The organism is Stenotrophomonas maltophilia group sp. SKK55 (assembly GCF_057179845.1).
Map to the genome: position 1 here is coordinate 166,481 of NZ_JBXUHP010000005.1, position 40,875 is coordinate 207,355.

Here is a 40,875-nt window from a genome sequence, read left to right on the forward strand (position 1 = left end):
AGTCTAGCGCGAGCGTGCCCGACCTGCCACGGCTGGTCGCCTCTATCCTGCTCAGAGGAAGTCGAAGGTGAATGCGACGGTGGATGCGGCGGGTTCCTGCACGCGGAACGCAATGCGTGCACTCTGGCCCGGTTCCAGCACGGCCGCGCCGGGGTTCTCGCCGAGGTACTGCGCCGGTACGAACACGCCGCTGCCGATCACCCGGCCATCGGCGTCAGACAGCGACAGGCGCAGATCCGGCCAGGCCTGTGCCCAGCGTGCATCGTTGCGGATGCTGGCCTGCACCTGCAGTACGCCGGCCTGGCCCGGCAGGGGGCGGATCTCGCGGCTGGTCATGGTGAACGCGGTGGGTTCATGCCAGGCCGGCAGGCTGCAGCGCAATACGCCGCACAGTGCGCCCAGCCAGGCGCGGTTGCCGGCGTCGGCGGCCAGTCGCGCACGATCGGCCAGCACGCTCTGCAGGACCAGCAGCAGTGCCAGTCCGGCGACCAGCCCCCAGTGCCAGCGTGGCGTCGGCAGTGCGCGTGGCCGCGAGGTGCCCAGGAAACTGGGTGCATCCCCAGCCACGGCCTGCGGGGCCGGAACGGCAAGGACGGGTTCGATCACGGCCGCTTCGTCGGGGTTGACGATGTCATCGCTCGGTCGCGTTTCCGCCATCGGTGGCAGCGCCGCTTCGAGGGGGGCGCGGGCTTGGGCTGGCGGGATGTCCTGCATCGCCGGGTCGGGCGTGCGTGAATCGGTCGCAGGTGCAGCCTCGCCTTCCGACGCGGGGCGCAGGAAGGTGGCCAAGGGGCGGCGCGGCGGGTTCGGCTCGGACATGCTCAGAGGGTGCGGGCTCGGATCCAGCGGTCATTCAATCACGATCAGGCGCGGCGTACGCCGGTGATGCGCATCCAGTCGCCATCCTGGGTCGCCTGCAGGTCGTCGAACCACGCGGCGTAGCGCTGCAGCAGTTCGCCTTCCTGGCCATGCAGGATGCCGGACAGGGCGATGCGGCCGCCGGCAGCGACGCGCGCGGCCAGCAGCTCGGCCAACGCGTCCAGTGCCGAGGCAAGGATGTTGGCGACCACGATCGGGTAGGTGGCGACCGGTTCGTCCTGCGGCAGGTACACGTGCATGCGCGCCTGCTCGCCGTTGCGCTCGGCATTGTCGGCGGTGGCGACCAGCGCCTGTGGATCGTTGTCCACGCCGACCGCTTCGGCGGCACCCAGCTTCAGCGCGGCCAGGGCGAGGATGCCCGAGCCGCAGCCGAAGTCGAGCACGCGCTGGCCCTGCAACTGGCCGTCCACGGCCAGCTGGTCCAGCCAGCGCAGGCACAGGGCGGTGGTCGGGTGGGTGCCCGAGCCGAAGGCCAGGCCCGGGTCCAGCCGCACCACGGCGGCATCGGCGGCCTGCGCGGCGTCCGGCAGTTCATGGTTCCACGGCACGATCCAGGTACGGCTGCCGAAATCCATCGGCTGGAACTGGTCCAGCCAGGCGCGTTCCCAGTCTTCATCCTCGACGGCGCGGAAACTGCCGTTGCTCCAGTCCAGTTCCGGATCGAACGATTCCAGCGCGGCCAGCAGCAAAAGCGCATTGCTGTCGGCGGGGAACAGTGCGCTCAGCACCAGGGTGTCCCACAGCGGCGTTTCACCCACGCCGGGTTCGAGGATGGCCTGTTCGTTGCTGGTGTCGGCTTCGGCATCGAGCAGGGTCACGGCCAGTGCGCCGACGTCCTCCAGCGCATTTTCATAGCGGGGCTGGGTGGCTTCGGTGCAGCGCAGGGTCAGTTCCAGGAACGGCATGGCGGTGGGGGCAATCACGGGAAAGGGGGCCATGCTAGACCATCGGAGCGTCTCCGTATCGCGTGAGATGCCACCTTGAGATGAACGGGGGCAGTTCAGACAGGCCTGCCGGGCCTTGCTAAACTCGGCACTTTCCTGTGCGCCGTGAACGCTCACCGCCGCCGATGGCTTTCGCCCCGACCCTGAAAACCTGGTTGCTCGTGCTGCCGGCGGTGGCCGTGCTGGGCGTGGCCGGGTACCGGGCCAGCGGCCATGCGGCGGGCGTGGCATCACCGTCGCCGGACCTGCCGACCGTCGTGGCCAGCCGCGACAGCGGAGCGGCGTTGCCGGTGGTGCCGGAAGCCCTGGCGCGCCGGCTGGCCACCGTCGAGCGCGGCAACACGCTGCCGTCGGGCCTGCCGTTGGACCTCCGCGCCGACATCGAAGACGCCAGCGATCTGTACGCCTACGCCCAGCGACTGCGCGTGCAGGCCGATACAGGTAACCATGAAGCGCGCTGGATGCTCAGCCGCGTGTATGACTATTGCGCGCAGTACGCACTCGATCCGGGTGGCTACCGCTTGGACAACAACGTGTTGAGCGGGTTGGGCCTGACCGTGGCGCCGGCGATGATCGAGGCCCGCGAGCGCGTGGCGCAGCGGTGTGGCGGCTTCGTTCCGGGCGACAAGCTGGGCGCTGCGCTGGTGCTGGCCGAACGCCGCAAGGCGGCCGCGCAGGGCAACCTCGCCGCAGAAGCATCGTTGTTCGCCGAGGGTGAGCCGTTGCATGACAGTGCCGAGTACCGCCGCGACCTGGTCGAACGCGTGCGCACTTCGCGTGACCCGGAGGCCTATATGGCGATCGCGCCGGGCATGGGCGTGCGTGCCGCCGGTGACAGCGCACTCGACGGCCTGGTGGCGGGCGAACAGCTCAGTGAGCTTGCATGGCGGCTTGCGGCCTGCGAACTCGGTCTACCGTGTGGAGCGGACAGCGTGCTGGTCAACAGTTTTTGTGCGAACGGAGGGATCTGTTCGCAGGATGGAGCGCAGGATTTCCGGGATTTCGTGTATGACGCTGCGGTATCGCGGCAAGGTGCTGGGAAAATGAAGGAATGGATCAAGCGATTGATTGGAAAGAGGGACGGGCGATGAATTACCGTCGATTCCTGCATGGGGCCAAGTTCTGGTTCTGGGTGGTGCTGTTCGTGGCCTACTCTGCCGGTGCGGTCGGCCTGCTGATGATCGATACCTACGAGGATCGGTACCGGCATCTGTCGAAGGTGGAACTGACCACGGTGAAGGCGCAGGAAGACGTGCGCCGCGCCGGCGCCAGCCAGGTCGCTGCGGTCTATCGCGCGCAGACGGGCATGCCGTTCGCTTCACTGCCGGCTGGCAGCACCTTCCAGGTAGTGTGGCCGGATGGCTCGACCGAGACCATGGTGATCGTCGATCCGACCTCGCCCAATGGCGTGCGGCCGCTGGCCAATTCGCAGATTCCGGCCGACGTGGCCGACAAGCGCTGATGCGCCGGCTGTAGAGCCGAGCCCACGCTCGGCTGAGCTTTCCAGCAAGCCGAGCATGGGCTCGGCTCTACAGCAACAAAAAAAGGGCGGGGATATCCCCGCCCTTTCCATGTCCAGCATCGGGTGACGATCAGGTCAGCGCGATCGGCTTGTTCTTGCGCTCGGCAAGGCGCTTTTCCAGGTAGTGGATGTTCTGTCCACCGGCCTGGAAGCCCTTGTCGCGCATGATCCGCTGCTGCAGGGCGATGTTGGTCTTGATGCCATCGACCACCATCTCGCTCAGCGCCACCCGCATGCGGGCGATGGCGGTTTCGCGGTCCGGGCCGTGCACGATCAGCTTGCCGATCATCGAGTCGTAGTTGGACGGCACGCGATAGCCACTGTAGATGTGGGTATCCACGCGCACGCCGGGGCCGCCCGGCGGATGGAAGCCGGTGATGGTGCCCGGGCTCGGCACGAAGGTCTCAGCATCTTCGGCGTTGATGCGGCACTCGATGGCATGGCCGGTCAGTACCACGTCACTCTGCTTGATCGACAGCTTCTGGCCAGCGGCGATCTTCAGCTGCTCGGCCACCAGGTCGATGCCGGTGACCATTTCGGTGACCGGATGTTCCACCTGGATGCGGGTGTTCATTTCGATGAAGTAGAAGCGGCCGTCCTCGTACAGGAACTCGAACGTGCCCGCGCCACGGTAGCCGATGCGGATGCAGGCTTCGGTGCATACCTTGCCGATCTGCTCGCGCTGTTCGGCGGTGATGCCCGGTGCCGGTGCTTCTTCCACCACCTTCTGGTGGCGGCGCTGCATCGAGCAGTCGCGTTCGCCGAGGTGGATGGCGTTGCCCTGGCCGTCGGCCAGCACCTGGATCTCCACGTGGCGCGGGTTCTCCAGGAACTTCTCCATGTAGACCTCGCCATTGCCGAACGCGGCCTTGGCCTCGCTCTTGGTGGTTTCGATCGAGGTCTTGAGCGAGGCTTCGGCGTGCACGACGCGCATGCCACGGCCACCGCCACCGCCGGCCGCCTTGATGATGACCGGATAACCGATCTCACGGGCGATCTTGGTGTTGGCGACGATGTCCTCGCCCAGCGGGCCGCCCGAGCCGGGCACGCACGGCACGCCGGCGGCCTTCATCGCGCGGATGGCTTCGACCTTGTCACCCATCATGCGGATGGTGTCAGCCTTGGGGCCGATGAAGATGAAGCCCGACTCTTCCACGCGCTCGGCGAAGTCGGCGTTCTCCGACAGGAAGCCGTAGCCCGGGTGGATGGCCTGGGCGTCGGTGACTTCAGCGGCGGCGATCAGTGCCGGGATGTTGAGGTAGCTCTGCGGCGACGGCGCCGGACCGATGCAGACCGACTCGTCGGCCATGGCCACGTGCTTGAGGTTGCGGTCGACCGTGGAATGCACGGCCACCGTGCGGATGCCGAGGGTGTGGCACGCGCGCAGGATGCGCAGCGCGATCTCCCCTCGGTTGGCGATGACGACTTTGTCGAGCATGGCGCGCCCCTCAGCCGATCACGAACAGCGGCTGGTCGAACTCCACCGGCTGGCCGTTCTCGCCGAGGATGGCGACGATGGTGCCGGACGTGTCGGCTTCGATCGGATTGAACATCTTCATCGCTTCGATGATGGCCAGGGTTTCGCCTTCCTTGACCTGCTGGCCCACGGTGACGAAGGCCGGCTTGTCCGGGGCGGACGAGGCATAGAACGTGCCGACCATCGGCGAGCGCAGCACATGGCCTTCCGGCAGCGCCGGGCCCGGCTTGGCGGTGCCGCCGGTGGACGCTTCGGTCGGCGACTGCATCGGCATCGCCTGCGCCGCCGGCGCCGCCGGGGCGGCGTACACCGGAGCTGCGACCGGCGCGGCATAACCAGCGACCGGAGCGCGCGACAGGCGCACCGACTCTTCGCCTTCCTTGATTTCGATTTCAGCCAGGTTCGACTCTTCCAGCAGGTCGATCAGCTTCTTGATTTTGCGCAGATCCATGAGGGCCTCTTTGGTTTCTATCTAGGTGAGGAGAGCGCCGTGGGCGCCCGGGTCGACAATCAGGTGGCGGATACGCGCAGCAGCGCCGCGTCCATCGCGTAGCGGTAGCTGTCGGCACCGAAGCCGCACACCACGCCCACCGCCTTGTCACTGAAGTAGCTGTGCTGGCGGAACGGTTCGCGGGTATGCGGGTTGGACAGGTGGATCTCGATGAACGGCACCGCCACCGCTGCCAGCGCATCGCGCAGGGCCACCGAGGTGTGGGTGAAGGCGGCGGGGTTGATCAGGATGAAAGCGGTTCCGTCGTTGCGCGCAGCCTGCACGCGGTCGACCAGCACATGCTCGGCGTTGGACTGCAGGCTCTCCACGGCGTGCCCGGCAATGGATGCCTGCGCGGCCAGGGCCTGGTCGATGTCGGCCAGCGTGGTGTGGCCGTACACCTCCGGCTCGCGGGTGCCGAGCAGGTTGAGGTTGGGGCCGTGAAGGACCAGCAGCTTCGCCATGGGATGCGGAAGACGGGAAAGGGCGGCAGTCTGGCGGAACCGGCGGATGCTGTCCAGTTCGGCGAAGTTTGCAACGTTTCAATCGTCCGTTTGAAATTCGCCGCAGGGCTTGTCGCCGTACGGCGGGCGCTGGATCAAGGCGCGCTGAACGGCGTGCTTGCGGTGGATGCGAGCACGTAGGCCGACGATCACGTCCGGGCCGCTCATCGGCACAGCCACACCCTGTGTGGATGAGGAGGCGTAGGGCGCAGCCGCTGTGCCCTTACCAGGGAGTTGCCTGTCAGCCGATCGCTCAGGTCTCCAACGGTACCGTCGGCACCACGTTCGGGAATACCTCCTCCAACGGCTCCTGTTCCCCCGGTTGCGGCGCCGGCCAGTTGTAGGCGTTCACCGGCTGCGCGCGGTTCACCCACAACGCGTAGTACAGGTGATCGGCGCGACCGTCGCCGGTGTTGGGGTGGATCAGGATGGTCAGGCCCAGGCTGTTGAGCTGCAGCCACGGCACCAGCACCGGCAGCAGGTCGTTGGTGAAGCCGAAGTAGAAAGAGGGCGTGACGTGCGGGCCACGCGGCTCCAGGTTCCAGTTGCCCAGCTCCACCGGGAAGCGCTCGGCGGCCCAGCGCCGCAGCAGGGCTGCCTTCTCGAAGCTGTCCTCATCGAAATAGATATGGGCGTGGTAGCTCTTGATGTCGGTGTAGGCGCGCGGGGCGGTGGGCAACGTGGCCTCGCCGGGGCGCACGCTGACCGGGCGCGGGGTCGGTTCGCTGGCCGTGGCCTGGCCCCAGGGGCTGCGGCCCTTGGACGCTGGCGGAACGATGGCGCGGAAGCCAGGTCGCCCGGGTTCGGTGGTGTTCACGGCGCTGCCGACGCGCGCGGCGGCGGTGGCGGTGGACGCGCTGGCCAGGCCGCCGGCGGCCAGGCCGGCCGACGCGATCAGGCGCCGGCGGGCGGGCGAAAGCAGGTCGGCCCAGTGGGCGTCATCGTCGCCCGCGTCGATGAGGGGCTGCGGGTCCGGGTGCATGAGGGGCTCCGTGGCGGCATTGTGGGGGCAGGCGTTCACGCTCGGGCACGGCTGCCGGTGGCGTCCAATAAGCAGCCGGCATCACTTCATGCACGGCTGCCTTCGTCGCCTTGAGCGCGACCGAACGGCGGGCTAGGGTGCAGGTCTGCCGCCCCGGAGCCCGCCATGGCCTCGCCTGATGCCGACACCCTGCGCAAGCGCGCCAGCTTCCGCCAGTTGCATGCAGCGGGATGCTTCGTGCTGCCCAATCCGTGGGACGTCGGCAGTGCGCGCTATCTGCAACGGCAGGGCTTCCAGGCCTTGGCCACGACCAGTGCCGGCTGCGCCTGGAGTGAGGGGCGGCCGGACGGCGCGGTATCGCTGCAGGCCACGCTGGAGCACCTGCGACTGATGGCGGCGGCGACTCCGTTGCCATTGAATGCCGACTTCGGTGATGGTTTCGGCGCTACGCCACAGGCGGTGGAGGAGGCGGTGGCCGCGGCGCTCGATACCGGCATTGCGGCGTTGTCGATCGAGGACGCCAGCGGCCTGGCCGATGCACCACTGAGGCCCATCGAGCAGGCGGTCGAGCGACTGCGCGCGGCGCGTGCGGCCATCGACCGCGCGGGCGGCGACGTGCTGCTGGTCGGGCGAGCGGAGAACTTCTTCGTGGGCGTACCGGATCTGCAGGATACCCTGCGGCGCCTGCGTGCCTACGCCGAGGCCGGAGCCGATGTGCTGTACGCACCGGGCATCAGTACGCGCGAGCAGATCAGTGCGGTGGTCGCCGCCGCGGGCTCCAAGCCGGTGAACCTGCTGGTCGCTGGCCCCACAGTACTGAGCCTGCAGGACATCGCCGCACTTGGCGTTCGCCGGGTCAGCCTGGGCGGTGCGCTGGCGCGTGCCGCGTGGGGTGGACTGATGCAGGCGACCCAGCCGATCGTGCAGGACGGACGCTTCGATGGCCTGCAGCAGGCGGCGCCCGGGGCTGCCTTGAACGCGTTGTTCCAGTAGCCCCGCGCCCTGCATGGCGGGAAGGGCCGGCGACTACAACGCCTCGATCTCCCGCTTGGGCAGGATCACGCCGGGTTCCAGCGCTGGCAGCAGTTGGCGAAGCAGGCGCGGATTGTCCTGCAGCCCCGTGCCGTCCAGATACGTCCAGCCGGAACCGCCAATGCGGCGCACGGCCACCATGAACGTGGTGCTGCGCATCGGGGTTTCACGCACCCGTACCAGGGATTGGCGTGGCACGAAGCAGACTTCTTCCTCCCCGGCCGCATAGGTCCGGGTCGGCACACCGACGTCCTCGCTGATGACCACCACGCCGCCGCTGTGCTGCTTCTTCAACGCATCGCGGGTGATCGCCTGGAAGGCCTCATCGCCGCCGGCCAGCCGCTTGAGGCTGGGATGCGTGCGCTCGATGAGGAAGTCCGCATCCCCGCGGGCGTAGGCAGTCATCAGGGCGCGCACATCTTCGCGCAGGGCCTTCGCGTCACTGGGACTGAGTTCACCCGCGAAGGCGGATGGCAGCAACAGCGACAGCAGCAGCGTCAGTATCGTCAGGGGCAGGCGTCGATCCATGTCCGGATGTCCCACAGGGCATCGCTGCACTATACGTTGGACGCAAAAACAGCGTCCCACCGGTGGCGCTGGTTTCCCCGGAATCGTTACTTACCATTGGTAGGTATCGATTCCTGGAGATCCCCATGCACAGCCTCATTGTCATCGCCCACCCTGAGCCCGGTTCGCTGACCCACGCGATGGCGCGTCGCATCGGTGATGGCATTGCCGCGGCCGACACCGGCAACACCGTGGCCTATGCCGACCTGATGGCCGAAGGCTTCGATCCGCGCTTCAACCCGCAGGACCAGGCGTTGTTCCGCAGCACCGGCGCGGTACCCGCCGATGTCGCTGCCGAGCACGCGCGGCTGGATGCCACCGATACGCTGGTGCTGGTGTTCCCGTTGTACTGGTGGTCGTTCCCGGCGCTGCTGAAAGGCTGGATCGACCGTGTGTTCACCAACGACTGGGCCTACGCACAGGATGCGCAGGGCAGGCTGGTGAAGAAGCTGCAGCGCCTGAATGTGCATCTGGTCGGCTTGGGCGGCGCCGACGCAGCCATGGTCGAACGTCGTGGCTACGACGCGGCAATGAGGACGCAGATCGACATGGGCATCTTCGACTATTGCGGCGCACGCGTGCTGTCGTCCCACCTGCTGTTGGACGCCGATACCGGTGCCGCTCAAGCGCATCTGCAGACCGCGCTGGCGATCGGCCGTAAAATTGGTGTTCCGATGCGCTGATCGCCGTGTTCCGCCGATGCCTGCCAACGCCGCTCCCACGCGCCGCCGATTGACCCGCGAGCAACGCGCCCGGCAGTTGCTGGATGTGGCCTGGGCGCTGGTTGGCGAAGAAGGCACCGACGCGTTGACGCTGGGTCGGCTGGCCGAGGCGGCGGGCGTGACCAAGCCGGTCGCCTACGATCACTTCGTGACCCGCAACGGCCTGCTGGCCGCGCTCTACGATGACTATGACGGGCGCCAGACGGTGGTATTCCACGAGCGTATCGGCCGTGCCCGGGCGCAGCTGGCCGACCGGGCGGCGGCCATTGCCTCCGGCTACATCGACTGCATCCTCAGCCAGGGCAGTGAAGTGCAGGGCATCCTCGCCGCGCTGGTGGGCGCGCCGGAACTGCACGAAGTGCGGCGGCGTTACCAGCAGGACTTCATCGACAACTGCGATGCCTGGCTGGGTCCGTTCGCCACCGATGGCTCGGTGCCGCTGGCGGGACGCTGGGCGATCCTTGGTGCGGCTGAAACCCTGTCCGAGGGTGTGGCCGCCGGCGCGCTGGACAAGACCAACGCCGAGGCCGAGCTGCAGCGGCTGATCGTGGCGACGGTAAAGCGTCGCTGAGCCGCTTCGGGAGTCAGGCCCCGGCAGTACTGCTGGCCAGCGTGGCGAATCCTGCCGCCAGCTGATCGCGTACCAGTGCGTCGCGCGCGTCGCGGCTTTCAGAACCCAGCACCACGGTGATCAGGCGTACCGGCTGATCCCGCCCTGGCACTGCCCGGCATGCGGTGGCGGCCAGGCAGAAGCCTGCGGCCTGGGTGTAGCCGGTCTTCAAGCCATCCACGCCGTCATCGCCAAGCAGCGCATTCTGGTTGCTGCGGCTGAAGCTGCCATGCGCGAACGCGCGCTGCGCGGTGACTGCCAGGATCTGTGGATGATCGTTCAGCAGGCAGGCGGCGAGTACTGCCATGTCGCGCGCGCTGCACGCATGGTGCGGGGTGGTGATGCCGGATACGCTGGCGAACCAGGTACTGCGCAGGCCGAGCTGGCGCGCGTGCCGGTTCATGCGCTCCAGGAACGCAGGCTGCGATCCGTCCAGGTGGCGCGCGACCGCCAGCGCCGCATCATTGCCGGAGACGATCATCAACCCTTCCAGCAGGCGTGCGAGCGTGACCGTTTCGCCGGGCACCAGGCCCATGCGCGTTTCATCATCGGCCACCGCGTGCACATCCTCGGCGGCGATGGTGACCGCTGCGTCCCACGCGCCTCCGTTCTCTTCGACGCATTCGTACGCCGCATAGGCGGTCATCAGCTTGGTCAGCGAGGCCGGTTGCCGCGCGATGTCCGCGTTGTGCTGATGGACCACCGCGAAAGTTGCCGCTTCCAGGGTGATGGACGAAATCGGTAGGGGGGCGGGCGCAGCAGACGGCATGGCGGGCGGAGATGGCAGCGACAGTCAGCAAGAATAGTTCGTGCCGGCTGCACGAAGCCGCACTGCCGGAGCGCTGCAGCGTGCACGGTTGCGCCCGGGCTGAGGTGGAGGCAGCCTGCGCACATGCAATCGGATATCCGCATCGACGGTCGTGTCTTTACCTACGTCTTCCCGTGTGCGTGGGAGGACTACGCGAAGATCGGCTTTTCACGTGATCCGCTCGGACGCATCAGCGCATTGCATCGGCGCTGGTTCGAGTTCTTCGACCTCGATGCCGGTGCGCTGGTGGAAGCGGAGGGCGAGCGTGATGCACGTGATCTGGAGCTGCAGCTGCGTTCGCCGTTCAAGGCGCACTGCGCACCGGCACCGATGACGATCCAGCACAAGGCTGGGGGTCGTACTGAATGGGTACGTGGTGCCAACCAGGCCTTGTCGCTCGCAATTGCTGCGTTGGCTGAACAAGGCTATCGCTGTTACCCGCTGAAGGCATGGCTGCAGGCGGCGATGCGCCTGCGCATGGACCGGCTGCACGACTGGGCCGTGGTGCAGCTTCCGGAAGAAGAAGGCCTGCGGATTCCCGGTGGCCCCGGTGAGGGCGTGCTGCGTGACACGCTCGACGGTTGCCGGGCACTGGATATCGATCCAATGCCCTGGCTGCCTGAATACGTCCAACGCTGGTATACAGGTTGAGCCGCGTTCAACGGGTCCCCGGCTGCTGAACCGGCGTGGCCGGTTGCGCCGCGCACGCAGGGGCGGCGGTGGACGGGCTGGCCAGCTGGCGTGCCAGCTCGGTGTTGGCCACATGGCCGTGCAGGAACAACAGGCTGCCGAAGATGTTCATGAGCGTGCCTCCACTTGAGTGGATTGCACGATACGGGCAGCATGGGCGGGCAAAAAGCGACATTTCCGCAAGCATGCCTTGAGAGGAATTCAAGCCTGATGTCCCGTCCGCCCCTTCATGCCCTGCAGGGTTTCGTGGCCGCCGCGCGGCTGGGCAACCTGTCACGGGCAGCGGCGTCGATGAATCTGACCGTCAGTGCGCTCAGCCATCAGATGCGCCAGCTGGAAGAGCGGCTCGGGCAGCCACTGCTGGTCCGCCAACCGCGTGGCGTCGCCCTCACCCTGGAGGGGCAGCGCCTGCTCGACCAGGTCGGCCCGCATCTGGATGCGATCAACGAAGCCTTCCAGCCCTATGCGGCCCGCGCCGAGCACGTGCTGACGATCAGTGCGGTGCCGTCGATGGCGTCGGCGTGGCTGGTGCCGCGCCTGGGTCATTTCGTGGCTGAGCACCCACAGATCGAGATCAACCTGCAGTCGAGTGAGCGCCTGATTGATTTCGAGCGGCAGCGCCAGTTCGACGCCGCGCTGCGGCTGGGCAGCGGGCAGTGGCCGGGCCTGGTGGTTGAGCCGCTGTTCGACGAGTGGCTGCTGCCAATGGCGAGCCCGGCGCTGATCGAACGCATGGGAGGGATCGACCGGGTGCCACTGAACCAGTGGCCACTGCTGGGGGACCCCGATGGCGCGTGGGGGGCCTGGTTCGCGTTGAGCGGGCAGACCCCGCCGTCGCGCTTCGTAGCGGTGCTGGATGATTCGGAGGCACACCACCGTGCGGCGCTGGACGGGGTGGGCGTGGCGCTGGGGCGGGTGACGCGGGCGCGCTTGTTGCTGGATTCCGGCCAACTGGTTGCGCTGTCCAACCTGCGCCTGAAAACCGCCTGGCCGCATTGGCTGGTCTACCCGCAGCGTTCGGCCCGCCACCGCGGCTTTCTTGCCTTCCGCGACTGGCTGCACGCGCAGGCTGCCGAACACGTGCGGCACATGGCGGACGCTACACTCATCGCACCAGCGTGACCGCCTGCCCGGCGCGCGCGAACGCCTCCTCCAGCAGCGAGCCGGCCTTGATCGCCTCCACTTCCTCGAACAGCGCCTGCAGCGCGTCGGCGGGGCGGGATGCCGGCGCCGCCACCGCCTGCTGGATCGCGGTGAAACGGTCGGCCAGCACGCGGTGGCCGGGATGCGCCCGCGCCCATGCTTGCAGCGGCTGGCGCACGCCGGCGGCGGCATCCAGGCGCTGCAGATCGAACAGGGTGATCGCAGCCGCCGACGACTCGGCCCGTTCGATCGTGGCGTGGCGCAGTTCGCGGCTGAGAAACAGATCGTAGGCTGCACCGCGGCCCACCGTGATGCGCAGCCCCTCGCGGTCGAGGTCGGTCACCTGCTGCGCGGGACTGTCCTCGCGCACCAGATAGGTGCCTTCGATCTCCACGTACGGAGCACTGAAGGCGATGCGGTCGGCGCGTGCCGGATCGATGGCCAGGAAGGCCAGATCCCAGCCGTCTTCGCCTGCCGCAGCGACCACCGAGGCTGCGGCATCGTGACAGGTGAAGCGTGCCTGCACACCCAGGCGCTGCGCCAATGTCGCGGCCAGCTCCACCGACGGTCCGCGCGGCGAGTGCGCATCGCCCTGCGCCAGCACCGGGTTGCCCAGGTTGATCGCCACGCGCAGGAAGCCCTGCGGTGCCAGCGCACTTTGGTGATCGGCCAGGGACATGCAGGACTCCGCGAGGAAAGGGGCACCCAGCATGCCAGCACTGCCCTGCAAGGGGTGTCATGCTGCACGACTGCAGGATGGCCTACCTTCCGTTTGCCGACGAGGCCGCAGGTGTGGGCATGGACTTGGAGGTGAGCCTGGAACGTGGCCGGGATCTGCGACAGTGAAGGCAACCGGATTGCGTTGCAGGCGCGCGCGGTTCCGTAGAGCCGAGCCCATGCTCGGCTGCTGTTGACCCAGCCGCCCAAGCTCAGCCGGGCATGGGCTCGGCTCTACAAGGTCGCGGCGCGTGAGCGCTGCAGCCAGTCGTTGATCGCCGGATCGAGCCGCGGGTCTTCGGGCAACTGCATGCCAAAGCGTTGCTGCAGCACGTCGCGCACGTCGGCAACATCGTGCAGCGGACGCTTGTCCGGTGCCTGGCCGGGGCGGTACTCGGTGTAGTTGCCGCTGCCGATAGTGCGTCGCCAATGTGGCCCGGTCAGCGACGCGCGCAGCTGGCCGGGGAAGCTGGAGTCGGGATGGGTGCACACGTACCAGTTGCCCACCACGTTGTCGATCGGTGCCGGCACGTGCAGGTCGAAACGGTACATCGCCCGCCAGCCGTCACCGGATTCGGCGGACAGCACGAAGTCCCCCTCGCCAGGCAGCCGCTGCAGCAGATAGCGTTCGTGCGGCGTGGCCTGCGGCTGCGGATCATGCAGCCGCAGCGGCACGGTCGGGGTCAGGCTGCCGAAACCGGCATCCACCAGCCAGTCATCGCCATCCACCTGCACGCGCAGCAGCAGGTGGGTCCGTGCGGTCAGCTCGCCGTCCTGGGCAGCCAGCAGCACGCGCGCGCTCAATGGCTGCGCATCGAAGCCCAATGCCTGCAGCAGCGCCAGCAGGCCGCCATTGAGTTCGAAGCAGTACCCGCCACGGCGCTCGTCCAGCAGCTTGCGCTGCACGCTGTCCAGGTCGATCGGTACCGCATCGCGCAGCAGGCAGCTGAGGGTCTCGAACGGCAGCAGTGCGTTGTGGCGCTGCTGCAGCAGGGTCAGGCCGGCCAGCGTCAGCGGTGGCGGTGCATCCAGCTGCAGGCGCTGCAGGTAGCGGGGGACATCGAGCGTCGTCATGGCGGCACCGGGCGGGAGGGGAGGTCCACTGTGCTCCCCCAACCGGGGTTGAGGTCAAGGGTGCTGGTCGTGTCACGCCAGCGTCGCCTGCACCCGGTACAAAGGCCGCGTCCGCCCGTCACCGCTGGGCCAGGACGACGAAAGTTCTAAAGTTGCCTTGAATCCGGCCGATACAGGTGCGTCTTTCTGCCTGGAGTCTGTCATGTCGGCCGTTGTCTCCCACCTCCGGTCCCTGCGCACGCGGCTTGCGGCGCTGCGCCCGGCGTCCTCCGGCCTGCTGCTGTGGCTGCAACCGCATCGGCTGAGCGTAGCCAACAAGCTCAAGGCGACCTTGTGGGTCTGTGGCCTGGGACTGGTCGCAATCGCCGCCGTCTATGCCTGGACCGGGCATGCCAGCACGCAGGCTGCGCGCAGCCAGGCCAGCTACCAGCGCGGCAGTGACCTCGCCGCGCGCCTGGCCACGCGGGTGGCCGAAGCGCGCCGCCTGCAGATCCAGTATGCACGCAGTTTCGATGATGCCGACCGCGCGCAGCTGCTGGCCACGCAAAAGGCGCTGCAGGACGATCTGCAGGCGCTGCGCACGATGCCGATGGATGCCGGCCGGCGCAAGGCCCTGCAGGCGTTGACCGAAGCTGCAGGCGCGTTCTCGCAGGGTGTTGCCGCCCTGTTCGAACGGGTCGACGAGATGGGCCGTGGTGAGGCCGGCCTCGCCGCGCAGCTGCAACAGGCTGCAGACACGCTGCAGGGGCAGGTGGATGCGCAGCAGCGGGATGCGCTGGCGTTGTCCCTGCAGAAGATGCGGCGGCAGGAGGCACTGCTGCTGCTCGACGGTGATTCCACCCACGCCGACCGCGCCAGCGAAGAAAAGCTGCCGTTCGATCTCGCGCTGGCGGGCCTGCCCGCGGATGCGCAGGACACCCTGCGCACCGGAATGGAGGCGTATCAGGCCGCATTGCTGGGGTATACCGCTGCCCGTGTCGGCCTGGATGTGGAAGCGCAGTCGCTGCTGGATACCGCTGCGGGCGTAGCGCCTGCGCTGGCCGCATTCCAGCAGGCACAGGCCGCGGCACTGGCCCGTGCCCAGGCCCGCCAGCAGGCTGGTGCGCGCACGATGAGCGTGCTGTTTGCATTGACCGTGCTGCTGGTCGCCGGTGTGCTGATCACCAGCCTCGTGCTGGTGCTGCGTGCAGTGCGCCAGCCGATCCGTGACACCCTGCGCTTCGCCAGCGACATCGCCGACGACCGCCTGGACACCACCCTGCGCGTCTACAACGCCAACGACGAGATCGGCCAACTGGCCCAGCGCCTGGTCGACATGCAGCAGCGCCTGCGCGCGCGTATCGAGACCGAGCGTGCCGTGGCGCGCGGCAACACCCGGGTGCGCCAGGCATTGGACAGTGCGCAGACCGGTTTGATGGTGATCGATGCGGAAGGGCAGGTCGCCTACGCCAACCCGGCACTGCTGCAGCTGCTTGACCTGCGGAACGAGGCGCTGGTGGGCAGCGACGCGGTACGCCTGCATCCGGCGTTGGCCAGCCTGGCCGGCGTGCGCCAGCGCGAAGAGCGCGAGATCGGCCATGCCGGCACGCGTTACCAGCTGATTGCCAACCCCGTCATCGATGACGGGCAATTCCTCGGCGTAGCGGTGGAATGGCGCAGTCGAGCGCTGGAGACCCTGCTGGAAACCGAGGTCGCTGCGCTGGTCGATGCTGCAGCACACGGTGACCTGCACGGTCGCATCGCGCTGGAGGGCAAGCAGGGCTTCGTGCGCACGTTGTCGACCAGCATCAACCGCCTGCTGGCGACGTTTGAAACCAACCTCGGCGACCTGCAGGCATTGCTGGCCGCGCTGGCTCGTGGTGACCTCAGCGCGCGCATGGAGGGTGAGCTGCAGGGCGTGTTCGCGCGCATGCGCGATGATGCCAACGCGACGGTCGCGCAGCTGGGCCGCATCGTCACCCGCATCCAGCACGCCACCTCCAGTCTCGATACCGGCGTTGGCGAGATCGTTGCCGGTCATCAAGATCTGTCACAGCGCACCGAGCAGCAGGCCGCCAACCTGGAAGAGACCGCCGCTTCCATGCACGAACTGACCGATACGGTCGGTCGCAATGCTGATGCCGCAGGCCGTGCCGACGCGCTGGTCAAGGGTGCGGCAGCGGTGGCGCAGCGCGGCGGCGAGGCTGTCGGCCAGGTGGTGGCGACCATGCAGGGCATCAGCGAGGCATCGCGGCGGATCGGCGACATTACCCAGCTGATCGACGGCATCGCCTTCCAGACCAACATCCTGGCGCTGAATGCGGCGGTGGAAGCGGCGCGTGCCGGTGAGCAGGGCCGCAGTTTCGCCGTGGTGGCCGCGGAAGTGCGCCTGCTTGCACAACGCAGCGCAGAGGCGGCCAAGCAGATCAAGGGCCTGATCGAGGATTCGGTGGCGCGTGTGGGACAGGGCAACCAGCAGGCCGAACAGGCCGGCACCACGATGGGCGAAATCGTCGGCAGCGTGCAGCAGCTGGCCGAGCTGCTGGCGGGTATCCGCAGTGCGTCGCAGGACCAGCATGCCGGCATCGCACAGGTGAACCAGACCATCGTGCAGATGGAAGCCAGCACCCAACGTAACGCCAGCCTGGTGGAAGAGGCCGGTGCCTCCACGGCGCAGATGCAGGTCCAGGTGCGTGCCCTGGCCGAAGCGGTGGGCGCATTCCGTTTGCAGTCGATGCCGCAGCCGCGCGCCGCAGCGGCCTGGTCAGCCGAGCGTAGGCTCGGCGCTACATCGGCTGCAGGAACACTGTAGAGCCGAGCCCATGCTCGGCTCACACCAGCGTTCGGCGGCAGGAATCAATACACGTCGCGGCGGTAGCGCCCGTTTTCCAGCAGCGTTTCCACCGCTTCATCACCCAGCGCGGTTCGCAGCACCTGGTCCACGCCTTCGGCCATGCCCTGCAACGACCCGCAGACATGGATCACCGCACCGCGCTGCATCCAGTCGCGCAGCGTTCCGGTGGCCGCCTGCAGGCGATCCTGCACATAACCGCCGTCGCCATCGCGCGAGAACGCCAGGTCCAACCGGGCGAGATGGCCATCGGCCTGCCACGCTTCGATCTCGTCAGCGAACAGGAAATCGTGCGCACGCTGGCGTTCGCCGAACAACAGCCAGTGCCCGTGTTCGCCTGCACGGGCGGCTTCGCGCAACAGGCTGCGCAGCCCGGCGATGCCGGTGCCGTTGCCGATCAGCACCATCGGCGCGCCAATGACGCGATGGAAACCGGGATTGCGATGCACGCGGGCGACGATGCCGGCATCGATCGGCGCATGCAACGACAGCCAGCCCGAGCCCAACCCGGCTCGACCGGAGGCGTCATGCACCAGCCGCACCACCAGCTCCACCACGCCATCATCCGTGCAGGAGGCGATCGAATACTCGCGACTGGGCAGCAGCGGCAGCCCGGCCAGCCACAGGCAGGCATCCTGCACCGCCAGCGCAGCATCGGCCTCGGGCAGCTCGCGTTCACTGGCCAGCGCCAGCAGCGTGCGCGGATGGCCATCGACCAGCAGTGGCTGCAGCGGATCCAGCCCATGCGCCTTCAGCACGGCACCGGCGTGCTGGGCATTGTGGCGGGGCGCGATGTGCAGGATGTCACCCGCCTGCCACTGCACGTCGGCCGGTGCGGCAAGACGGATACGCCAGATGGCTCCGCCGACGCTGCCAGGGTTGAGGCGGTCGCGGCCGAGCAGGCGCCACTCATGCATCTGCGTAGCCGCAGGCAGCACGCTGTCATCGGTGACGATGCCGGTGAGCGCACCCAGCTCCTGCTGCCACCGGCGCAGCGCCGGGACCGAGGCGGCATCGACGTCGACGCGCTCGAACAGTGCACGCGCGCCGTTTCCGATCAACCAGCCATCGACCCGGCGGCCGAAGCCGCAGTAGTGCGGGTACTGGCGGTCACCCAGCGCGAGCAGGCCGAACTGCAGGCCCGAAAGGTCCAGCGCTTGTGCCAGCAACTGCCGCGCTGCGCGCCGGGCGGCATCGGGCGGCTCGCCGTCGCCGAAGGTGCTCAGCACGAACAGCGCGCTCGATGCACGCAGCAGGAGCGCGGCATCGATGCGCGCCAGCGGCAGCACCCGCACCGCATGGCCGGCCGCCTGCAGCTGTGCCGCCGCGCGCCACGCCAGCTGTTCGCCCAGTCCGCTCTGGCTGGCATGCACCACCAGCCACGCTGCGTTGCCGGCATCGCTGGCCGGCATCGGTAGCGCCTGGCGCAGCCCGCGCGCGGCACGCTGGCTGCGGCGGCGGTCCAGGTACAGCATCCAGCCGGTGATGAAGAACAGGCTCATGCCCAGGCTGCTGAGCATCACCACCACGCGGCCGGGCACACCGAAGTAGCTGCCCGAATGCAGCGCGAACACACTGGTGGCCAACTGTCCGCCCGCGCCCTGGCGTGCGTACGGACGGGCATCGAGAACGGCACCGCTGGCCGGATCGAGCTGCAGCAGGTCATGCGCACGATCGTGGTGGCCGCCGCGCTGCGACGGATCACCGGCCATCACCCGAACATTCAGTGCCTGTCCGGGCTTCTCCGGCAGGCGCAGGTCAATGAAGCCGGCGCGCACGCCCGGCAGCGCGTACAGCGTGGCTTCAATGCGGTGCAGGTCCAGCGACGCATCGGTGGCAACCTGGTGCTTGGCCGTCGGTGGGACGCCCAGCAGCTTGCTGGCCGCGCTGCGATACCCGTCGAACGACCACCACAGGCCGGTCAGCGCACTCATCAGGTAGATCAGCAGCACCCAGGTGCCGACTACCGAGTGCATGCTCCACAGGAAGCCGCGCCCGCTGCGTTTCCACTCCACTGCCAGCCAGCTGCGCCAGTGCCACCAGCGTCGTGGCCAGCGCAGGTAGAGGCCGGACAGGGTGAAGAACAGCAGGGCGATGGCACAGCTGCCGGTGATCCACTTGCCGCGTTCGCCCGCGGCAAGGTGGCGATGCAGGTCCTCGACGAAGTCGAAGAACGCCTGGCCGCGCAGGGCGCTGAAGCGCTCACCGCTGTACGGGTCGAAGTACACCCAGTGTTCCCTGCCACCGGCAAAGCGCGCCACCGACGGCCGCTGTCCGGTGGCATCGATACGCAGGCGTTGCAGGGGGCGTTCGCTGCCGGCCTGGAGCAGCGGCACCAGTTCACTGAGTGCAAGGGGAGGCTGCCCGTCGGCATGGTGCTCGGCGATCTCGGCAAAGCCGGGATTGGCGGCACGCAGCAGTTCGTCCTCGAAGGACAGCGTGGCGCCACTGAGGCCCATCACGGCCAGGACGGCACCTGCGGTGATGCCCAGCAGCCAGTGCAGTTGGAACAGGACGTTCTTGAACATCGAAGAAGGAGGGCCCGGGAGGCTGCCGCCCGCATCCTGCGCAACAGCAAATGAGAATTAGTCGCGGAATTCTCCGTGGCGCGTTGGCTGCGGTCAAGCCGTTGGACAGAGGCCGGGCTGTGCCTGGCCTCTGCCCCCGTCGCGGTGTACTTGGACGCAGGGACGCAGCCTTCCCTGGCTGTCGTCCCGGGTCTTCACGCAGGGCTCAGAACTTCCAGCCTACCCGCGCGTAATAGAAGCCGCCGTTGAATCCATAGGGCGAGTGCACGGGGTACTGCGCGCCGGCCACCCCGCTCCAGGGGTTGTCGGCCGGCGTGCGGTCGAACAGGTTCTGCGCGCCGAGGCTGAAATACAGGCCCGAATCGAACTTCCAGCCCACCTCTGCATCCACGATCAGCGCGCTGCCGCCGTAGATCGGCAGGCCCCCGTCCTCGGCGGAGATCACGCCGCTGTCCAGATGGTCTTCGTACCAGCTGCTGTAGTAATTGAAGCGCAGGTTGGCATGGAAGATCTGCCGCTGGTGGTGGATGCTGAAGTAGCCCTTGGTCCTGGGCAGCGATTTCTCCAGCTTGTAGACGCGGGCTTCGTCGATGAAGTCGGTGTCGTAGCGATCCACCCTGGTGCGGTTCCAGTTGGCGGCAAGCGAGTAGGTGGTTACCCCGCCGAAGTGATCGCTCTTGAAGCTGGTCACCAGATCCACGCCGGTCGTGGTGGTATCGAAGGCGTTGCCGAAGTAGGTCACCTGCGAAATGGAGGCGGCCTCCGCATTGCCGCCGGCCACCAGCGCCGCGCGCTCTTCCGGGGTGACCGCAAAGCTGGTGCTCAACGCGATGCGGTCTTCCACCTTGATCTGGTAGCCGTCCAGGGTGATCAGCCAGTCGCCCGCGGTCCACACCGCTCCCAGTGACACATTCCTGGACTCTTCCGGACTGAGCGGCTGGGCGCCCTTCAGTTGCGCGATCGGGTTGGTGGGCGGAAGCGTGGCAATGTCCTCCAGCGCGGTGCCGCCGAACACGGTGCTGATCTGGCTGACGTTGGCTTGGCCGGGAGTCGGTGCGCGGAAGCCGGTGTTGTAGGCACCGCGCAGGGCGAAGTGCTCGTTGAAGTCGAAACGCGCGGTGAACTTGCCGGTAGTGGTGCTGCCGAACGAATCGTAGTCCTCGTAGCGCAGCGCACCGGCCAGCAGCAGCTTGTCGGTGAGCTGGGCTTCCAGGTCGGCATAGGCCGCCCAGTTGCGGCGATCAAAGGTGCCGGCGGTGCGCGTGCTGAAACCATTGAAACCGTTGGAGCCAAGCGCGAAGCCCTGTTCGGTCAGCGGGCCGATGGCGGTGGATGGGCCATCACCGGGGCTGATCCTGAAGCTCTCCTCGCGCCATTCGGCGCCCATCGCCAGGCGCAGCGGCTGGCTGCTGAAGCTGGCCGGTATGTCCCGGCTTACGTCCACGTTGAGGTTCTTTTCGGTCTGGGTGTTACCGCCGGGTCGGAACAGCAACCCGGCCGGCTGGTCAGGCCCGAGCGACGCGTTGACGGTGTTGTAGATGGTGAATTCAATATCGTTGCGGCCCCAGGAGCCGCTTACGTCCCAGTACCACTGGCCCCACGTGCCCTTGGCGCCAGCGAACACCGAAGCGTCCTCCAGTTCGCCGCCGAAGCGTGGGGTGAAGCCACCGGGCAGACTGGAGAGGAAGGTGAAGCAGTTGGCCGGCAGCGCACCCACGGCGCCACTTACGGTGCTGTAGGGCAGCAGGCTGCCGGCGCCGTCGCGCAGGGCGATGGAAGGGCAGCTGCCCACGCCGGTCAGGTTGCCCACCAGCAGCGTCTCCCCCCCATCATTGGAGTACACGCCCGAACGCGCGGTGGGGTCGCGGTAGTAGAACCCGCCGTCCACCTTGCGCTTGGCATAGTTGCCGAACAGGTAGAACTCCACGTTTTCGGTGTTGTAGCCGAGGTTGGCGACCAGCTTGAGGTCGTCGTCCACCTTCGGCGATCCCCAGATCTGCGCCGGGTCGTTCACCCCGGGGTAGCCGGCCGCCGCCACCGCGGCGGCATCATCGCGCTGCACGCTGCGCGAAGTGTCGTCGGCCTTGCGCCACTCAGCCGTCAGGGTGGCGAAACCGTGCTCGGTCAGCGGAAGGCCGATCTGCGCCGAGTACTGGGTGGTAAGCCCGTCGCCCTTGTAGTACTGCCCGGCGAAGACCTCGGCAGTACCGCCTTCGCGCAGCTTCTTCAGGCCGAAGTTGAGCACGCCGGCGATGGCGTCCGATCCATACTGCGCGGCGGCACCGTCGCGCAGGACGTCGACCTGCTCCAGTGCCAGTGACGGGAACACCGAAAGGTCAGGGCCCTGCGCACCATCGGAGAGGCCATGGCCGAGGAAGGTGATCACCGCCGAGCGGTGGAAACGCTTGCCGTTGACCAGCAGCAGGGTGTTGTCCGGCGGCAGGCCACGCAGGTTGGCCGGACGCACCAGGCTGGCCGCATCGTCGATGGGAATCGTGCTGACGTTGAAGGAAGGCACCAGCACCTTGAGCTGGTCGAGGGCGTCGGTCGCGCCCTGGTTGCGGAACTCTTCACCGCTGATGATGTCGATCGGCACCGCCGACGACGACACCGTGCGCGGTTTGGTGCGGCTGCCCAGCACCGAAACGGTATCCAGGGTGGTGGCCGCGTCGGGCGTCGTCGATGTGCTGCTGTCCTGCGCCCATGCAGCGGGGCTGGTGGACAGCAGCGCGGTGGCGAGGGCCACCATTACTGCGGATGCCAAGGGCGTGATTGCGTCTGGAGCCCGAACACTTCTGCGAATTCCGTGTTTCATGCATGCACCCTGCAGTCGATTTGAGTGGTTTGTCGGTCAGTGGTTCATCCTGTTGGTTCTCCTTGCAGCCAGGGCCCTGGTCGCTAAACGTAGAATTAACAGAACGTAAACCGTACCGCAACGGATCTTTCGATTTAAGGTGCAAACTCGCGGAATGGATCGCAGAACAGTCTCATATGTATGCTGAAAGCACGTAGTATGTGCTTCAGGCAACCATCAGGAATGTCCCGTGTCTACGCTCATTGCCGATCCCGTTGCACAGGTCCGCGCCTTCAACCGCTTCTACACCCGCAGGATCGCCGTGCTCGAGGAGCGGTTGCTGCACAGCGACTTCACCCTCACCGAAGCGCGGGTGCTGTTCGAACTGGCGACGGGCCAGGGCATCACAGCTGCGCAGCTGGGCCATCAGCTGGACCTCAACGCGGGCTACCTCAGCCGGTTGTTGAGCGGGCTGCAGGCGCGCGGTCTGGTTCAACGCGAGCCATCGGTGATGGACGCGCGCGCGAACCGGCTGGTGTTGACCGAGGCGGGCCGCGCCGCCTTCGCACAGCTGGATGCAGCGTCCAGCGAAAGCATCGGTGCCATGCTGGGAGGCATCAGTGAAGCGGGATGCCAGCGCCTTCTGGAGGCGATGGGACACATCCAGGCGCTGCTGGGAGGTGCATCGTCGGGTTGCGTGCTACGCGATCCCCGTCCCGGCGACATGGGCTGGGTGATCCAGAAGCACGGCGCGCTGTATGCACGCGAATTCGGGTGGAACGCGGAGTTTGAAGCGCTGGTGGCCGACATCGTCACCCGCTACCTGCGCGAGCATGACCCGCAGACCGAGCGCTGCTGGATCGCCGAACTGGATGGCACCGCGGTGGGCTCGGTGTTCGTGGTCCGGCACGACGCGCACAATGCCAAGCTGCGGCTGCTGCACGTCGATGCCAGTGCGCGCAGGCGGGGCATCGGGCAGCGGCTGGTGGAGGAGGCGATGAGTTTCGCGCGCGCGGTGGGCTACAAGCGCATGGTGCTGTGGACCAATGCCGCGCTCACCGACGCGCGCGGCCTGTACGAACGGGCCGGTTTCGAGTTGATAGCAGAGCAGAACGAACAGCTGTTCGGCCAGCCGCAGGTGTCCCAGCTGTGGGCGCGCCCGCTGGTCTGATGCGATCGGCCGCAGCGCATGCTGCCTGGACCCGCATGCTGCCGGCGCAGGACGTTCTCCAGCAGGTTGTTGAGTGGCACCTGCACCGCCGACGCAGGCCTATGGGGCGGCCCATGCCTCGATCTCTCCGCGGGCGAACGGTCCCAGCTTCGCTTTTACCATTCGCCCCCGCGCATCGAACAACACGCTGTAGGGCAGCAGGCCTTGCGCGTTGCCGAGCTGCACGCTGGCATCGCGCGGGCCCGGTGTCTCGATCACGATCGGGTAGTCCACCGGCACCTGCTGCAGGAAACCGCGCACGTCGTCCGTAGTGTCCAGCGCCAGACCCAGCACCTGCACACCGTTGTCGCCCTGGGCATCGGCGAAGCGCGCCAGTTCGGGCATCTCTTCCACGCAGGGCGCACACCAGCTGGCCCAGACGTTGATCAGCAGCGGCCGGCCGGCGAAGCGATCGCGCAGGACCAATGGCTGACCCGCCAGGTCCGGCAGTGTCAGCGCGGGCAACTGATCGCCCACCTGCAGCGTGGGCTTCATGGCCGTCGCCCTGGAAGCCGTCGCTGGCGCGGCAGGTGATGATGGAGCGGGGGCCAGCCGATGCCCGGCCCACAGGCCGAGGCCGGCGGCCAGCACCGCTGTCCACAGCAGCGCTGGCCGTTGCCACTTCATCGTGCGGTGCGCAGCAGCGCTTCCTCGACCACCGCCTGGGTCAGCAGGGTCGGCAGCACGGTCGGCGGCGCGCCGGGGCCGTACACCACGTACAGCGGTACGCCCACCGCCTTGTGCTCTTCCAGGAACGTGGTGATCTGCGGGTCGACGTTGGTGTAGTCACCGCGCATGTACACCGCATTGGTGCGCTTGAGCAGTTCCTTGAACTCCGGCCGTGACAGCACCGCACGTTCGTTGGCCTTGCAGCTCACGCACCAGTCGGCGGTCATGTTGACGAACACCACGCGGTTGTCGGCGCGCAGGCGGTCCAGCAGCTGCGGCGAATACTCGACCACGTTGTCGCTGGCGGCCTGTGCGGCCCTCGCCGGCGGTGCCAGCTGGGTCACGCCCCAGGCCGGAACCAGCGCACCGATCGCCAGCAGCACGCCGAGCAGGGTCCCCGCACGCGAGCCGGTCCAGCGGTTGCGTTCAAACAGCCACAGGCCGAACGCGAACAGCAGCAGGCCGCCCAGCACCAGCGCCATGCCGTCCACGCCGCGCTGCTTGCCCAGCACCCACAGCAGCCACAGCGCAGTGGCGTACATCGGGAAGGCCAGCACGTGCTTGAGCGTTTCCATCCACGGGCCGGGCTTGGGCAGGCGGCGTGCCAGCGCTGGCACGAAGCCGATCAGCAGGAACGGCAGCGCCAGGCCCAGGCCGAGGAACAGGAACACGGTCATCGCCTTCAGCGGCGGGGCAATGAAGGCGTAGGCGATCGCACCGCCCATGAACGGGCCGACGCAGGCACTGCCGACCACGCAGGCCAGCGCACCGGTGAAGAAGTCACCGGCCGGGCCGCTGCGGCTGGCCAGCGACTGGCCAAGGTTGCCGATGCCGCCGCCGAGGGTGAACACGCCGGACAGGCTCAGGCCCACCGCGAACATGATGTAGGCCAGTGCCGCCACAACGCCCGGGTGCTGCAACTGGAAGCCGATGCCGACGGCGTTGCCGATCGCGCGCAGGCTGACCATCAATGCGCCGATCACGGCGAACGCGACCAGCACGCCCAACGTGTACCAGAGCGCGTGGCTGCGGGCGCGCTGCGGGCTTTCGCCGCTCTGCGCCAGGCTCAGCACCTTCAGCGACAGGATCGGCAGCACGCAGGGCATCAGGTTCAGCACCAGTCCACCGGCCAGCGCCAGCAGCAGCACCCAGACGAACGAACGGTCCGGGTTCGGGGTGGTCGCCGGCGGACGCGTGCGCAGCGCATTGTCACCACGCGCGTCGGTGGCGAACGCGTTGCCTGCGCCCTGGCCGCCCGTGGCGGCGGGAGTGGCGTTGCCGTCGTTGGGTACGGTCGGCAGCAGGCGCAGCGGTACGCCATTGGCGGATTCACGCGGCGCACCGGCAGCGCGCGGCGCATTGACGGCTTCCTCGCGCACTGGCGCCTGGCCGGTGCCGGCGTTGAGCTTGCCGGCCGGAATCGACAGCTTCACCCGACGGGTCATCGGCGGGTAGCAGATACCATCGGTCTGGCAGCCCTGGAAGGTCACCACCAGGGTGCTGTCGACCGCATCAGTGACGGTGCGGCGCAGCGGCAGCGGCACTTCCACCTGGTTGAAGTACACCGAGACATCGCCGAAGTGCTCGTCGCGATGCGACTGAGCGGCCGGCCAGCGCGGCTTGTCGGCGAGCACGCCGGCGCTGCCTTCCAGCTTCAGCGAAGTGCGGTCGCGGTACAGGTAGTAGCCGGGTGCCGGGCTGAAGCGCAGCAGCAGGGTGTTGCCGTCGCTGGCGATGGCATCGAAGCCGAACGCCTGTTCCGACGGCAGCGGCAGCGCCTGGCTGTTGTTGGCCGCGCCCGGCAGGCGCAGGCCACCGCTGTTGCCGGCACCGGCCAGCGGGTTGTTGAACGGACTGGCGGCACCGGTACGCGCGGCAGGCACCGCCGCCGCCGCGCCGGTACCCGGGAGGGTGACCTGCACCACGCGCTTCTGCGGCGGGTAGCAGACGCCGGCATCGGCGCAGCCCTGGTAGCGTACTTCCAGGCTGATGGTGCCGGCGGCGCCCGTCGGCGTGCCGGGCAGGGTGGCCTGCAGGCGCTCCCGATAGGTTTCGACCTCGCCGAAGAAGTCATCGTGGTGCCTGTCACCCTTGGGCATCTGCAGCGTGCCGGCATTGAATGCCGGATCCGCCTTGACGCTGGTGCGGTGGCGATACAGGTAGTAGCCCGGTGCGATCTTGAACTGCAGTTGCACCTGGCCCCGTTCGGGGGCAGTGGCGGTCAGCGCGAACGCCTGGTCCACCGGCAGCAGGTCCTTCTCATCCAGGGCCAAGGCCGGCAGCGAGAGCCACAACAGGGCGCACAAGGCGGCGCCACGCGCAAACAGAGTCTTCAATCAGTGTCCTCCCGGGTCTGTGCCCGGATCCAGTCCAGATACGCCGGCAGGCCGGCCCGGGTTTCGACCGCGATGCATTCCGGGAGTTCATACGGATGCAGTTCGACGATCCGGGCGATTGCGTCATCGACGCGGCTCGCGGTGGTCTTTACCAGCAGCTGCAGCTCGGCATCGGTGGTCACCTCGCCCTGCCAGCGGTAGGTGGACTGCGCGCCATCAAGGCGGGTCACGCACGCGGCCAGGCGCTCGCCGACCAGCGCGTGCGCGATGCGCTCGGCACTGGCCCGGTCCGGGCAGGTGGTCAACAGCAGCAGGACGGGATCGACGGTCGGCATGACCGCCGAGTATAGGGCCGCCGCCGGGTCAGGGCCCGGCGGCGGCAGTGGACCGCTGCGTTGCGCGGTCAGTTGGCCAGCTGGCAGGTGGCTGGCTTGGCCGAGGTGAACAGGGCCGGGGTCGCCCACTCGGGGTGGTCGATGAACGGGTTGCGATTGCCCTGGAAGCTGTAGACCACGTCATTGCGGGCACGCTCGGCATCATCCGGCGGATCGGACAGGTGCCAGTCGATCAGCGTCGACAGCAGGCCCATGTAGGCCGGCGAACTGCTGGTCTTGACGATCTTGCTGCGGTCATCGGTCAGCTCCAGGTCCGGCTCGGACTGACCGGTGGCCGCATCCTTGCCACCCTCATAGCGGATCGCCATGTACATCACCGCACGCGCCATGTCGCCCTTGCGCTTGCCCCACACCTCGAAGGTGCCGGTGTTGCCGTCCGGCGTGCGCACCCAGTTGGAATTGCCCGGGTAGCCGCCGCTGCCGCCGCCCTGGCCGTTGTTGGCTTCGGTGGCACGCTCGCCGCAGCTGGCATCGCACTTGGCGAACGGCTTGTTGCCACGGTCGGCGTTCCACTGCGCGTCGGTCAGGTACAGCATGTGGGTGTCGGTGTACGGCGCGTAGGGCAGGCCCTTGTCACCGGTGGTGGTGGCAAAGCCCAGCGAGTTCGGCCAGGTGTGCTCGCGGTTGTAGGTCAGGCCGCTGCCGGTGCCCGCACGATCACTGACCTTGGCGTAGCTGCGGTTGCGGTAGGCATCGAGGATGCGGTTCGGGTTGTTCGGATCCTCGTCGGCGATTTCCAGGATGGTCCAGGTGCTGGTGCCCGAGCCGCTGTATGGGTAGGCGGTATGGCCCTTGATGGTGGCGTGCAGCGAGCAGCGCAGCTGGCTGGGGCTGCTGGTGTTGACCCTGGAGTAGTAGCCGGCCGGCACGCCCGGGTTGCCTGGGTCCGGATTGCCGCCGGTGCTGGCCACGGTGAAGGCGATGCGGCTGTCGGCGGCCGGATGCGCGCCCTGCAGGTCGGTGATGCGCGCGGCGCGGATGTCGAAGCGGCAGGCTTCACCGGCCACCAGCGCGGTATTGGTGGACAGCTTCACGCTGCGGCCGCTGGTCGGGAAGGTCAGCGGAACGCTGCCGGAGGTGCCGCAGCTCAGGGCGAAGGCGCCACTGGCCAGGTTCACCGTCTCGCTGAACACCACTTCCAGGTCGGCGGCAGCGGGGAAGGTGCTGCTGCCCTGCGCCGGGGTGGTGGTGGACACTGACGGCGGCGTGTTGGGGCCTGGCGTGCCACCGCCGCTGAAGGTCTGGCCGTTGTTGCAGCTGCCGAACGTCTGCCCGGCCGATTCGGCCCAGGTGAAGTGGGCGTACTGGCTGCCGCTGCCGGTCAGCTGCAGTGACGTACCCGGCGCGGTGCTGTTGCTTTCGGCCACCGGGATGTTCTGGCTGGTCATGCCGGCGGCAGGGCCACCGGAGGCGGTGATGGCGCCCTCGTAGCTGAGGAACTGGACCACCTTGCCGCTGGCATCGACCAGGGCGATGCCGTCGTTCGGACCATTCTGGAGGCCGTTGGTCGGGTAGTTGACCACGGCGATGGTGGCGCTGCCGCAGCCGGCGGCGGTGCCGGCCGGGACCGGATTGTTGGCGTAGACGGTGGCGGCCGACGGGTTGCTGCCGTTGTAGAGGTACAGGCGGTAACCGGACAGGTCCTCACCGGCAGTGGCTACGACCTCGATCGCTTCGCCGACGTCACCGGCGGCGGTGCTGTCGTCGTAGTGCAGTTCATTGATGAAGACCTCGGCCTGGACCGGCGCGGCGGCCAGCGCCAGCAGGCAGGCGGCGGCAAGCGGGGACAGCAATCGCATCGACTACTCCTTGTGATTGGGAATGCCTGACCGAGCCTAAGGCCGATCCAGTGACACTTTGTCGTAAATGAACGTCAGATATCTGACAGTGCGACGCTTGTCACCGAAATTGATCTGGACCGACACCCTGGCCGAGGCGCGCGGGCGAAAAAATTTTTTCATTCCGCCCTTGAAAGGGGGCGGCAGGGCTCCATCTCTGCCCTGCTCCCGACGTTGTCGGGTTTCTTCACGTGCGGTTCTGGCACTCGCCTGGGGTGAGTGCTAACATCGCCGGACTTTTTTAGACCAATCAATCACTTAAGAGGTCTCCTATGAGCATCAAGCCGCTGCACGACCGCGTTGTGGTCAAGCCGATCGAAGCCGACGAAATCTCCGCCGGTGGCATCGTCATCCCCGACTCGGCCAAGGAAAAGTCCACCAAGGGTGAGGTCGTGGCCGTCGGCCCGGGCAAGCCGCTGGACAACGGCAACGTGCGCGCGCCGTCGCTGAAGGTCGGCGACAAGGTCATCTACGGCCAGTACGCCGGCAGCTCGTACAAGAGCGAAGGCGTCGAATACAAGGTCCTGCGCGAAGACGACGTGCTCGCCGTCATCGGCTGAGCCCCGGCGCGACCTGTTTCAACCTGATCCCAAACTCCCAGCCGCCGGGCATCGTCCGGCGCTACCAATGAGGTAAATGCAATGGCTGCCAAGGATATTCGTTTCGGTGAAGACGCCCGTTCGCGCATGGTGCGCGGCGTCAATGTTCTCGCCAATGCCGTCAAGGCCACCCTGGGCCCGAAGGGCCGCAACGTCGTGCTGGAGAAGAGCTTCGGCGCCCCGACCATCACCAAGGACGGCGTCTCCGTCGCCAAGGAAATCGAACTGGCTGACAAGTTCGAGAACATGGGCGCGCAGATGGTGAAGGAAGTCGCGTCGCGCACCAACGACGATGCCGGCGACGGCACCACCACCGCCACCGTGCTGGCCCAGGCCCTGATCCGCGAAGGCGCCAAGGCCGTTGCCGCCGGCATGAATCCGATGGACCTCAAGCGCGGTATCGACAAGGCCGTTTCGGCTGCCGTCGCCGAGCTGAAGAACATCTCCAAGCCGACCGCCGACGACAAGGCGATTGCCCAGGTCGGTACCATCTCGGCCAACTCGGATGAGTCGATCGGCCAGATCATCGCTGACGCGATGAAGGAAGTCGGCAAGGAAGGCGTCATCACCGTTGAAGAAGGCTCGGGCCTGGACAACGAGCTGGACGTGGTCAAGGGCATGCAGTTCGACCGCGGCTACCTGTCGCCGTACTTCATCAACAACCAGCAGTCGCAGACCGCTGACCTGGATGATCCGTTCATCCTGCTGCACGACAAGAAGATCTCCAACGTCCGTGACCTGCTGCCGGTGCTGGAAGGCGTCGCCAAGGCCGGCAAGCCGCTGCTGATCGTCGCTGAAGAAGTCGAAGGCGAAGCGCTGGCGACCCTGGTGGTCAACACCATCCGTGGCATCGTCAAGGTCGTGGCCGTCAAGGCCCCGGGCTTCGGTGACCGTCGCAAGGCGATGCTGGAAGACATGGCCGTGCTGACCGGCGGCACCGTGATCTCCGAAGAAGTCGGCCTGTCGCTGGAAAAGGCCACCATCAAGGACCTGGGCCGCGCCAAGAAGGTGCAGGTCTCCAAGGAGAACACCACCATCATCGACGGCGTCGGCGACAAGGCCAACGTTGATGCACGCGTGGCGCAGATCAAGACCCAGATCCAGGACACCTCCTCGGATTACGATCGCGAGAAGTTGCAGGAACGCGTGGCCAAGCTGGCCGGCGGCGTTGCCGTGATCAAGGTCGGTGCCTCGACCGAAATCGAAATGAAGGAAAAGAAGGATCGCGTCGACGACGCCCTGCACGCCACCCGTGCAGCCGTTGAAGAAGGCGTGGTCCCGGGCGGCGGCGTTGCCCTGGTCCGCGCGATCACCGCGCTGGCCGGCCTGAAGGGTGCCAACGAAGACCAGAACCACGGCATCCAGATCGCCCTGCGTGCGATGGAAGCCCCGCTGCGCGAGATCGTGGCCAACGCTGGCGACGAGCCGTCGGTCATCATCAACAAGGTCAAGGAAGGCACCGGCAGCTTCGGCTACAACGCGGCCACCGGCGAGTTCGGCGACATGCTGCAGTTCGGCATCCTGGACCCGACCAAGGTGACCCGTTCGGCCCTGCAGAACGCGGCCTCGATCGCCGGCCTGATGATCACCACCGAAGCCATGGTTGCCGAAGCTCCGAAGAAGGACGAGCCGGCCATGGGCGGCGCTGGTGGCATGGGTGGCATGGGCGGCATGGGCGGCATGGACTTCTAAGTCCACGCCTCCGGCGGTCGTTGCCGGCCTCGGTCGGCACGCCTTCCCGATGTGATGTAAAGAAGAACCCCGCCGCAAGGCGGGGTTTTTCGTTGCCCGGTTGCCGTCGCCGCAGTGCATCGCTACGCTCGGTAACCATGCCTACTTCGTTCATCGTCGTTGACGACTTCCTTTCTCCCGCCGATGCGCAGGGGTTGCGCCAGGCGGCACTGGGCCTGGACTATCCCGTCCAGGAGGGCGCATTCCCCGGCCGCAATTCACAGCAGCGGCTGGAGTTGGAGGGACTGTCCGGTGCGGTCTCGCGACTGGTCAACGAACCGCTGCGGCCGGTCAACCCGCTGCAGTCGCACGGCAAGTTCCGCCTTACCCTCGCCGGCGACATCGGCCGCGCCAAGGTGCACGCCGACCACTCGCACTGGTCGGGCATTCTCTACCTGAGTGCACCGGAGCACTGCGAGGGCGGCACCGAGTTCTTCCGCCATCGCCGTACCGGCACCGAGCGCATGGCCCTGGACGCGGCGGAGCTGGCCGCATTGGGCTACGCCAACGGCGGCGACATGCATCGCGACATCATCGAGCGCGACAGCAATGACGACAGCCAGTGGGAAATGACCATGCGCATTCCGATGCGCTTCAACCGGCTGGTGCTGCTGCGGCCCTGGTTCTGGCACACCGCCGGGCCAGCGTTCGGTGATCGACCGGAGAATGGCCGGCTGGTGTACCTGATGTTCTTCGAGCAGGCGCGTTGAAGAGTGCCATCCACGCTTGGCGTGGATGCTCCTCTCCCAGCCGCGTTCGCCATGCAGGCGTCATCGCACCCTCATTCGACGAATGCCTTCGCCGCGCCATACTCCCACTGCCACGGCACGCCGGTATCGCCCAGTACGAATGCCACCAGTGCCGGGAACGCAGCTTCCGCCCGTACATCGTTGCCCAGAATCACCACGCAGCGTTTGTGCCGTTCGATGCACACCAGCGTGTTGCCGACCGCATCGTCGTGGCCGCCCTTGTAGAAGCCTGCGCCCTGCGGGCCGCGGAACGTCACCACGCCCAGGCCCGCGGCCAGATCCTTGCGTTGCTGCGCCACGGGCAGCTCCGGCTGCAGCGTGGGGAACTGGCTGGCGGTGGTGATCGGCAGCTGCGGCTGCACCAGTTCCCTGCGCATTGCAGGCGACAGTCCATCGCCGCGGACATAGCCGGCGGCGAAGCGCGCCATGTCGGCGATGGTGGTATCCATCGAACCGGCCGCACGCACGCGGCTGCGTTCATCGTGCGGCTCGGCCGTGCCTTCCGCTGTCCAGCCATCGGCCAGGTTGGCGGCGAAATCCTCACGCCACATCATGCTGGTGCGGACCATGCCGAAGCGGTCGAATACCTGCCGCTGCATCAATGCACCCACGTCCTGGCCCAGCCGTCCACGCTCGATCACGAACTGCAACAGGATCAGCCCTTCGCCGGAATACCCATAACGACTGCCCGGATCGAAGTGGAACTTCAGGCGGCCATCCGGTTCGAGAAAGCCGAAGTTGGCGACGCCACTGGAATGGTTGAGCAGCAGGCGCGGGGTGAGCTGGCGCCAGCGCGCATCATCGGCCAGTACGCTGTAGTCGGCGTACTTCTTCGGCTCCAGCGGGTAGTCCGGCAGCGGCTTGTCCAGCGCCGTGGCGATGCTGGCGTCCAGCTCGATCCGCGCGTCCTGGGCAAGCTGTGCGACCAGGTGGCCGAACGCCATCTTGGTCAGCGAGGCGGCGTACATCACGGTATCGGTGCGCAGTGGCTCGCCTGCGGCGTTGCGTTCGCCGTAGGCGGCCACGTGTACCACCTTGCCGCCATCGATCACCGCCAGCGCCATCCCGCGCGCATGGGCCGCCTGCATCAGCCGCTGTGCTTCGGCATCGATGCGCGCGGGCGAGGGTAGCGGCGGCGCGGCCAGCACGGCCGGCGGGAGCAGCGTCAGCAACAGCAGGACAGCACGGCGCATGCGTGGAACTCCTGGCGGGACGTGGCGCGATGCTACGCCTGCCAGCTCCCGCCGTCATGCGCCAGACGTCAGCCGGGTCGGCGCAGGCAGATCCGCGCGGCACCCGCACCGATGTCCACCTGGCCACCGCGCATCGCGTCGGCACCGAGGATCAAGGCCGGTCGCGCCTCCAGGCCGATCGCCCTGAACACCGGCAGTTCGCTGATCCGGACCTCCATCGGCGGGTGCTGCCAGATGCCGCCGGTCATGCCGGGCAGGGTGTACAGCCAGGTTGCCTGTGCACCGCCACCCAGCCCCTCGGTGCCCTCTTCACGTGCACGCACCCGAGCATCGCTGCCGTCGGTGCGCAGGCCCAGTGCGCGGGCTGCTTCGGCGTTGAGGACGGTCTGCGCGGCACCGGTGTCGACCACGGCGATGGCGTCCACGCCGGGCGTACCCAAGGCAAGCGTGATGAAGCCGAACTGGCGCAGGCCGTCATCGCGGCCGGGCAGCGCATTGGGTTGGCAACCCGGCCCTTCCAGGTCTAAGCCGCCGGGTGTCCACAGCGCCAGTTGATTGCGGCCGAAGTCCCAACGGGTGTCCCAGCGCCCGGTCAGGTCGTTGCCGATCAAGCCGTCAATGGCCGGATCATCGCCCTTCGCCAGCGATGACAGGTCGACCTGCATGCCGCTGGCCTTCAATTGCCAACTGCCCAGCTGCCACGCTGTGCTGCGCATGCGCTGCAACCGCGCCGCCTTCGCGCTCGCGCCCTGGGCCTGCGACATTGCCGCTTCCGCATCCTGCAAACCATAGCGCCGCACTACGCGTGCATCGACCAGGGTTGCCCCGGCGGCACTGTCGACCACGAAGCGCAGCGGCTCTGAACGCCCGTCCAGCGAGACGGCCACTGCCGGATGACCGCCCTGCATCCACATCGGCAGGACGTGCTCGGCGGCATCGGAGGCGAGCGTCGGCAAGGGGATGGCGAACAGGGGCAGCAGGAACAGGCGCAAGGGGAGACTCCGCAGTGATCGTGGGCGACCATTGCCGCGCAGCGGCGTATCACCGCGATATCGGCGTTGATACCGTCCTGATACACAGGTGCGGGATACTGGGCGAATGAACACTCCCATCCGCGTCATCGTCGTCGATGACGATGCCAGCATTCGTGACGCCATCGCCGACCACCTGCTGCTGCACGGCTACCAGGTGCGTGTGGCGGCGGATGCAACAGCGCTGGACGTGTTGCTGCAGGTTGAACGTCCTGACCTGATCATCCTCGACTGGATGATGCCCGGTGAGGATGGCCTGTCGGTATGCCGTCGGCTGCAGGCGCGGGCGATCCCGATCCTGATGCTGTCGGCGATGGGGGCCGCGCCGGATCGCGTGATCGGCCTGGAGATGGGCGCGGACGACTACCTGGCCAAGCCGTTTGACCCGCGCGAGCTGTTGGCGCGGGTACGCGCGCTGCTGCGCAGGCAGGACAAACTGCGCGCACAGGTGGCCAGCGAGCTGCGGTTTGATGGCTGGCGATTGCTGCCTGACCAGCGTCGCCTGTTCGCGCCGGATGGCGCCGAACTGGTGCTGAGCCGCGGTGAATTCTCCCTGCTGCTGGCACTGGCTGAACGTCCCGGGCGGGTGCTGGCGCGCGAACAGCTGCTGCAGTTGAGTCGCGGAGAAGCCAGCGACAGCGTGGACCGTGCCGTCGACCTTGCGATCAGCCGCCTGCGCCGCAAGCTCGGGCAGGCCGCGTCCGGCGCTGAAGCCCTTGTGCAGACACTGCGTGGCGAAGGGTACCGCTTCAACGCGGAGGTAGGGGTGTTGTGAGCAGCCGGTGGTCAACCACCCGCTGGATCGCGATGCTGGCCTTGGCCAGCCTGCTGCTGGCAACCCTGGTCAGCGTGGCGGTAGTGGGGTGGATGCCCCGGCCCGCGCCGCCACCGATGCGGCTGGACCATGCGATGCAGGTGCTGCGTGGGGAACAGGCGCCGGCGCCACTGGGATTGCATATGTCGACGCAGGACGCGCCACCCCGGGGCAGCGCCAGTGACTGGCTCACCCAGTTGGCGGCGCTGCAGATGGACCTGCCGGCCAGGAATGTACGCCTGGTGTGGACGGGGCAGGGCAGGGCGCCCGATGTGCAGGTCATCGAGGGTGGCGCGGTACTGGACGCCTCCGCTCGTGCTGGCGTGCTGAAATCGCAGGCCGCGTTGCTGACCGCCATGCAGTGGCCGCCGTTCGAACTGGGGATGCGGCAAGCCGATGGCCGATGGCGGGTGGTCGGCAGCGACCACAGTGACCTGGCGGCCTGGCGCCGCCAGGTGATGCTCGCCCTGCTGGGCGGTGCGATCCTGCTGGCCCCTCTGGCGGCGTGGGCGGCGATCCGGTTGGGGCGCCCGCTGCGACGCCTGGCTGAAGCCAGCGCACGGGTCGACCTGCAGGCCGAAACGCCATTGCCTGATGACGGTCCACGCGAAGTGCAGGTACTGGCCACAGCGATCAGCACCGGTCGCGAACGTCTGCGCGCCCAGGCACGGGACATGACGCATATGCTGGCGGCCGTGGCGCATGACCTGCGCACGCCCTTGACCGGCCTGCGCCTGCGCGCGGAGTTCGCTCCCGCGCCACAGGCCGCCAGGATGGTGGCAGACATCGAGCGCATGGATACGATGATCGAGCAGGTGCTCGACTACGCACGCGGTGAGCTGCAGCCGTTGCAGATGCGGATGCTGGATCTTTCAGCGCTGCTGGAGGACTGCGTGCAGGCGGCGCTGCTACGCGGGGTCGACATTTCCCTTCAGGGCCCGGATACGTTGCCGTGGCATGGCGATGCGCTGCTGCTCCGGCGCGCGGTCGACAATCTCATCGACAACGCCGAGCGCTACGCGGGCGCCGTGGAGCTGTGGGTCGCCATGGCGGGGGATGGAGTGCAGCTGGACGTGATGGACCGCGGCCCTGGCATCGCCGAGATCGATCGCGCACGCCTGCTGCAACCGTTCCAGCGCAGCGAGGGCTCGCGTAGCCGCGCCACCGGGGGCGCCGGACTTGGACTGGCCGTGGCTGCCAACGTGGCGAAGCGCCACGCGGGCGAACTTCAGCTGCTGCACCGCGAGGGCGGGGGGCTGATCGCGCGGCTGCTGCTGGGACGCACTTCCTGAGTCAACTCAGATTTGCTTCCAATGGCCACTCCTCCATATGATTAGGTGCCTAATCAGCCGTTGAGGAAAGGATGATCGAAGCCAAGCATCAGGCGTTGCTGGAGGAAGCGCAGCGGCGCGGCTACGCCAACATCGCGCAGCTGCGCCTGTGCTTCCAGCTGCTCTCGTTGTCCTCGTCGATCGATCGCGACTGCGCTGCGCGGTTGGCACCGCACGGGCTCAGCGAGGGTCGCTTCATCGTGCTGTTCCTGCTGCACGGGGCCGGCGGCGCACTGGCGCCGCACGCGCTGGCCGAGCGCGCTGGCGTGACCCGGGCCACCATCAGCGGCCTGCTCGATGGCCTGCAGCGCGAAGGCCTGCTGCAGCGTCGCAGCGATGACGAGGATGGCCGTCGTCTGCAGATCGTGTTGACCGCACCGGGCAAGCGTTTGGCCGAGTCGCTGTTCGAGCAGCACACTCAATGGATCAGCGGCCTGTTCAACGGCCTGGATGCTGATGAACGGCAGCAGCTGTCACAACTGCTGCACAAGGTCTGGCAGCACACGGACACCGGGCGGGAAGCCGCCGCATGAGCACGCCCATTCCCGCGGAACGGCTGCGTGCACTCAACAGCGGTAGCACCGCTGCCACGCATCTGGCCGAATGCCTGGCAGTGGATTTCGCCGCGCTGTTGCAGGGGGTGGCACCTGTGCTCGAGCCGGAAGCGCTGCAACGTATGCGCGACGCCTCCGGCAAGGGCATCACCCAGCGCATGGCGCTGGCGGCGCGGTTGCTGCACGAAGCCGGGCAGGGTGATCCCGCGCACTGGCAGGCACACGCATCAGACACCGTGCGTGGCTGGGCCTGCTACCTGATCGGCAGCGATGCCGGCGCGGCGCTGCCGGCCAAGCTGCGGGCGATGCGTCCGCTGGCTGACGACCCGCACTTCGGCGTGCGCGAATGGGCATGGCTGGCGCTGCGCAGCGACATCGTTGCCGCACCGTTGCAGGCGCTTGAGTACCTGCAGGTGTGGACGCAGGAAGCATCGCCTTACCTGCGCCGCTTCGCCTGCGAAGCGCTGCGCCCACGAGGCGTGTGGTCCACGCATATCGCGCTGTTCAAGCAGCATCCAGAACTCGCGTTGCCGATGCTGGAAGCAATGGCCAACGACCCGGAGCGCTACGTGCAGGACTCGGTCGGGAACTGGCTCAACGATGCCGGCAAGACTCAGCCGCAGTGGCTGCATGAGCTGTGCACGCGGTGGCAACAGCAGCACCCTGGCGATGCCAATGCCTACATCCGCAAACGCGCCATGCGCTCGTTGCGGTAGTGCCGGCCGCTGGCCGGCAACCTCATCAACCTCAAGGAAGGCCTTCCATGTCCTACACCCTCATCGAGCTCTACACCGCTCTGGCCGCCTTGTAACAGCACCTCCGGAGGCGCATGGCACATGCGTCTGTCACCCGGACGCGGTAAACAGGACATTGCCCATGTCCATCCGCAGGGAAGTTGATCATGCAGAGCACGCTCCAGGTAACGCTGTACGGCCCGCAGGGCGATACGCCGGCACTGCAGCTGCCGCAGATGGAAGGGCCCTCGGTGGCCATCCCGGAAGCGGTACTGCGCCGGCTGGTGTCCGATCTCTACACCACCCGTTCCCTGCTCAATCCCGAGCAGCTGGACGAGGCCCGGCAGGAGCTGGACCGCGTGCTGGAGCGCTGGGCCGACATCCACGAAGGCCTGCTGCTGGACGTGGAAGTGCATGGCAGATGAGCGACCTTGCACGGCGGCCACCGCGTGGGCTGCGCGGTCAGGCGCATCACTGAACCGCGCGCCCAGTTGCGGATGAAACATTTTGCACTGCGCAAAAGCTGTGCTATCAATAGATCCCATGAACGCAGCCGCCACCCGCTTTTACTGGTATTACTTTCCGAAGCCACTGGCGGAGGAAGGACTGCGCTCACCCTGAAGAAAGCTTCAGACGCATTCCCGAAAGCCGCCAGCGAACCTGGCGGCTTTTTTCATGCCGCCACGCTGGGGACCCCCAACGTTCCGGAGATCTCCTGCAATGCCCCCGCACACCGACGACTTGCGTATCCGCACCATCGAACCGCTGACACCGCCCGCCCAGCTGCTGGCGATGCTGCCCTGTGACGATGAGGCTTCCGACACCGTCAGCGCCTCGCGCGCGGCCCTGCACCAGATCCTGCACGGCCGTGACGACCGCCTGGCGGTGGTGGTGGGCCCGTGCTCGATCCACGACCCGAAGGCCGCCATCGAGTACGCCCAGCGCCTGAAGCCGCTGCGCGACGCGCTGGCTGGCGAGCTGGAAATCGTCATGCGCGTGTACTTCGAGAAGCCGCGCACCACGGTGGGCTGGAAGGGCCTGATCAACGACCCGGACCTGGATGGCAGCTTCAGGATCGACAAGGGCCTGCGCATTGCCCGTGGCCTGCTGCGCGACATCAACAAGCTCGGCCTGCCGGCCGGTGTTGAATTCCTCGACGTGATCTCGCCGCAGTACATCGCCGACCTGGTGGCATGGGGCGCGATCGGCGCACGCACCACCGAAAGCCAGGTGCATCGCGAGCTGGCTTCGGGGCTGTCGTGCCCCGTCGGTTTCAAGAACGGCACCGATGGCAACGTGAAGATCGCCGCCGACGCAGTGGGTGCGGCATCCAACCCGCATCATTTCCTGTCGGTCACCAAGCAGGGTGGCACTGCCATCGTGTCGACCACCGGCAACCCGGATTGCCATGTGATCCTGCGCGGTGGCAAGCAACCGAACTACGACGCTGGCAGCGTGGCTGAGGCCTGCCAGGTGCTGGCCAAGGCCAAGCTGCCGGCGCGCCTGATGATCGATGCCAGCCATGCCAACAGCCTGAAGAACCCCGAGAACCAGCCGAAGGTGATCGACGACATCGCCGTTCAGCTGGAAGACGGCGAGCAGCGCATCGTGGGCGTGATGATCGAGAGCCATCTGGTCGGTGGCCGCCAGGAACTGGTGGAAGGCCAGCCGCTGGTCTACGGGCAGAGCATCACCGATGGCTGCATCGACTGGGACACCACCGTGACGGTGCTGGAGCGACTGGCTGCGGCCGTGCGTGCCCGTCGTGAAGTGAAGGTGTCCGAAGCAGCGTGAATGAAGCCGCCTGATGGCGGCACGTGTGTGGATGGCGGCCAGCGCCTGCGGGGGTGCGGCCGCGATCAGGGCCGGCCGGAGTTGGAGACCGGCCCATCTGCACCGGCGATGCGCCTGGCGCTGCGCATGAGCGACAGCGCCAGGTACATCGCCGGGGTGGTGCAGGGCGCGAAGGGTAGCGCCGGGCCATGCCCGGCGAACACGCTATCGTTCAATGCACTTCGTCGTGGTACACGAACTTCGGCATTTCCCAGCGGTAGTGGATCGCCATCAGGCGCAGCGCGAAGCCGCCGCCGAGGCAGCACAGGATCGCGGTGGCGTCGGCCACGCCCCAGTGCAGCAGCAACAGATACGCCGCGCCGGTCAGCAGCGCGATGATCGCGTACAGCTCCTTCTGGAAGATCAGCGGCACCTCGTTGCAGAGGATGTCGCGCAGCACGCCGCCGAACGCGCCTGTCAGCATGCCGGCGATCAGCACGATCGGCATCGCATGGCCGGCTTCGCGCGCAATCGAGCAGCCGATCAGGGTGAAGGCGATCAGGCCCAGGCCATCGAGCACCAGGAAGGTGCGGCGGAAGTAGTGCATCCAGCGTGCCACCCAGGTGGCGATCAGCGCCGCGCATACGGTGAACCCCAGGTATTCGGGATGCTTCACCCAGCCCAGCGGATAGTGGCCGAGCAGGATGTCGCGCAGTGATCCACCACCGAGGGCAGTGACACAGGCGATCATGACCACACCGAACAGGTCCATGCGGCGGCGGCCGGCAGACAGTGCACCGGTCATGGCTTCGGCGGAAATGGCAATCAGGTAGATGATGGACAGCAGCATGGAACAGGCTCCGGGCGCGGTGGGGCCGGCCATGCGCGACTACCGCCACTGCCTGCGCAATGACGGGATGACGATGACCGGTGCCGCTCCCGCTGTCCTTTTGCCTGAGAGTTCAGCGGCGTTGGCCACGTGCCCCTTCGGCGGGTCGTCCCGGGCGTGCCCGGTGACCTCTCTCCAGCTCGGCGAGTCGAATGCATGGTTGGTGGGATTCCAGCCCACCGGCCTGAGCGATCATGGGAGCCTGCGCCTTCGGCGGGCGCCAGCGCGGCGCCACTCTCCTGCATTCGGGCGCCAGTATATCCGCTGCAGTGCAGCACGGCATAATCCAGGCATGGCCCCTTTCGCCCGCCCGTGGTTCCTGTACCTGCTCGAATGCCGCGATGGCAGCTATTACGCCGGCATCAGCACCGACGTGGACGCGCGTTTCGCCGCCCACCAGGCCGGCAAGGGCGCGCGCTACACCCGGGCCCGGCCACCGCTGCGCGTGCTGGCCGTGCGCGAATACCCGGACCGGGCCGCCGCCTCACGCGCCGAGTGGCAACTCAAGCAGCAGCCCCGCGAACGCAAGCTGGCCTGGCTGCAGGCGCCGGATTCCGGCCTTCTGTAGAGCCGAGCCCACGCTCGGCTGCTGGACTCGGCGACAAGCATCAGCCGAGCATGGGCTCGGCTCTTATCTCTTCCGACTCTGGCACCTTAGGTGCCGAGAGCCCGGCGCGGACGACCGTTCGGCTCTAGGTCTTTTCGATCGCTCTGTAG

The 40,875-nt window shown here is 67.4% G+C and carries 39 protein-coding genes and 2 riboswitches; of the genes, 19 read left to right on the forward strand and 20 right to left on the reverse strand.

The genetic code is table 11. The features are described 5' to 3' along the window. Nucleotides 1–51: 51 nt before the first annotated feature. Nucleotides 52–819 (reverse strand): DUF3426 domain-containing protein, encoded by a 768-nt coding sequence (locus AC2A1N_RS03775; protein WP_061478166.1) that lies wholly within the window; start codon nucleotides 817–819, stop codon nucleotides 52–54. Nucleotides 820–863: 44 nt separating this feature from the next. Then, nucleotides 864–1,784 carry a 50S ribosomal protein L11 methyltransferase gene (gene prmA / locus AC2A1N_RS03780; protein WP_061478211.1) on the reverse strand — a complete coding sequence of 307 codons (921 nt, stop codon included), beginning with the start codon at nucleotides 1,782–1,784 and terminating at the stop codon, nucleotides 864–866. A gap of 164 nt (nucleotides 1,785–1,948) precedes the next feature. On the opposite strand from prmA, the gene AC2A1N_RS03785 reads away from it, so the two are divergent. Next, entirely contained in the window at nucleotides 1,949–2,914 is a 966-nt protein-coding gene (locus AC2A1N_RS03785) for a hypothetical protein (protein ID WP_061478165.1), read from the forward strand. After that, nucleotides 2,911–3,285: a hypothetical protein gene (locus AC2A1N_RS03790; protein ID WP_061478164.1), complete on the forward strand. Its 375-nt coding sequence runs from the start codon at nucleotides 2,911–2,913 to the stop codon at nucleotides 3,283–3,285. Before AC2A1N_RS03785 ends, AC2A1N_RS03790 begins: the two co-directional genes overlap by 4 nt. Nucleotides 3,286–3,415: 130 nt before the next feature. On the opposite strand, the gene accC is transcribed toward AC2A1N_RS03790, so the two are convergent. From accC to AC2A1N_RS03810, 4 genes are all read right to left on the reverse strand, one after another. Then, entirely contained in the window at nucleotides 3,416–4,783 is a 1,368-nt protein-coding gene (gene accC, locus AC2A1N_RS03795) for an acetyl-CoA carboxylase biotin carboxylase subunit (protein WP_049412937.1), read from the reverse strand. Between the two features lie 10 nt (nucleotides 4,784–4,793). Next, complete coding sequence (accB, locus tag AC2A1N_RS03800) at nucleotides 4,794–5,273, reverse strand: acetyl-CoA carboxylase biotin carboxyl carrier protein (RefSeq protein ID WP_019660824.1); 480 nt, start codon at nucleotides 5,271–5,273, stop codon at nucleotides 4,794–4,796. 59 nt (nucleotides 5,274–5,332) lie between these two features. Then, nucleotides 5,333–5,776 (reverse strand): type II 3-dehydroquinate dehydratase, encoded by a 444-nt coding sequence (gene aroQ, locus AC2A1N_RS03805; RefSeq protein ID WP_061478163.1) that lies wholly within the window; start codon nucleotides 5,774–5,776, stop codon nucleotides 5,333–5,335. Between the two features lie 292 nt (nucleotides 5,777–6,068). Beyond that, the gene (locus tag AC2A1N_RS03810) at nucleotides 6,069–6,797 is read right to left on the reverse strand and encodes a DOPA 4,5-dioxygenase family protein (protein ID WP_061478162.1); all 729 of its coding nucleotides are present in this window, start codon (nucleotides 6,795–6,797) and stop codon (nucleotides 6,069–6,071) included. 165 nt (nucleotides 6,798–6,962) lie between these two features. On the opposite strand from AC2A1N_RS03810, the gene AC2A1N_RS03815 reads away from it, so the two are divergent. After that, on the forward strand, nucleotides 6,963–7,790 hold the full coding sequence (locus tag AC2A1N_RS03815) for an isocitrate lyase/PEP mutase family protein (protein ID WP_154351498.1): 828 nt from the start codon (nucleotides 6,963–6,965) through the stop codon (nucleotides 7,788–7,790). A 33-nt stretch (nucleotides 7,791–7,823) separates the two neighbouring features. Here the strand turns inward: AC2A1N_RS03815 and AC2A1N_RS03820 are convergent, their stop codons facing one another. Further along, entirely contained in the window at nucleotides 7,824–8,357 is a 534-nt protein-coding gene (locus tag AC2A1N_RS03820) for a hypothetical protein (protein ID WP_005419691.1), read from the reverse strand. A 125-nt stretch (nucleotides 8,358–8,482) separates the two neighbouring features. Here AC2A1N_RS03820 and AC2A1N_RS03825 point away from each other — a divergent pair, with 125 nt between their 5' ends. Both AC2A1N_RS03825 and AC2A1N_RS03830 read left to right on the forward strand, forming a co-directional pair. Then, nucleotides 8,483–9,079, forward strand: a complete 597-nt coding sequence (locus tag AC2A1N_RS03825; RefSeq protein WP_154351497.1) for an NAD(P)H-dependent oxidoreductase — start codon at nucleotides 8,483–8,485, stop codon at nucleotides 9,077–9,079. Between the two features lie 16 nt (nucleotides 9,080–9,095). Then, nucleotides 9,096–9,689, forward strand: a complete 594-nt coding sequence (locus AC2A1N_RS03830) for a TetR/AcrR family transcriptional regulator (protein WP_024958370.1) — start codon at nucleotides 9,096–9,098, stop codon at nucleotides 9,687–9,689. Between the two features lie 13 nt (nucleotides 9,690–9,702). Here the strand turns inward: AC2A1N_RS03830 and AC2A1N_RS03835 are convergent, their stop codons facing one another. Continuing rightward, on the reverse strand, nucleotides 9,703–10,497 hold the full coding sequence (locus AC2A1N_RS03835) for a D-alanyl-D-alanine carboxypeptidase family protein (RefSeq protein WP_242889931.1): 795 nt from the start codon (nucleotides 10,495–10,497) through the stop codon (nucleotides 9,703–9,705). 123 nt (nucleotides 10,498–10,620) lie between these two features. Between AC2A1N_RS03835 and AC2A1N_RS03840 the strand changes: the two genes are divergently transcribed. After that, nucleotides 10,621–11,187, forward strand: coding sequence for a GIY-YIG nuclease family protein (locus AC2A1N_RS03840; protein WP_242889933.1), 567 nt, complete (start codon nucleotides 10,621–10,623; stop codon nucleotides 11,185–11,187). 7 nt (nucleotides 11,188–11,194) lie between these two features. On the opposite strand, the gene AC2A1N_RS03845 is transcribed toward AC2A1N_RS03840, so the two are convergent. Then, complete coding sequence (locus tag AC2A1N_RS03845) at nucleotides 11,195–11,338, reverse strand: hypothetical protein (protein ID WP_181357937.1); 144 nt, start codon at nucleotides 11,336–11,338, stop codon at nucleotides 11,195–11,197. A gap of 98 nt (nucleotides 11,339–11,436) precedes the next feature. Between AC2A1N_RS03845 and AC2A1N_RS03850 the strand changes: the two genes are divergently transcribed. Beyond that, on the forward strand, nucleotides 11,437–12,348 hold the full coding sequence (locus AC2A1N_RS03850) for a LysR substrate-binding domain-containing protein (protein WP_032954576.1): 912 nt from the start codon (nucleotides 11,437–11,439) through the stop codon (nucleotides 12,346–12,348). Here AC2A1N_RS03850 and AC2A1N_RS03855 read toward each other — a convergent pair. Further along, on the reverse strand, nucleotides 12,332–13,048 hold the full coding sequence (locus AC2A1N_RS03855; protein ID WP_242889935.1) for an ABC transporter substrate-binding protein: 717 nt from the start codon (nucleotides 13,046–13,048) through the stop codon (nucleotides 12,332–12,334). The genes AC2A1N_RS03850 and AC2A1N_RS03855 overlap by 17 nt on opposite strands. A gap of 272 nt (nucleotides 13,049–13,320) precedes the next feature. After that, nucleotides 13,321–14,160: an arylamine N-acetyltransferase family protein gene (locus tag AC2A1N_RS03860; RefSeq protein WP_242889937.1), complete on the reverse strand. Its 840-nt coding sequence runs from the start codon at nucleotides 14,158–14,160 to the stop codon at nucleotides 13,321–13,323. Nucleotides 14,161–14,362: 202 nt separating this feature from the next. On the opposite strand from AC2A1N_RS03860, the gene AC2A1N_RS03865 reads away from it, so the two are divergent. Further along, nucleotides 14,363–16,951, forward strand: a complete 2,589-nt coding sequence (locus tag AC2A1N_RS03865) for a methyl-accepting chemotaxis protein (protein ID WP_242889939.1) — start codon at nucleotides 14,363–14,365, stop codon at nucleotides 16,949–16,951. A gap of 44 nt (nucleotides 16,952–16,995) precedes the next feature. Here the strand turns inward: AC2A1N_RS03865 and AC2A1N_RS03870 are convergent, their stop codons facing one another. Further along, the gene (locus tag AC2A1N_RS03870; RefSeq protein ID WP_154351491.1) at nucleotides 16,996–19,518 is read right to left on the reverse strand and encodes a PepSY domain-containing protein; all 2,523 of its coding nucleotides are present in this window, start codon (nucleotides 19,516–19,518) and stop codon (nucleotides 16,996–16,998) included. Nucleotides 19,519–19,723: 205 nt separating this feature from the next. Continuing rightward, the gene (locus AC2A1N_RS03875; protein WP_241776733.1) at nucleotides 19,724–22,282 is read right to left on the reverse strand and encodes a TonB-dependent receptor plug domain-containing protein; all 2,559 of its coding nucleotides are present in this window, start codon (nucleotides 22,280–22,282) and stop codon (nucleotides 19,724–19,726) included. A 280-nt stretch (nucleotides 22,283–22,562) separates the two neighbouring features. Between AC2A1N_RS03875 and AC2A1N_RS03880 the strand changes: the two genes are divergently transcribed. Further along, on the forward strand, nucleotides 22,563–23,483 hold the full coding sequence (locus AC2A1N_RS03880) for a bifunctional helix-turn-helix transcriptional regulator/GNAT family N-acetyltransferase (RefSeq protein WP_242889941.1): 921 nt from the start codon (nucleotides 22,563–22,565) through the stop codon (nucleotides 23,481–23,483). Nucleotides 23,484–23,582: 99 nt separating this feature from the next. Here AC2A1N_RS03880 and AC2A1N_RS03885 read toward each other — a convergent pair whose 3' ends face one another. From AC2A1N_RS03885 to AC2A1N_RS03900, 4 genes are all read right to left on the reverse strand, one after another. Further along, the gene (locus AC2A1N_RS03885) at nucleotides 23,583–24,149 is read right to left on the reverse strand and encodes a TlpA family protein disulfide reductase (RefSeq protein WP_242889943.1); all 567 of its coding nucleotides are present in this window, start codon (nucleotides 24,147–24,149) and stop codon (nucleotides 23,583–23,585) included. After that, a complete protein-coding gene (locus AC2A1N_RS03890; protein ID WP_242889945.1) occupies nucleotides 24,146–26,527 on the reverse strand; it encodes a protein-disulfide reductase DsbD family protein in 2,382 nt (793 codons plus the stop codon). Before AC2A1N_RS03890 ends, AC2A1N_RS03885 begins: the two co-directional genes overlap by 4 nt. After that, complete coding sequence (gene cutA, locus AC2A1N_RS03895; protein ID WP_005419675.1) at nucleotides 26,524–26,862, reverse strand: divalent-cation tolerance protein CutA; 339 nt, start codon at nucleotides 26,860–26,862, stop codon at nucleotides 26,524–26,526. Before cutA ends, AC2A1N_RS03890 begins: the two co-directional genes overlap by 4 nt. A gap of 68 nt (nucleotides 26,863–26,930) precedes the next feature. Beyond that, entirely contained in the window at nucleotides 26,931–28,721 is a 1,791-nt protein-coding gene (locus AC2A1N_RS03900) for an endonuclease (protein WP_242889948.1), read from the reverse strand. A gap of 311 nt (nucleotides 28,722–29,032) precedes the next feature. On the opposite strand from AC2A1N_RS03900, the gene AC2A1N_RS03905 reads away from it, so the two are divergent. From AC2A1N_RS03905 to AC2A1N_RS03915, 3 genes are all read left to right on the forward strand, one after another. Further along, complete coding sequence (locus AC2A1N_RS03905; protein ID WP_005411227.1) at nucleotides 29,033–29,320, forward strand: co-chaperone GroES; 288 nt, start codon at nucleotides 29,033–29,035, stop codon at nucleotides 29,318–29,320. Nucleotides 29,321–29,401: 81 nt separating this feature from the next. Further along, complete coding sequence (gene groL, locus AC2A1N_RS03910) at nucleotides 29,402–31,051, forward strand: chaperonin GroEL (RefSeq protein WP_005411226.1); 1,650 nt, start codon at nucleotides 29,402–29,404, stop codon at nucleotides 31,049–31,051. Nucleotides 31,052–31,188: 137 nt separating this feature from the next. Then, entirely contained in the window at nucleotides 31,189–31,800 is a 612-nt protein-coding gene (locus AC2A1N_RS03915; protein ID WP_061478148.1) for a DUF6445 family protein, read from the forward strand. Between the two features lie 71 nt (nucleotides 31,801–31,871). Here the strand turns inward: AC2A1N_RS03915 and AC2A1N_RS03920 are convergent, their stop codons facing one another. Both AC2A1N_RS03920 and AC2A1N_RS03925 read right to left on the reverse strand, forming a co-directional pair. Further along, nucleotides 31,872–33,032 (reverse strand): serine hydrolase domain-containing protein, encoded by a 1,161-nt coding sequence (locus AC2A1N_RS03920; protein ID WP_242889950.1) that lies wholly within the window; start codon nucleotides 33,030–33,032, stop codon nucleotides 31,872–31,874. Nucleotides 33,033–33,100: 68 nt separating this feature from the next. Then, the gene (locus AC2A1N_RS03925; RefSeq protein ID WP_242889952.1) at nucleotides 33,101–34,024 is read right to left on the reverse strand and encodes an aspartyl protease family protein; all 924 of its coding nucleotides are present in this window, start codon (nucleotides 34,022–34,024) and stop codon (nucleotides 33,101–33,103) included. Between the two features lie 106 nt (nucleotides 34,025–34,130). Here AC2A1N_RS03925 and AC2A1N_RS03930 point away from each other — a divergent pair, with 106 nt between their 5' ends. The 6 genes from AC2A1N_RS03930 (at nucleotide 34,131) to AC2A1N_RS03955 (ending at nucleotide 39,290) form a co-directional block, all read left to right on the forward strand. Then, nucleotides 34,131–34,838 carry a response regulator gene (locus tag AC2A1N_RS03930; RefSeq protein WP_061478145.1) on the forward strand — a complete coding sequence of 236 codons (708 nt, stop codon included), beginning with the start codon at nucleotides 34,131–34,133 and terminating at the stop codon, nucleotides 34,836–34,838. 32 nt (nucleotides 34,839–34,870) lie between these two features. After that, nucleotides 34,871–36,169 (forward strand): sensor histidine kinase, encoded by a 1,299-nt coding sequence (locus tag AC2A1N_RS03935; RefSeq protein ID WP_180868868.1) that lies wholly within the window; start codon nucleotides 34,871–34,873, stop codon nucleotides 36,167–36,169. A gap of 71 nt (nucleotides 36,170–36,240) precedes the next feature. Further along, nucleotides 36,241–36,741, forward strand: a complete 501-nt coding sequence (locus AC2A1N_RS03940; RefSeq protein WP_242889954.1) for a MarR family winged helix-turn-helix transcriptional regulator — start codon at nucleotides 36,241–36,243, stop codon at nucleotides 36,739–36,741. Further along, nucleotides 36,738–37,478, forward strand: coding sequence for a DNA alkylation repair protein (locus tag AC2A1N_RS03945; RefSeq protein WP_242889956.1), 741 nt, complete (start codon nucleotides 36,738–36,740; stop codon nucleotides 37,476–37,478). Before AC2A1N_RS03940 ends, AC2A1N_RS03945 begins: the two co-directional genes overlap by 4 nt. A 185-nt stretch (nucleotides 37,479–37,663) precedes the next feature. Further along, nucleotides 37,664–37,921: a hypothetical protein gene (locus AC2A1N_RS03950; protein WP_005419663.1), complete on the forward strand. Its 258-nt coding sequence runs from the start codon at nucleotides 37,664–37,666 to the stop codon at nucleotides 37,919–37,921. A gap of 295 nt (nucleotides 37,922–38,216) precedes the next feature. Further along, nucleotides 38,217–39,290 carry a 3-deoxy-7-phosphoheptulonate synthase gene (locus tag AC2A1N_RS03955; RefSeq protein WP_053443579.1) on the forward strand — a complete coding sequence of 358 codons (1,074 nt, stop codon included), beginning with the start codon at nucleotides 38,217–38,219 and terminating at the stop codon, nucleotides 39,288–39,290. A 211-nt stretch (nucleotides 39,291–39,501) separates the two neighbouring features. On the opposite strand, the gene AC2A1N_RS03960 is transcribed toward AC2A1N_RS03955, so the two are convergent. Then, on the reverse strand, nucleotides 39,502–40,119 hold the full coding sequence (locus AC2A1N_RS03960) for a trimeric intracellular cation channel family protein (RefSeq protein ID WP_484371529.1): 618 nt from the start codon (nucleotides 40,117–40,119) through the stop codon (nucleotides 39,502–39,504). Nucleotides 40,120–40,203: 84 nt separating this feature from the next. Then, nucleotides 40,204–40,307, reverse strand: a riboswitch (glycine riboswitch). Nucleotides 40,308–40,320: 13 nt separating this feature from the next. Then, nucleotides 40,321–40,410, reverse strand: a riboswitch (glycine riboswitch). 40 nt (nucleotides 40,411–40,450) lie between these two features. On the opposite strand from AC2A1N_RS03960, the gene AC2A1N_RS03965 reads away from it, so the two are divergent. Further along, nucleotides 40,451–40,726, forward strand: coding sequence for a GIY-YIG nuclease family protein (locus AC2A1N_RS03965; RefSeq protein ID WP_242889958.1), 276 nt, complete (start codon nucleotides 40,451–40,453; stop codon nucleotides 40,724–40,726). The last annotated feature ends 149 nt before the right edge of the window (nucleotides 40,727–40,875 follow it).

What these genes read in the sequence shown, in the direction of transcription:
- AC2A1N_RS03775 (WP_061478166.1), bottom strand. Translation starts at nt 819, where the DNA reads ATGTCCGAGCCGAACCCGCCGCGCCGCCCCTTGGCCACCTTCCTGCGC.
- prmA (WP_061478211.1), bottom strand. Translation starts at nt 1,784, where the DNA reads ATGCCGTTCCTGGAACTGACCCTGCGCTGCACCGAAGCCACCCAGCCC.
- AC2A1N_RS03785 (WP_061478165.1), top strand. Translation starts at nt 1,949, where the DNA reads ATGGCTTTCGCCCCGACCCTGAAAACCTGGTTGCTCGTGCTGCCGGCG.
- AC2A1N_RS03790 (WP_061478164.1), top strand. Translation starts at nt 2,911, where the DNA reads ATGAATTACCGTCGATTCCTGCATGGGGCCAAGTTCTGGTTCTGGGTG.
- accC (WP_049412937.1), bottom strand. Translation starts at nt 4,783, where the DNA reads ATGCTCGACAAAGTCGTCATCGCCAACCGAGGGGAGATCGCGCTGCGC.
- accB (WP_019660824.1), bottom strand. Translation starts at nt 5,273, where the DNA reads ATGGATCTGCGCAAAATCAAGAAGCTGATCGACCTGCTGGAAGAGTCG.
- aroQ (WP_061478163.1), bottom strand. Translation starts at nt 5,776, where the DNA reads ATGGCGAAGCTGCTGGTCCTTCACGGCCCCAACCTCAACCTGCTCGGC.
- AC2A1N_RS03810 (WP_061478162.1), bottom strand. Translation starts at nt 6,797, where the DNA reads ATGCACCCGGACCCGCAGCCCCTCATCGACGCGGGCGACGATGACGCC.
- AC2A1N_RS03815 (WP_154351498.1), top strand. Translation starts at nt 6,963, where the DNA reads ATGGCCTCGCCTGATGCCGACACCCTGCGCAAGCGCGCCAGCTTCCGC.
- AC2A1N_RS03820 (WP_005419691.1), bottom strand. Translation starts at nt 8,357, where the DNA reads ATGGATCGACGCCTGCCCCTGACGATACTGACGCTGCTGCTGTCGCTG.
- AC2A1N_RS03825 (WP_154351497.1), top strand. Translation starts at nt 8,483, where the DNA reads ATGCACAGCCTCATTGTCATCGCCCACCCTGAGCCCGGTTCGCTGACC.
- AC2A1N_RS03830 (WP_024958370.1), top strand. Translation starts at nt 9,096, where the DNA reads ATGCCTGCCAACGCCGCTCCCACGCGCCGCCGATTGACCCGCGAGCAA.
- AC2A1N_RS03835 (WP_242889931.1), bottom strand. Translation starts at nt 10,497, where the DNA reads ATGCCGTCTGCTGCGCCCGCCCCCCTACCGATTTCGTCCATCACCCTG.
- AC2A1N_RS03840 (WP_242889933.1), top strand. Translation starts at nt 10,621, where the DNA reads ATGCAATCGGATATCCGCATCGACGGTCGTGTCTTTACCTACGTCTTC.
- AC2A1N_RS03845 (WP_181357937.1), bottom strand. Translation starts at nt 11,338, where the DNA reads ATGAACATCTTCGGCAGCCTGTTGTTCCTGCACGGCCATGTGGCCAAC.
- AC2A1N_RS03850 (WP_032954576.1), top strand. Translation starts at nt 11,437, where the DNA reads ATGTCCCGTCCGCCCCTTCATGCCCTGCAGGGTTTCGTGGCCGCCGCG.
- AC2A1N_RS03855 (WP_242889935.1), bottom strand. Translation starts at nt 13,048, where the DNA reads ATGTCCCTGGCCGATCACCAAAGTGCGCTGGCACCGCAGGGCTTCCTG.
- AC2A1N_RS03860 (WP_242889937.1), bottom strand. Translation starts at nt 14,160, where the DNA reads ATGACGACGCTCGATGTCCCCCGCTACCTGCAGCGCCTGCAGCTGGAT.
- AC2A1N_RS03865 (WP_242889939.1), top strand. Translation starts at nt 14,363, where the DNA reads ATGTCGGCCGTTGTCTCCCACCTCCGGTCCCTGCGCACGCGGCTTGCG.
- AC2A1N_RS03870 (WP_154351491.1), bottom strand. Translation starts at nt 19,518, where the DNA reads ATGTTCAAGAACGTCCTGTTCCAACTGCACTGGCTGCTGGGCATCACC.
- AC2A1N_RS03885 (WP_242889943.1), bottom strand. Translation starts at nt 24,149, where the DNA reads ATGAAGTGGCAACGGCCAGCGCTGCTGTGGACAGCGGTGCTGGCCGCC.
- cutA (WP_005419675.1), bottom strand. Translation starts at nt 26,862, where the DNA reads ATGCCGACCGTCGATCCCGTCCTGCTGCTGTTGACCACCTGCCCGGAC.
- AC2A1N_RS03900 (WP_242889948.1), bottom strand. Translation starts at nt 28,721, where the DNA reads ATGCGATTGCTGTCCCCGCTTGCCGCCGCCTGCCTGCTGGCGCTGGCC.
- AC2A1N_RS03905 (WP_005411227.1), top strand. Translation starts at nt 29,033, where the DNA reads ATGAGCATCAAGCCGCTGCACGACCGCGTTGTGGTCAAGCCGATCGAA.
- groL (WP_005411226.1), top strand. Translation starts at nt 29,402, where the DNA reads ATGGCTGCCAAGGATATTCGTTTCGGTGAAGACGCCCGTTCGCGCATG.
- AC2A1N_RS03915 (WP_061478148.1), top strand. Translation starts at nt 31,189, where the DNA reads ATGCCTACTTCGTTCATCGTCGTTGACGACTTCCTTTCTCCCGCCGAT.
- AC2A1N_RS03920 (WP_242889950.1), bottom strand. Translation starts at nt 33,032, where the DNA reads ATGCGCCGTGCTGTCCTGCTGTTGCTGACGCTGCTCCCGCCGGCCGTG.
- AC2A1N_RS03930 (WP_061478145.1), top strand. Translation starts at nt 34,131, where the DNA reads ATGAACACTCCCATCCGCGTCATCGTCGTCGATGACGATGCCAGCATT.
- AC2A1N_RS03935 (WP_180868868.1), top strand. Translation starts at nt 34,871, where the DNA reads ATGCTGGCCTTGGCCAGCCTGCTGCTGGCAACCCTGGTCAGCGTGGCG.
- AC2A1N_RS03940 (WP_242889954.1), top strand. Translation starts at nt 36,241, where the DNA reads ATGATCGAAGCCAAGCATCAGGCGTTGCTGGAGGAAGCGCAGCGGCGC.
- AC2A1N_RS03945 (WP_242889956.1), top strand. Translation starts at nt 36,738, where the DNA reads ATGAGCACGCCCATTCCCGCGGAACGGCTGCGTGCACTCAACAGCGGT.
- AC2A1N_RS03950 (WP_005419663.1), top strand. Translation starts at nt 37,664, where the DNA reads ATGCAGAGCACGCTCCAGGTAACGCTGTACGGCCCGCAGGGCGATACG.
- AC2A1N_RS03955 (WP_053443579.1), top strand. Translation starts at nt 38,217, where the DNA reads ATGCCCCCGCACACCGACGACTTGCGTATCCGCACCATCGAACCGCTG.
- AC2A1N_RS03960 (WP_484371529.1), bottom strand. Translation starts at nt 40,119, where the DNA reads ATGCTGCTGTCCATCATCTACCTGATTGCCATTTCCGCCGAAGCCATG.
- AC2A1N_RS03965 (WP_242889958.1), top strand. Translation starts at nt 40,451, where the DNA reads ATGGCCCCTTTCGCCCGCCCGTGGTTCCTGTACCTGCTCGAATGCCGC.